Here is a 57,364-nt window from a genome sequence, read left to right as displayed (position 1 = left end):
GCGTCTCGTCCTTGACCAGCGCCGAGCGCGACAGGTGGTAGAAGTCTTCGAGCGAGAAGATCGCGACGTGCCGGGACAGGGCCTCCAGCAGCATCAGAAATTCGCTCAAGGACGGTTTCAGCCCGGCGGCGCGCAACGTGAAGAAGAAGGTGAACAGCACGGTCCGGCAGCGGTCGAGGTTTGTGGCATTGTATGCGCATCCTGCGCAAGCCGGGACCATCCGTGGTCCCGACTATCAATGCACGATCACGCTCATCCCGATGAGTATTCACGAGCAGCTGCGCGCTGCGGAACAGCACCTTTCGCAGATCGATCCGGTCATCGGAGCGGTGATCGCCCGTCATGGACCCTGCACCCTGGCGGCGCGCAGGCGCGAACCCTTCCAGGTGCTGTGCGCGTCGATCATCAGCCAGCAGATCTCCAGCCGTGCGGCGGACGCGATCCAGGCGCGCGTGGCCGCCGCCTTCGGCGCAAAGGGCAGGATCGTCGATGCGCGGCTGGCCGGTGCGGATCTCGATGCGCTGCGCGCCTGCGGGCTGTCGCGGAGCAAGGCGAAATGGCTGCAGCACCTGGGCGCCGCGCACAGCGCCGGCGCACTCGACTTCACGCGGCTCCGGCGCATGGATGACGAGGCCGCCATCGAAGTGCTGGACGCGCTGCCCGGCATCGGCCGCTGGACCGCGGAGATGTTCCTGATCTTCGCCTTGCACCGGCTCGACATCTTCGCGATGGACGACGTCGGCCTGCGTCGCGGCGTCAGCCTGCTCTACGGCAAGGGTCGTGCGCTGTCCGACCGCCGCACGCTGCAGATCGTCAGGCCGTGGGCGCCGTACCGGTCCGTCGCGAGCTGGTATCTGTGGCGGGTCGCGGACCCCTTTACCGAGACCTGGGCGTAAGGAGCGCGCTACGCCGAAGCCACCGCCCGTACCTTCGCCAGCGGTGTGACCTTGGGCGAGGTCTGGTTGAGGTGGTCGAGCTGCACCCAGCGCACGATCTGCAGGCGGCCGTTCATATCCTCGGTCAACGCGGTGCAGGATTCGACCCAGTCGCCGCAGTTGTAGTACATGACGCCGCCGATGTCGCGCGCCTCGGCGTGATGGATGTGGCCGCAGACCACGCCGTCGAACTTGCGGCGCCGGCATTCGCGCGCCAGCGAGTCCTCGAAGGTCGAGACGATGTTCACCGCGGTCTTGACGTGCTGCTTGGCGAAGGCCGACAGCGACCAGTAGCCCAGTCCGAAGCGGGCCCGGATGCGGTTGAACAGCAGGCTGAAGCGCATCGTGCCTTCGTACAGCGCATCGCCGGCGAGCGCGATCCACCTGTGGTAGCGGGTGATCACGTCGAAGAAGTCGCCATGCGTCACCAGCAGGCGGCGGCCGTCGGCGGTCGTATGCACCGCCTCGTTGACCAGGCGGATGTTGCCGAGTTCGAGCCGGTAATCGACGAACTTGCGCAGGAACTCGTCGTGATTGCCGGTGACGTAGATCACCTCGGTTTCGCGCTTGGCCTTGGTCAGCACCTTGCGCACGACGTTGGTGTGTTCCTGCGGCCAGTACCAGCCGGAGCGCAGCTTCCAGCCATCGATGATGTCGCCGACCAGATAGAGGCGATCACAGGTGTGCTGCTTGAGGAAGTCCACCAGGTGCTCGGCCTTGCAGCCGGCCGTGCCCAGGTGCACGTCGGAGATCCAGATCGTCCGGTAGTGCGTCTTGCCCGCGTCCCTGGGACGGCGCCGGGAGACTTTGCGTCCGCCGGCATCCGGTGCGAGTCGGTGCGCCTGTTTCATGGCGCGCAGGATGGCGCGCGGGCGTGAGCGGCGTGTGACAGGCGCTTGAAGGTTCGGTGACGGCCGGGCGTGGTCATCCACGCCGCCAGGCATGGTATTTCTCGACCCAGCGCAGCAGGCGCTCCGGCTTGTGCGCCTGCTTCCACAGGCCGGCGGCGTACTTGTTGGCTTCGGCGAGCGTCGGGTAGATGTGGATCGTGCCGAGGATCTTGTTGAGGCCGATGCCGTGGCGCATCGCCAGCACGTACTCGGCGATCAGGTCGCCGGCGTGCTCGCCCAGGATGGTCACGCCGAGGATGCGGTCCTTGCCGGGCACGGTCAGCAGCTTGACGAAGCCCTGTGCCTCGCCGTCGGTGATCGCGCGGTCGAGTTCGCTGAGCGGATAGGTGACGACTTCGTAGGGGATATTCTGCGCCCGCGCGTCGGTCTCGTTGAGGCCCACGCGTGCGACCTCGGGGTCGGTGAAGGTCGCCCACGGGATCACCGAGTCGTCGAAGCGGAACCTGCCGCCGCGCAGCGCCAGCAGCGGGCCGAACAGGCTGTTGACCGCGGCGTACCAGGCCATGTGCGCCGCGGTGTGCGTGAACTGGTAGGCGCCGGCGACGTCGCCGCAGGCCCAGATGTTCGGGAAATTGGTCTGCAGGAATTCGTTGACCTCGACGGTACGGCCGGTCTTCACGCCCAGGGTTTCGAGGCCATAGCCCTTGAGGCGCGCCACGCGGCCGACCGCGACGAGGATCTGGTCGAAGGGGATGCGCAGCTCGCGCCCTCGCTGGTCGCAGACCAGACATTTCTCGCCGTGATCGACCGCGACCGACACTGCCCTGGTTTCGACGCAGACACGGATGCCTTCGGATTCGAAGCGTGCGCGCACTGCATCCGCGATCTCCGGGTCCTCGCGCACCAAGAGCCTCGGCAGCATCTCGACCTGCGTGACCTGGCTGCCCAGGCGCGCGAAGGCCTGCGCCAGCTCGCAGCCGATCGGTCCACCGCCGAGCACGACCAGGCGGCGCGGCAGCTCACGCAATTCCCAGAGCGTGTCGGAGGTCAGGAAGCCGGTTTCTGCAAGGCCGGGGATCGCAGGCACGAGGGGTTCGGCGCCGGCGGCGATGACGATGTCGCGCGCGCTGAGCCTCCGGCCGTTGACTTCGACGGTCCAGGGATCGATCAGCCTCGCTTCCCCACGGATGCACTCGACGCCCAGGCCGGTATAGCGCTCGACCGAGTCGTGCGGCTCGATGTCCTTGACGACCCTGTGCACGCGTTCCATCACCTTGGCGAAGTTGACGCGGCCGCTGACCTCCTCGAAGCCGAATTCGGCCGCGCGGTCGAGATCGCGGGCGAGCCTGGCGGAGCGGATCAGCGCCTTCGATGGCACGCAGCCGGTGTTGAGGCAGTCGCCGCCCATGCGGTGCTTCTCGACCAGCGTGACCCTGGCCTTGACCGCGGCGGCGATGTAGGCGGTGACCAGACCCGCGGCACCGGCACCGATGACGATCAGGTTGCGGTCGAACCGCCTGGGCCGCGTGTACGGCGCATAGACCTTGCGTGCGCGCAGCGTGTCGGTGAGCTTGCGCGCGATCAGCGGAAAGAGCCCGAGCAGCACGAAGGCGCCGATCAGGCCCGGCGCGAGGATGCCCTTGAGCGAGCTCAGCTGCGCCAGCTGCGTGCCGGCATTCACGTACACCAGCGTGCCGGCGAGCATGCCCAGCTGTGACACCCAGTAGAAGGTCCAGACGCGGATGCGCGTCAGGCCCATCAGCAGGTTGATCAGGAAGAACGGAAACAGCGGCACCAGCCGCAGCGTGAACAGATAGAACGCGCCATCGCGGTCGATACCCGCATCGATCGCCCGCAGCGTGTCGGCGTAGCGCGCCTGGATCGCGTCGCGTGCAACGAAACGGGCGGCGAGCATCGCCAGCGTCGCGCCGAGGGTCGAGGCGAAGGACACGAGCACGAGGCCCCACGGCAGGCCGAAAATGGCGCCACCGGCCAGCGTCATCACCGTCGCACCGGGCAGCGACAGCGCGGTGACGGTCACATAGACGACGAAGTAGCCCAGGCTCAGCAGCAGCGGGTGTGCATCGCGGTAGGCGAGAATCGCGCCGCGCCGGGACTGCAGGTACTCCAGCGACAGGAACCGCCCCAGGTCGAAGGCGAAGTAGCCGACGATCGCGGCGGCAATCACGCACAGAAGCAGTGCCCGTTTCTTGTTCATGCTTTCCGCGCTCCAGACGAGCGGCGGCATTGTGCGCCGGAATGCGGCCGGAAAAGAAACGGGCCACCGTTGGGTGGCCCGAATCGCAGCGGGACTTCTTGCGGGTTGATGCGCTTCGGCTCAGCCGCCGGTCAGGCCGCAGAGCACCGAGAGCAGCGGCACGCTGGCGAGCGGGCAGCTGCCGCCGAGCGGCAGGCCGCCGAGCCCACCGCCGCCGAGCAGGCCGGTCAGCGTCGTGATCAGCGTGCCGACGACCGCGTCCAGCGGCGTGCCGGACAGCGGGCTGCCACCACTGCCGACGCCGCCGGAGGCGAGCGCGTCGATGATCGGGCCGAGGATGGCCGGCAGCACCTGGTTCTCGATCGGGTCGAGCACCGGTTCGGCCGCGCCTGCGAGCACGTCCGACAGCACCGGCGTCGTGACCTGGCCCAGCGCCGACGCCAGCGCGGCGGAGAACTGTGCCGCGGCGGCCCGGAGCTGGCTGCTGATCAGCCCCGGCTGGCCGGCCTGCTGCTCGATGAAAGCCACCGGAACCACCTGCGTCGTCACGTTGACCAGCGTGTTGTACAAGGTGTTGCCCAGTTCCATCTGCGTGCCGCTGGCGTTGTACGCCAGCGTGGCGCCGAGCAGGCGGTTGGTGTCGGTGAACGCGGTTGACAGCGTGGTCAGGATGCCGCCGACCACCGGCGCGCTGCGCGCTGGTGCCGGGATCTGGCTCAGGCCCGACTGCAGTGCGGTGTTGATCTGCGAATACAGCGCTGCGACGGTCGTCAGCTGCAGATCCTCGCCGGAGCCTTCGGTGGCGTCGAGCGCGCCGGCGACCTGCGCCAGCACCGGCGCGAGCGCCGTGCCCAGCGGCTCCAGCGGCGTGCCGGCCAGCGGATTGCCGCCGGCGCTGATCTGCGCGAGCGTCAGCGAGCGGGTCAGACAGCCATCACCCGTGCCGCCCAGTGCGCTGAGCAGGCCGGTCAGATCGACCACCAGCGACTGCAGCGAGGCCGCGACCGCCGCCGGATCCGGCTGCGCGCCGCCACCGCTCGCCGCTGCCTGCAATTGCGCGAGCACGCCGTCGGCGATGTCGAGGACGTCGTTGGCGACGAGCTGATCGGCGCACAGCACCACGCCTTCGAGCGGCGTGCCGGACAGGGCCGCGGCGAGCGGGATGAACACGCCGTCGCTGAGCTGGCCTTGCACCGGGTCGAGCGGCCCGGAAACACTCTGCGCGCTGACCCGGCCGTCACCGCGCTGGGTGACCGAGTTCGCCTCGTCGGAACGGCCGCTGCTACAGGCGGAAAGGAACACCAGGCTGCCGAGTGCGCCTGCGATCAATGATTTTTTCAACATTTACGGCTCCAAGGGGGTTGCTGACAGGGAACGCCAATCTACGAAGCGATCGTGTAGGACAGCTGCTACCGAAAGTGAACGGTCGAAATCGGGGGACGAACGGTCGTATCTCGTGATGAGCTTGCGCAGCCGCGAATGCATACTCGATGGGTGTATGGCGTGGTGGTGTAGATGATCCACCGCACCTCGTGGCGGGAAGGCGAAGAACGGAATCACGCGACCGCCCCAGAGGCGCCAGGCCGCTGCGAGGGCCGTTACTGAACCCCGGATTCCAAAGCCGTCTACTACAGAACGCGGGGGTTGGGGGAGGCATGGGGATATAGTCCCCACCCCAATTTCAAGAGAGGCACATAAAAACACCCCGCGTCTGCGGGGTGCTCTTGCTTCAAACAAGCGCTTATTGCTTGGGAACAACCAATGTGCCGGCGGTGCACAATTCGTGGACGAACATGGCATCGCCGAGATCGACCGCGAGCAGATCGCCTTCGAGCGAGATGCGCGCCTTGTTGTAGGGTTTGGTGACCTTGCGGCCGACGAAGGCATAGACCGGACCGACGACGCCCTGTCCGAGCAGGTCGATGGCCGTCGCGTCCAGTTCCACCGGGTTTTCCTGCTGCGTGTTGTTGAGGAAAGTGGTCACGCGCACGTTTGTCAGCAGCCCAAGGTTCAGGAGGCCCGGCGGAAAGGACAAGCCAAAGACCGCGTACTGCCCGGCCGGGATGGTCACGCCGCTGGGCATGCTCACCGTGAGGTCGAGCGCATCAACCAGTCCGGACTGTGCCAGACCGAGCAGGCTGGCGGTCTGTGTAAACGCGGCTGCGGTCTTGAGATCGCCATCGATCGCCAGATCCTTGTCCTTCACACTGTTGAGCAGATCGACGACACTGGCACCGCCGAGCAGGCTGACCAGTGCCGACAGCGGTCCGCCGACGAGGCCGTTGGCGCCGACTTCCGTGCTTGCGCCGAAGAAGATCTGCGCAGTCTTGGTGCAGACGAAGTTGCGCGGCGGGTTGCTGCCGTCGCCGGCGATCGGCGTGTTGCCTTCCAGCACCAGGCCGCCGGTCGAGCCGTCGTTGGGCAGGCCGGTGTCGGTGTTGTCGCCCGAGCCAGTCGGGTTGCCGTTGTTGTCGATCCCGTCGTCGGGATCGACCTGCCCGGTGCCGTTGCCGCCGGGGCCGGCGTTTAGGGAGCCGTCGGCATCGGCCTGGCAGCCGGCGAGACCCAGCGCGAGCAGTACGATCGTGAACAGCGTCAGAAAAGTGTTCTTGGAATTCATATGGATAGTCGATGTAACTCGGGAGGCTGATATTCTGCCAATCCGCCCCCTCTCTTGCATGCGAGCATTTGCCTACAGAAAAAGAAGGTTATTTCTTACATAGAGAACGAGCTTTTGTCAGGTCTGTAGGAAAACTGCCTTTCGAAGTCAACGAAAGACACCCCGCTTGACGGGGTGTCTTTGCAAAGCTACTCGACATCAGTTCAGAATCCGCAGCTCCACGCGGCGGTTGCGCTCGCGGCCTTCGAAGGTGGCGTTGGTGTCGCGCGGCTCGGATTCGCCATAGCCCTTGACGCTCATCTGGCTCTCCGGCACGCCGTGGGCGATGAAGTATTCCTTCACCGCCTGCGCACGGTTTTCGGACAGGCGCTGGTTGTACTCGTCGGTGCCGATGCTGTCGGTGTGGCCGGCGATCTCGACCTGCATGTCCGGATACTTCTTCAGGATGTCGGTGGCCCAGTCGAGGATGGTCTGCGCGTCCGGACGCAGGCGGATCTTGTCGAACTCGAAGGTCACCCCTTTGAGCTCGATGACCTTGGCCAGCGTGCAGCCGTTGCCGTCCACGCGATCGCCGGGCGGGGTGTTCGGGCACTGGTCCTTGGCATCGATCACGCCGTCGCCGTCGCTGTCCAGCAGGCCGGTCGGGACCTCGACCATGCGGACCGTCTCGCCCGTCGCCACGGCGACGCCGCGCTCCTGGAACAGCGGGATTTCGATGCCCAGGTTGACGCGCGGCTCCCAGTAGCCGTCCTGGAAATCGTCATAGACGTAGCGCGCCTCGCCGCGGGCACGGATGCGGCCGCGTTCGGTCAGCGGGCCGGTGACGTAACCGATGCCGACATTGCCGGTCCAGGACCAGCCGTCCTCGGAATCGGGCAGCGTGTCGTTGTACGCCGCGCCCAGGCCGCCGAGCGCGTACAGCGCGCCCGCGTTGCGGTCGCCGAAGGTGTAGGTCAGATCCGCACCGAGGCTGTTCCGGTAGAAGTCGATGCCGGCGTTCTTCTTGGTTTCGTAGTTGTCGAGGATGAAACCGATCTCGTAACCCCAGCGGCTGTCATCGAAGGACGAGCCGAACAGCACCTGGATGCCGGTGGCGTAGTCGAGCTGGTCGTTGCCGCGGTCGCTATCCGCGACCGTGTAGCCGCCAAGGATGCCGATATAGCTCGGCGCGACGAGCTGCGTGTCCTGCGCGCGGGCGGTGGCCGCGCTCAGCGCGGCGATCGTGCCTGCAATGCAAACGGAAGCAAACTTCATGTGCGTCCCCTTATTGAGCGGTTTGAATGGGGCCGATGCGGGACGGCATCCTGCCGAGTGCAGCGGCGACGGCCGGGATATTAACAGACGCGGGTTTGTGGCAGCACCGCATTTGTCTGACAAGGCATTGCTTCAGCGCCGCGCGTTATGCGTGTTCCGTGCAAAAGAAACGCCGCCGGGTCGTAGCCCGGCGGCGCCATATGAAGCGGCGCCATCCGACTCAGAACTGATACTTGACGAAGGCCTGCGCAAAGTCGCGGTCGCGGTACAGGTTGTGCGGCCCGGCGCCGAAGAACCAGCCGTAACCCAGGGTCAAGGACAGCGAGCTGCGATAGCGCGTTTCGAGGTTGAACAGCGCCTGCTTGCGGCCCTCGACGAAGTTCTCCGCCGGGCCGGGACCGGTGCCGTTGACGTCGTGCGCCCAGATCATGAACGGCTGCATGCTGATCGGTCCCCAGATGCCCTCGTACTTGACGATCGCGATCAGGCGATAGCCCCACGAGAACTTGTCGACGAAGGCGTCGAGATCGGCCTGGGTGGGATTGAAGCGCAGGCCGTCGGGACCGACGATGCAGGTGACGACATTCGAGCAGGCCTGGCGCGAGCCGTCGGCGCCGGTGCCATCGGCGCCGGCGGTCGCACTGGTGAAGATGCCGGGCGCCTCGATCTGCAGCTGATCCAGCGGCGGCAGCCCCGGAATCCAGACGGCGCCGAACTCGCCGACGAACTGGATCTGGTCGGCGCCAAAGGGGTTGTCCGTGGCGCCATAGACGCGCGTGAAGCCGAAGTTGAACTGGTAGGTCTCGAACTCCTCCCAGCCGCGGATGTAGCCGGGATTCTTCGAGTTCAGCGGCTGGTTCATGTCGGTCGGGGCGTTCTCGCCGACCACGCCGCCGCGATACGGGATGATGAAGTTCGGGAACGAGCGCGCCGAGCCCGGCGCGTGGCCGAGCAGGATGTTGATCGTGTCGTTGAAGCCGCTGTAGTCGGACGAGCCGTAGTAGTTGCCGTTCGACAGACTGCTGTGGCTGCCGTCTTCGAAGAAGCCGGAGCCGGCGGACGAGCCGGCGCAGTTCAGGGCCGGATCGTGGCAGCGCGTCAGCGTCGGGCCGGCGGCGGCGAAGGACAGGTCGGCGATCGCCACCTGCAGCGGCTGCTTGGGCCGGTAGGCGACCTCGCCCTGGATCGAGTAATCGCCGACGGTGGTGTTGAAACTGACACCGAACAGCTGGATGTCCTCCGGGTACTCGAACTGGATCATGCCGGTGTCGAGCGGCACCGCGTTCGAAAACGGCGCGTTCGGGTCGCCGCCGAGCAGCAGGCCCTGCAGCACGCCCAGCGCGGCGAGCGGGTTGGCGAGGACGGCCGGATCGGTGATGCCCAGATCGCCGATCACCGCCGGACGCGCGAGGATCAGGTCGATCGAATCGGCGGTGAGCTGGTTGCGTGCGCTGTCGATGGCGATGACCGGCAGGTTCGGGCAGGCCTGCAGGAAGGTCACCGTGCTGTTGGCGTCGATGCCCAGGCTGTTGCCTTCGCGGCGCGCGCAGGAGGCCTGTGTCGCATAGAAGCTGACATAGGGCAGCTTCGAGTGGTAGTTCATGAAATAGAACCCGAACTCGGTGCCGTTGTTCAGGTTCTCGGCGTAGTACTTCAGCGCGAGGCCGAACTGGCCCTGGTCGCTGGCCTCGTTGTCGCGCACGCGCAGCACCGTGGCGGTGGTCGGCGTGATCAGCGTCAGCGGGTTGTCGAGGAAGAAGCCGACGCGGTCGGGATCTTCCGCGGAGCCGCCGAAGCTCAGGTTGGCATTCATCACGGCATTGTTGGTGCCGACGTCGGCGAAGCCGAAATAGCTCCCCGGCGCCGGCGCTTCGACCGGCTGCCACTCGTACTGGTAGTAGAACTCGAGCGTCGCGTTGGTGAAGGGCTCGACGCTGAGGAACACCATGCCGACTGGCGTGAACACTTCCTCGACCTGGAAGCCGACGCGGTAGAGGTTGTTCGCGTTGACCGGGTTGGCCTGGTTGAGGCTGTTGATCGCCAGCAGCGTCGATTCGCCCCAGTTCACCGTCTGCCGGCCGATCTTGAAGCTCAGTTCCTTCTCGCCGAACAGCGGCAGGCGGCCATAGACATTGGCGTCGAGCAGCTGCAGGTCGGTGCCGACCTGGCGCAGCACCTCGCCGTCGTTGCGCCGGTTGCGCACGACAGCGCCGGGGCCGAAGGTCTGGTCGTAGTAGCGGTTCGAGATCGGGTCGCCGCGGAAGCCGACCTCATCGACGTTGTCGGCCGTGATGCGATTCGGGTGGTACTCGGTGAAACGGTTGTTGACGAAGTCGTAGAAGTACAGCCACTTCGCGAACAGGCCGAAGTCGCCGTGCGTGATCGTCAGATCCTGCGTGACCTTGATCAGGCCGGAGAACAGGTCGTGCTTGTCGTAGTTGAGATTGCCGTCGTCGGCGCGCATCGACGGCTGGCCGCGCGAGGTGCGGATGCGCTCGCCCGGGTAGGTCTGCGTCATGAACAGACCCTGGCAGGACTGATACTGGTGCGAGCACACCGTCGGATCGAGGTTGGCCTTGCCGACCAGGTCCGAGTGCCGGCCCTGCATGCGCCAGCCGGCGCCGCCGACCACCGTGGTGTTGAGGATGGCGGACCAGTCGCCATCGGAATCCAGCGACAGGTCGAGCGCCTGTGCGGAGGCGCTGCAGATCAGGACGGAAGCGGCGGCGAGACGATACAGCGGGGGGAGCAGGCGTTGCATGACGTCATTCGTGTTCGTATGCGGGGGGATCCACGGTGCTCGGGGCGCCGCGGCGCGCGCGACGATATCACGATGAAATGTCGATTTGGACTGGCTGCGCGGACGGCGTAGGAAAATTCTCGCAACGCGTTTCCGTTTGCGCCGGTCGATCGCCTCAGAGGCCGCGCCGCCGCAGGAAGTCGCGGACCACGGCGGTCGCACGTTCGGGATCTTCCTGCATGAAGCAGTGTCCGCCCGCGATGCCGTGGATCTCGATGCGCGGGTTGATGCGCCGTGTCATCTCCGCCGCGACCTTGAAGAACGGATAGCTCGACTCGCCGTACAGGAAAAGTGTCGGACAGTCGATGCGCGCCAGGCGACGCCAGGGATAGACCGGGTTGCCGAAGATCGCTGCTTCGAGCGTCTTCGGACAGCACAGCACGCGGCTGCCGTCCGCATCCGTGCGCGTCGCGTGGTCGATGAAGCTGGCCAGGCTGTCCTCGCGCCAGCCCTGGTAGATGCCGCGGTTGCGCAGCGCCGCCAGCGCCGCATCGCGCGAGGGCCAGCGATCGCGTCGGCGCAGCGCGCCTTGGGCCATCGGGTTGCGGTTGACGCGGTAGGACAGCGTGGAGCCGAGCCACAGCGGCGTCGGCAGGAAGATCGGATCGAGCAGCACCAGCGCGTCGAAGCGGCGCGGCGCATCGGCGGCGACGGCCATCGTCACCGCGGCGCCGAAGCTGTGGCCCATGCCGATCAGCGGCCGTGCCCCGCACTGTTCGGCGATGACCTGCGGCACGCGGCGGACGATCGCGCGGGTGCCGGAGTAGCGTGCCGGCGCGTCGCTGGCGCCGTGACCTTCGAGATCGTGGCAGAACAGGCCGTAGTCGCCGGCGAAGCCGCGCAGGAACGGCCAGTAGACGCCGCCGCAGAAACCGTTGCCGTGCAGAAAGTGGATCATGCGCGATCCCCGGTCACTGCGGCGTCCGCGCAGCAGCGGACCCTCGCCGGCCGCGGACTGCCACGGCTCCGTCATCTGCAGGTAATCCAGTGGCAAGGCGTCGTCCATGGTCAGGGTTGTGCAAGAAAGCCGGCGATCGCGCGCCCGGTCACCTCGGGCGCATCGAAGTGCAGCATGTGGCCGGCGCCGGCGATGCGCAGCTCGCGACGATCGCGGAAGCAGGCGCGGCGCCGCTCGGTCTCCGCCGGCGGGATCGCGTGGACGAACTGCGACTGGCCGCCATCGACGAACAAGGTCGGCGCCGTCACGTTCTGCCACACCGCCTCGGATTCGGCGGCGCGGTACAGGCTGGGCATGTCGAGCCGGTGCTTGGGATCGGCGAGCAGGCGGATGCGGCCGTGACCGTCCTCGGCCGCCCAGCAACGCGCGATGAACAGCGCGCGCGCGGACGACAGCTGCGGATGCTGCACGCGGATGCGTTCGGCCAGGAACTCGAAGGATGGATAGCTGCGCTCCGGGTTCTTTCCGGGCCAGGTGTCGAGCCAGCGCAGCAGGCGCCGCGGCGCGAGCTGTGCGGGCATGTCCGGCAGGAACAGGCCGTCGAGACAGACCAGCTTGCCGACACGCTCCGGCCGCAGGCCCGCATACAGGCTCATGATCTGTGCGCCCATGCTGTGGCCGACCAGCCAGACGGCGCCCTCCGGTGCGTAGTGCGCGACCAGCGCGTCGAGATCGGCGACGTAGTCCTGGAACCAGTAGCCGTCGGCCGGCCACTGCGTGTGGCCGAAGCCGCGCCAGTCCGGCGCGAGCACCTGGCAGTGGTCGAGCAGTGGCTGCACCAGGTCCTGGAACGTGGCCGACACGTCGAGCCAGCCGTGGCCGAGGAACAGCAGCGGCCGGGTGGGATCACCCCAGCGGCGCAGGTGGTAGCGCAGGCCGCGGATGCGGACGAAGTCCGAGCGGCTGGCGGAACGGCTGCGGGCGGGCTGGATCATGGCGCGCAGTATAGGGGTGCGCACGCTGGCAAGCCTTTTGCCAGACAAAGCAGCGTCACATCTGGCGGTGGCCCATGTCCATACACGCTGCCCTGCATCATCTGACGCGCTACCGCTACGACCGGCGCGTGTCGCTGTCGCCGCAGATCATCCGTCTGCGGCCGGCGCCGCACACGCGCACCGCGGTGCTCAGCTATGCACTGCACATCGCGCCCGATCCGCATTTCATCAACTGGCAGCAGGACCCCTTCGGCAACTGGCAGGCGCGCGTCGTCTTTCCGGACAAGGTCACGGAGTTCTCGGTCACGGTGGATCTGGTCGCCGACCTGACCGTGATCAATCCCTTCGACTTCTTCATCGAGGACGGCGCGCAGCAGTTTCCCTTCGACTACGAGCCGGCGCTCGCCGCCGACCTGGCGCCGTACCGGCGCCCGCTGCCGGCCGGTCCGCTGTTGCAGGAGTTCCTCGCAACGATTGCGGCCGAGCGCAAACAGACCGTCGCCTTCCTGGTCGAGCTGAACCGCCGTCTGCAGCAGGAGATCCGCTACCTGATCCGCATGGAGCCCGGCGTGCAGTCGCCGGAGCAGACGCTGGAGCTGGCTTCCGGTTCCTGCCGCGATTCGGCCTGGCTGCTGGTGCAGATCCTGCGGCACCTGGGCCTGGCGGCGCGCTTCGTCTCCGGCTACCTGCTGCAGCTCAAGCCGGACGTGAAGCCGCTCGAGGGTCCGGTCGGCGCGGTCGCGGATTTCACCGATCTGCACGCCTGGACCGAGGTCTATGTGCCCGGCGCCGGCTGGCTCGGTCTCGATCCGACTTCCGGCCTGTTTGCCGGCGAGGGACACATTCCGCTGTCGGCGACGCCCGATCCCGCGTCCGCCGCGCCGATCAGCGGCAGCGTCGAGGACTGCGAGGTCGAATTCAGCCACGAGATGCGCATCCAGCGCATCCACGAGTCGCCGCGCGTCACGCTGCCGTACAGCGAGGAAGACTGGGCGGCGATCGACCGGCTCGGCGGCGAAGTCGATGCGCGCCTCGCCCGGGACGACGTGCGTCTGACCATGGGCGGCGAGCCGACCTTCGTCGCCGCCGACGACATGCAGTCGGCGGAATGGAACACCGCGGCGGTCGGGCCGACCAAGGCGCAGCGCGCGCTGGACCTGGCGCTACGCCTGCGCGAGCGCCATGCGCCGCAGGGCCTGCTCACCTACGGCCAGGGCAAGTGGTATCCCGGCGAATCGCTGCCGCGCTGGGCCTACACCTTGTATTGGCGTCGTGACGGCGCGCCGCTGTGGCGCCTGCCGCTGCGCACGCCGGACGCGAATCAGCCGGCGACCCTGTTGCAGGCCAACCAGTTCATGCTCGGGCTGGCCGAGCGGCTCGATGTCGATCCCCGCAACGTCTGCGAGGCCTACGAGGACGCGCTGCATTACCTGGTGCGCGAGCGCAAGCTGCCGGTGAATCTCGATCCGCAGGACAACCGCCTGAAGGATCCGGAGGAACGCGCGCGCCTGCTGCAGGTGTTCGAGCGCGGGTTGGGCACGCCGCGCGGTTACGTGCTGCCGGTGCAGCGCTGGCAGTCGGCGGCGCGCTGGATGTCCGAGCGCTGGCTGCTGCGCACGAACAAGCTGTTCCTGATTCCCGGCGACTCGCCGATCGGTCTGCGCCTGCCGATCGACTCGCTGCCGTGGACGCCGGGCGTGAGCGTACCGGCGAGTTACCCGGCCGATCCCTGGTCCCTGCCGTCCGAGCTGCCGCCGCTCGATCCGCGCCGGCAGCCGTTCCTGCAGATGCGCGCCGGCGCGGCGCCGGCGGCGCGTGAACAGCGCATCGGCGCCCCGCCAGCCCGACCCGCTCCCCGCGGCCGCTACGTCAACGGCCAGAACGTGCGCACTGCGCTGACCGTCGAGCCGCGCGAAGGCTGGATCACCGTGTTCCTGCCGCCGGTCGCGCGCACCGAGGACTTCATCGACCTGGTCGCGGCGATCGAGGACGTTGCCGCCGAGACGGCGCTGCCGGTGCGCGTCGAGGGCTATTCACCGCCGCCGGACGCGCGCCTGGAACTGCTCAAGATCACGCCCGATCCGGGCGTCATCGAAGTCAACGTGCAGCCGGCGCGGTCCTGGGCCGAGCTGCGCGACAACACGCTGAGCCTCTACGAGGCGGCACGACAGTCGCGGCTGTCCACCGAGAAATTCCTGATCGACGGCCGCGCCGTCGGCACCGGCGGTGGCAACCACGTCGTCGTCGGCGGCGCGACGCCGGCGGACTCGCCGTTCCTGCGCCGGCCCGACGTGCTCGCCAGCCTGCTGCGCTACTGGCAGAACCACCCGTCGTTGTCGTACTTCTTCTCCGGCCTGTTCATCGGCCCGACCTCGCAGCACCCGCGCATCGACGAGGCGCGCGACAGCCAGATCTACGAGCTGGAGATCGCGCTGGCGCAGCTGCCCCACCAAGGCGAGACGGTGGCGCCGTGGCTCGTCGATCGGGTGCTGCGCAACCTGCTGACCGATCTCACCGGCAACACGCACCGCGCGGAAGTCTGCATCGACAAACTGTATTCGCCGGATTCGCCGAGCGGCCGCCTGGGTCTGGTCGAGCTGCGCGGCTTCGAGATGCCGCCGCACGCGCGCATGAGCCTCGTGCAGCAGCTGCTCGTGCGCGCGCTGATCGGCTGGTTCTGGCGCGAGCCCTACGCGCGGCCGCTGGTGCGCTGGGGCACGCAGCTGCACGACCGCTGGATGCTGCCTTACGACAACTGGCTGGACCTGTGCGAGGTGCTCGACGAGTTGACCCGCGCCGGCTTTGCCTTCGAGCGCCAGTGGTTCGCGCCGCACTTCGAGTTCCGTTTCCCCTGCCACGGCGTGCTGCGCTTCCAGGGCATGGAACTGGAGCTGCGTCACGCGCTCGAACCCTGGCCGGTGCTCGGCGAGGAGCCGGGCGCGGGCGGCACGACGCGCTATGTCGATTCCTCGGTCGAGCGTCTGCAGGTCAGGGTCACGGGCCTGACGCCCGGCCGGCACAGCGTCACCTGCAATGGCCGCGAGCTGCCGCTGCGCGCGACCGGCCAGGTAGGCGAGCACGTCGCCGGCGTGCGCTACCGCGCCTGGCAGCCCGCCGCCTGCCTGCACCCGACCATCGGCGTGCACACGCCGCTGGTGTTCGACCTCTACGATCGCTGGTCGGGACGGGCGCTGGCCGGCTGCACCTACCATGTCGCGCACCCGGCCGGACGCAACTACGAGACCTTTCCGGTCAACGCCTTCGAGGCCGAGGCGCGGCGGCTCGCGCGCTTCGAGCCGCTCGGCCATACGCCGGGTCCGTTCCGCGTCGCCGCCGAGCGGCCGAACCCGGACTTCCCCTGCACGCTGGATCTGCGGCGGCCGTCAGTCTGAAGGCCAGCGCCGCGCCTGCAGGTCGAAGCGCACGGCCACCGCATCCTGCACGGCGATCGCGCCACCGAGGATTGTGAACGGCGTGATGCCGTAGTCGGTCTGTCGCAGCACCAGGCTGCCGCGCGCGCGCAGCTGTGCGTCGTTGCGTTCGACCTGCAGCAGCACGTCCTGTTCGCGCGTGACGCCGTGCCAGTCGATGGCGACGCGTGCGATCGGCAGCGGCCAGTCGCCTTCGATGCGCAGCGAGCGGATGCGCAGCTCCGGATGATGGTCGGCGTCGAGCACGCGCGGACCGAGCATGTTGCGGCGCGTGCCCGTGATGTCGGACTCGGAACGCACGCCGGCGAAGGCGCCGCCGGTGTCCTGCCGCAGCGCCGGATCGTCGATGCTCAGCGCATCGAAGCGCACGCGCAGTTCGAAACGCGCCGAAGTCAGGTCCTCGCCGTCGATCGCGGCGTAGCCGGCAAAATCCGGCGCGGACAGCACGTGGTTGTGCCCCAGCTTTGCCGCACGTCCGCCGCGATAGACGTGGATGCGGATGTCGGACGCCGCCGGATCGACGCGATAGACCGCGGTGCCGGTCTCGCGCAGTCGGTCATATTCGCCGGCCCAGTCGGTCGCTGCCGCTTCCGAAGTGGGCGCGGGCCGTGGTGCCGGAGCCTGGCAGGCGGCCAGGAGCAGCAGCGCCAGCGCGGCGGCGCGTTTCACGCCGCGAGCTTTCCGTCCAGCAGCGCCGCCATCAGCTCGAAGCGGTCGTTGCCCCAGAACATCTTCTCACCGATGAAGAAGGTCGGCGCGCCGAACACGCCGCGGCGGATCGCCTCGTCGGTGTTGGCCTTGAGCAGGTCCTTGATCGCGGGATCCTGTGCTTTGGCGAGAAGTTCGTCACCGTTCCAGCCCAGGTTCGCGGCCACGGCCTTGAGCACCTCGGGCTGGCCGATGTCCTGTTCCTGGCCCCAGTAGGCGCCCATCACCGCCTTGGCCCAGACGGGAACCTGCGCCGGCGGCAGTGCGCAGGCGATGCGCAGCGAGGTCAGGCTGGCGACGGGAAAGACCTTGGGCCAGCGGAACGGCACGCCGTACAGCCTCGCCCACATGCGCAGGTCCTGGAACAGGTACTTGCCCTTGGCCGGGATCTGCGCCGGCGGCTTGTTGCCGGTGGCCTCGAAGGCCTTGCCGAGCAGGAACGGTTTCCAGACCACCGTCGCGTCGTGTTTGCGCGCAAAGTCCTCGATCTGGGTGGCGGCGAGATAGGTGTAGGGGCTGGCGGAGTCCCAGAAGAATTCGATCGTGCGGTTCGACATGCGCAGTGTCCGGAAGGGCAGTGCGCCGGAGTCTTGCACGGCGCTTTTCCGCGGCACAAGTTGTGCATCGGCAGGAGCCTGTCCCTACACTACCAGCCCCCGTCCTTTCTTCTCCCGGCTGTCCGTCCGCATGACGTACTGCGTCGCCATCAAGGTCAACGACGGTCTGGTCTTCGCCGCCGACACGCGCACCAGTGCCGGTGTCGATGACGTGCGCACCTACAACAAGCTGCACCTGTTCGAGTTCGTCGGCGATCGCGTCTTCGTCGTGCTGTCGGCCGGCAACCTGGCGACGACGCAGTCGGTGCTGGCGCATCTGCGCCGCGATCTCGAAGACGCGAACGCCGCCGTCAACCTGCGGCGGGTACGGCACATGTTCGATGCCGCCGAGTACGTCGGCAGCCTGTCGGTGAAGGCGCAGAAGGACACGGCCGCGCAGATGCAGTTCGGAACGACGGTCGATCTGCGCACGACGCTGATCCTCGGCGGCCAGATCCAGGGCGAGGAACCGGCCCTGTACCTGATCTACCCGGAAGGCAACTGCATCTCCAGTTCGCCGGAAACGCCCTACCTGCAGATCGGCGAAAGCAAGTACGGCAAGCCGATCCTCGACCGCGTGATCCGCCCGGCGCTGGCGCTGGAGGATGCCTCGCGCTGCGCGCTGGTGTCGCTCGATTCGACGATGAAATCGAACATCTCGGTCGGCCCGCCGCTGGATCTGGCGATCCTGCCGCGCGATGCGCTGCGCATCACGCACACGCTGCGCCTGGACCTCGACACGCCGTATCTCGCGCGCCTGCGCGAAGCCTGGGGCCAGCAGCTGGTGCAGGCCTTCCGCAACCTGCCGCGCTTCGAATGGGAGCTGCGGGAGGGACAGCAGAGCCTGCTCGGCGACAACGCGTCCGGCGACTGATCAGGTGCGGAAATAGCTTTCCGCGATCGCCTGGTGCAGCCTGCCCAGGCCGATCTGCACCTCGTCGATCCACTCGTGCAGGCCAGACTCCAGCAGCCTGTCGATGTTGGCGTCCTGCACCAGCGCGCGGGTGCGTTCGAGCGCACGTTCGGCGGCGCGGTTGGGCGGCAGGCGCGGCAGGGTCGCGCCGATCATGGTGCAGCAGAACATCAGCGCGCGCGGGAACTCGCGGTTCTGCAGCAGGAAGCGCAGCACCGCGCTGCCGGTGACACGCGAGCGTTCGTGGCGGCGGTACATGTGGTAGGCGGTCAGCGAGTGCAGCACGCTCATCCACTGGATGTTCTGGAAGGGCCTGAGCTGCTCGTCGGCGACGCGCGGCTTGATCAGGCTGGAGGTGCGCACATCGATGATGCGCGTGGTCATGTCGGCCTGCTCCAGATTGGTGCCCAGGCGCAGGAACTGGAAGCCGACGTCGTGATTCATGCTCGCGCCGAGGATGCCGTAGGTCATCAGCGCGGTATCGAGCACGCGCTGCAGCAGTTCCTGGCGCTTGGCGCGGCCGAGCAGCCTGTCGCCCTTTTCCTGCAGCAGCAGGTGCGCGTCGTTGAGATGCTCCCAGGTCTCGTGCGGCAGCGACTCGCGCACGGTGCGCAGGATCTCGCGCGCGCGCGACAGCGAGCTGGCGACCGAGCCCGGATTCGCCGGGTCGAGCACGAGGAAGTGGACGACGTTGGTTTCGCCGCTGTCGCTGCCGTGGCGTTCGGCGAACTGCGTGCCGGCGCCGAGAATCTCGACCAGCGCCGACCAGCCGACCTCGATGTTGCGCGGCAGGTCCAGCACCAGGTCGGAATGCACCGAAACGAGGCGCGCGGTGTTCTCGGCGCGCTGCACGTAGCGTCCGAACCAGTACAGATCCTCGGCGACGCGCGACAGCATCAGGCCGCCTCCGCGGGCATTTCCGCTTCGCCGTCGAGATCGACGATCCAGGTGTCCTTGGCGCCGCCGCCCTGCGAGCTGTTGACCACCAGCGAGCCGCGCGTCATCGCCACGCGCGTGAGACCGCCGGTGGTGACGTAGATCGAGTCGCCGCGCGACAGGATGAAGGGCCGCAGGTCGAGGTGGCGCGGCTCGATGCCTTCCGGCGTCAGCGTCGGTGCGGTGGACAGCGACAGCGTCGGCTGGGCGATGTAGTTGCGCGGTTGGGCCTGGATCAGCCCGGCGAAGGTCTCGCGCTCCTTCTTCGAGGCGCGCGGGCCGATCAGCATGCCGTAGCCACCGGACTCGTTGGCCGGCTTGACGACGAGCTGATCCAGATTCGCCAGCACGTGCTCGCGCTCCTTCTTGCGCATGCACAGCCAGCTCGGCACGTTCGGCAGGATCGGGTCCTCGCCCAGGTAGTAGCGGATCATCGCCGGCACGAAAGTGTAAACGACCTTGTCGTCGGCGACGCCGGCGCCCGGTGCGTTCACCAGCGCGACCTTGTGCCGGAGCCAGGCGCGCATCAGGCCTTTCACGCCGAGCACGGAATCCGGCCGGAAGGTCTCCGGATCGAGGAACAGGTCGTCGATGCGCCGGTAGATCACATCGACGCGGCGCGGGCCATAGACGGTGCGCATGTAGACGATGTCGTCGTCGCCGACGAACAGGTCGCTGCCCTCAACCAGCTCGATGCCCATCTGCCGGGCGAGCCAGGAGTGCTCGAAGTAGGCCGAGTTGTAGATGCCCGGCGTCAGCAGCACGATGGTCGGCTGATCGCCCGGTCGTGGCGACATCGCCGCGAGCATGTCGTAGAGCTGCGCCGGGTAGTCGTCCACGGGCAGGATGCTGCCGGTCTCGAACAGTTCCGGGAACACGCGCTTGGTGACCAGGCGGTTCTCGACCATGTAGCTGACGCCCGACGGCACGCGCAGATTGTCTTCGAGCACGTACAGCGAACCGTCCTTGTCGCGCACCAGGTCGGAACCGCAGATGTGTGCCCAGATGCCGGCGCGCGGGCGCATGCCGACGCACTGCGGCCGGAAGTTCACGGATTCCCTGAGCACGCTGGCCGGGAACACGCGGTCCTTGACGATCTTCTGGTCGGCGTAGATGTCCTGGATGAAATGGTTGAGTGCCTCGACACGCTGGCGCAACCCGCGCTCGGTGCGCGCCCACTCGGGCCGCGTGATCGTGCGCGGGATGATGTCGAAGGGCCAGGAGCGGTCGACGTTGCGACCTTCCGAATAGACCGTGAAGGTCACGCCCATGATCTTGATCGCCAGTTCCGCGGCGAGGCGGCGCTCGGACAGCTCCCCGGCCGACAGGCTGCTCAGATATTCGGCCAGCCGGCGCGCGCCGCCGCGCGGCTGTCCCGGCGCCGCGAACAGCTCGTCGTAGAACCCGTTGCAGCGGTACTGGTGCCAGTCGATCGCCATCGTGCGCTCAGCGGTCTGGGTTGCGCATCCTGTCATCCGGCCGGGAGCCCGACCCGGTGACTTGTGCTCAAGCAAGAGTCGCGCCATATCGACAGCTTGTGTCCGAGGGGGTCCACAACCCCAATATGCGGTGTACAATCCGCCAACCGGGCCGTACTGACATGACGTCGAAGAAAGCGCTGGAGTTCAAGGGTCGCATGCTGTCGCTGACGCGTGCACGGATTCTCGACCCCGATGTGTCGGCCATCAGCGCGCAGCTCCGCGATTTCGCCCGGCAGATGCCGCAGGCGGTGAAGGGCATGCCGGTGATCCTCGAAGCGGACAGCGCCTTCGAGGTCGGCGCCGTCATCGCGGCGATGCGCGAGGTCGGCATGCAGCCGGTGGGCGTTGCCGACGGGCCGCTGGCGGCGTCGGCCGCCAACTGGGGGCTGCCGGTGCTGCCGCCGGATACCGGCGCGCGGGCGGCGCGTGCCAACGCCGCAGCGAATGAAGCCGCGCCGGTGCCCACCGTGCGGCGGCCGACGCGCATCGTCACCGAACCGGTGCGCTCGGGCCAGCAGGTCTATGCGGCCGAGACGGACCTGGTCGTGCTCAACACGGTCAGCGCCGGTGCCGAAGTCGCCGCCGACGGCTGCGTGCACGTCTACGGCGCGCTGCGCGGCCGGGCGATGGCGGGCGCGCGTGGCGAGACCAGCGCGCGCATCTTCTGCCGGCGTTTCGAGGCGGAGCTGGTCGCCGTCGCGGGGGTGTACGCGGTGGCCGAGCAGATGCAGGGTGAATTGCGTGGCAAGCCGGCGCAGGTCGCGCTGGTGGACGGGAAGCTGAAGATCGAGCGGCTCGACTGGTGAGGACAAGAGTCGCCTTGGGTGTCGTCTAGAGCAGGAGCAGGGCCTTGGCAAAGATCGTGGTGGTGACTTCCGGCAAGGGTGGCGTGGGCAAGACCACGACCAGTGCATCCTTCGGCACCGGGCTGGCGATGCGCGGCAAGAAGACGGTCGTGATCGATTTCGACGTCGGCCTGCGCAATCTCGACCTGATCATGGGCTGCGAGCGCCGCGTGGTGTTCGATTTCGTCAACGTGATCCAGGGCGAGGCGACGCTGCGCCAGGCGCTGATCAGGGACAAGCAGCACGAGAACCTGGCGATCCTCGCCGCCAGCCAGACGCGCGACAAGGACGCGCTGACCGAGGACGGTGTCGCGCGCGTGCTCGACGATCTGGCCAAGGAGTTCGACTACATCGTCTGCGACTCGCCGGCCGGCATCGAGAAGGGCGCGCACCTCGCCATGTACCACGCCGACGAGGCGCTGGTCGTGACCAATCCCGAAGTCTCGTCGGTGCGCGACTCGGACCGCGTGCTCGGCCTGCTGTCGAGCAAGACCAAGAAGGCCGAGACCGGCAGCGGCCGCGTCAAGGAGCATCTGGTGCTGACGCGCTACAACCCGCAGCGCGTGCAGAAGGGCGAAATGCTCTCGGTCGATGACGTCAAGGAGATCCTGGCGATCCCGCTGCTCGGCGTGGTGCCGGAATCGCAGGCGGTGCTGACCTCGTCGAACGCCGGCACGCCGGTGATCGCGAACCGCGAAACCGATGCCGGCCGCGCCTATGACGACCTCGTCGCACGCTTCCTCGGTGAAGAGCGCGAACATCGTTTCCTGACGGCAGAGAAGAAGGGCATCCTCGGCCGCCTGTTCGGTACCTGAGGAGGCCGTACGATGGATTGGCTCAAGTTCTTCCGCGCCGAACCCAAGAACACCGCGTCCGTCGCCAAGGAGCGCCTCAAGGTCGTCGTCGCGCACCAGCGCGAGGGCCGCGCCAACGGCCCGGCCTATCTGCCGAAGCTGCGCGAAGAGTTGCTGCTGGTCGTGCGCAAGTACGTGCAGGTGCCGGACAGCGCGGTCAATGTGCACGTGCAGCGCGAGGCCGGACTCGAAGTGCTGGAGATGAACATCACGCTGCCCGAAACAGGGTGATGCGCGTCCTGCGCAAGCCGGGGCCATCCATGGCCCCGACTTTCAAGACAAGCACGTCGTAGTCCGGGCAGGTCGCTTTAATACTTCACGTTGAAAGGCGACGTCAGCCATGCCTGCATCGTTGCCCGCGCTTCGGGAAGCTCGAGCCGTTCGCGTTTCAGGGGCGACTGCGAAGTGGGGCCCTTGAACAATTCGTACAGTTCGGCGTCGATGAAGCCGATCGCGGCGGCATCGTCGCGGCTGGCCGCGAAGACGATGCGGCCGATGCGCGCCCAGTGGGCGGCGGCCAGGCACATCGGGCAGGGCTCGCAGCTGCTGTAGAGCGTCGCGCCATCGAGATGGAAGTGGCCGACCGCGGCGCAGGCGCCGCGCAGCGCGATCATCTCGGCATGCGCCGTCGGATCGTGCGTCTTCAGCACCTGGTTCGAGCCCTCGCCGAGCACGCGTCCATCGCGCACGACCAGCGCGCCGAACGGGCCGCCGGCGCCGGAACGCAGGTTGTCGCGCGCCAGCTCGACGGCGCGGCGCAGATAGGCGTGATCGCCGGACGCGCTACGGGCCACGCAGTTCCTTGCGCAGGATCTTGCCGACGTTGGACTTCGGCAGCTGGTCGATGAAGACGATGTGCCGCGGCACCTTGTAGCCGGTCAGGTTGTCGCGGCAGTGCCGCATCAGTTCCTCGGCCGTGAGCGCCGGATCCTTCCTGACGACGAACACCTTGACCGCCTCGCCGGTCTTGTCGTCCGGCACGCCGACGCAGGCGCACTCGAGCACCCCCGGATGCAGGGCGACGACCGCCTCGATCTCGTTGGGGAAGACGTTGAAGCCGGACACCAGGATCATGTCCTTCTTGCGATCGACGATGCGGAAGAAGCCCTTGTCGTCCATCACCGCGACATCGCCGGTCCTGAGAAAGCCGTCTGCGGTGAACACCTTGGCGTTCTCCTCCGGCTTCTGCCAGTAGCCCTGCATGACCTGGGGCCCCTGCACGCACAGCTCGCCGGGCTGGCCCTGCGGCACCTCGCGGTTGTCGTCGGCGCGCAGCGACACGATCGTCGAGGGCGCGGGCAGGCCGATCGTGCCATTCCAGGGCTGGTTCGGCAGGCCCAGGGTCACCACCGGCGAGCACTCGGTCAGGCCATAGCCCTCGGTGATGTGCGTGCCGGTGACCTCATGCCAGCGCTGGGCGACCGCCTGCTGCACGGCCGCGCCGCCGCCGACCACCAGGCGCGCGTGCGAGAAATCGACGGTCTCGAAGCCGGGCGTGTTGAGCAGGCCGTTGAACAGCGTGTTGACCCCGGACAGCGCCGTGAACGGCTGCTTCTTCAGTTCGGCGACGAAGCCCGGCATGTCGCGCGGATTGGTGATCAGCACGTTCTTCGCACCGAACTTGATGAACAGCAGGCAGTTCACCACCAGTGCGAAGATGTGATACAGCGGCAGCGCCGTGATGACGATCTGTTCCTCGTCGCCGATGAACGGGGACATCCATGCGCTGCACTGTTCCAGGTTGGCGACGATGTTGCCGTGGGTCAGTGTCGCGCCCTTGGACAGGCCGGTGGTGCCGCCGGTGTACTGCAGGAAGGCGATGTCCTGGTGGGTCAGCGGCACGCGCATGTAGGGCTGCGCCTTGCCGCGGGCCAGCGCCGCCCGCAGCGGCACGGTGCCGGGGATGTGCCATTTCGGCACCATCTTCTTCACGTACTTGACGACACCGTTCACCAGCAGGCTCTTCGGAAACGGCGCGAGGTCGCCGAGCTGGGTGGTGATCACGCATTCGACCGGCGTCTTCTTCAGCACCTGTTCGAGCGTGTGGCAGAAGTTCTCGACGATGACGATCGCGCGCGCGCCGCTGTCCTTGAGCTGGTGTTCCAGCTCGCGCGGGGTGTACAGCGGATTGACGTTGACCACGGTCATGCCGGCGCGCAGCACGCCGAACAGCGCGACCGGGTACTGCAGCAGGTTGGGCATCATCAGCGCGATGCGATCGCCCTTGTGGAAGCCCAGCACGTTCTGCAGGTAGGACGCGAAATCCTGCGTCAGGCGGTCGAGGTCGTCGTAGCTCAGGCAGACGCCCATGCACTCGTAGGCGCAGCGGCGGCGGTTCTGGTCGCAGCTCCTGTCCAGCAGTTCGACGACGGAACGCCAGGCGTTCACGTCGATTTCTTGCGGTACCCCAGGCGGGTATTGTGCCCGCCAGACGTGGTTCGGGACCGGGTTCACCTGCGTCTCCTCCGCGCAGCGGCAGTTCTTCGTTCGCTGGATTATTCAGAAAGCCCGCAGGCAAGCCAAGCGCGACGCCGGACCGCGTTCGGCTGCGGCTGGCGACCGTCAGTCGGTCGGAAGCTTCGGCTCCACCCACCGGGTCCGATGATCCGCGCATGCCGGTTGCCCTGTCCATGTTGCCGACGGTATCGACCCACCATGTGTCCGCCCACAGCAGCCCCGGACTGGAGCTGCGGGCGGCGCGCGATCTGGTGTACCGGCAGGTCCGGCCAGCGTCCGGCGGCCTGCATCAGGAGGCGGCGCGGATCGACGCCGTGTACCAGATCGCCGAGGGCATCGGCGAGATGGACCGTTCGTTCGAGCGCATCGTCCGCATCGCCGCGCAGATGCTGGGCACGCCGTGGGCGGCGCTGTCGCTGGTCGCCGAAGAGCAGACCATGCCCAAGGTGGTGATCGGCCTGCCCGCGGACGCGCCTTCGCCGCTGCTGCCCCTGGAGCGGATCACGGCGGCCACCAACATGGCTTACGTGATCGAGGATCTGGAAGCCGACGAGCTGTACATGCACTGGGCAACAGCGCGTAAGCTCGCGCCGCCGGCGATGTATGCCGGCGTGCCGGTGCGCACGCCGACCGGTCTGGTGGTCGGCGTGCTGTCGGTCGCGGACCAGATCGCCCGCCCCTTGACCGAGGCGGAGCTGGCGGCACTGGCCGACCTCGGGGCGACCATCGAGGAACTGATCCTGCTGCGCAGCGCGTCCATCGTCGATGTGGTCACCGGCCTGTTCAACCGACGCTACTTCGAGGAACTGGTCGCCAAGGAGTGGCGCCGTTCGCTGCGGCAATCGACGCCGATATCGGTGCTGCTGATCGACATCGATTTCTTCAAGGCGCTCAACGACGCGCTCGGCCACGCCGAGGGAGACCGCGCGCTCGCCAATGTCGCGCGCCTGCTGCGCGAGCAGTTCCGGCGCGGCGGCGATGTCGTGGCGCGCTATGGCGGCGAGGAGTTCGTGGTGGTCTTGCCGGACACCGACGCGGCCGGTGCGATGGAGCTGGCGCGCGCCGCCTGCCGGTATATCGAGGACGCCGGCCTGGTCCATCCGACCTCACCCTACGAGGCGCTGACGGTCAGCGTCGGCGTGGCAACCGCATCGACCCGTGCCGATCAGGAGCGTGGACCGATCGCGCTGCTCTCGCGCGCCGACCAGGCGCTCTACGAGGCCAAACGCCAGGGTCGCAACCGCGCGGTGTTCGACAAGACCGCGGCGCACCGCGGCATCTGAGGCGCGGCGTGGGTCAGGCGGCGTTCTCGACGAAAGGCTTGTAGTCCACGTCGCAGTCCCGGATGTGCCCGGCCAGCCACTGGTTGAGAAAGACCTGGACCTCACGGCGGGCGCCGGCCTCCCCGGCGCGCAGCTTCAGCAGCAATTCGGTGATGCGGTCCATCAGCTGGCGGTGCAGCAGCCGGTGTGCGGCGAACCGGGGATAGGCGTGCTCGGCCATCAGCGCCTCCTCGTCGTGGAAGTGCTGGCGCGCGTAATCCGCGGCTTCCTCGAACGTCCTGACCAGCTCCGCACGCGGGGCGTGGTGCTGCATCGCGACGTGGTAGCGGTTGACGATGCCGACCAGGTGCTGGTGCTGGAGGTCCATGGCGCGGCTGCCGACCTCGAAGTCGGGCGTCCATTCGACGGGCGTCATGGTTTTCCTCAAATCTCGATCGGAAGCGCGCGACGATAGGTCCGCGCACCGCAGCCGGCGTTGATCTGGATCAATCCCGCGACGGTTCGCGCGGATCGCGGGTGTGGGTGGCGATGCAGCGGACCAGGGCTTCGACGACCGGCTGTGCCTCGGTGTAGCGGCGATCCTCGCCGCCGATCTCGCGGATCCAGATGGCTTCGTCGGCATCGGCTTCCGACAGTTCGGGATGGCCGCGGCGCACGATCAGGTACAGGAAGCCGCCGTTCTTGAGGGGGTCGCGCAGTTTCAGCGAAATCTCGCGGCCGTCGTCGGCGAAATCGAAGGCGGCCACCCGCGGATCGTCCGCGACATGATCCCGCAGTTGCTGCGCGGCGTCGCGCACACGCGCCCAGATGCGATCCATGCGCTCGCGCCGACGCCGCGCCGCCTCCTGTTCGGCACTGGCGTGCTCGCGCAGGCCGGCGCGCATGGTGTGCAGCAGCTCGATCGGCGACGGCGCGCCGTCGTCGAGCGGACGCACCGGTGCGGTGATCGGCTCGGGAGCGACCGGCTCGGTGAAATGCCCGGGTGCGCTCAGCGCCGGGTCCGGTTCGATCTCGACTTCATAGCCGGCGATGCGCACCACCGCGCCGATCCGCAGCGGCACCGGCGCGTCGATCGCGCGGCCGTCGAGCTGCGAGCCGTTGCGGCTGCCCAGGTCGCGGTAGACCAGCTGGCCGTCCTCGACGTCGATGCGCCCGTGATGCCGCGAAACCTGCGCGCCTGGCAGCTGGATCTCGTTGTCGGCTGCGCGGCCGATGCGCACGCTGCCCGCATACAGGTTGCGGCGGAAACGGAAAGTGCCGGCGGTGTTCCTGACCGAGATGACCCACATCGCCCGTGGTTCCTGCGCGGACCGGTCCGCAGCGTAGCAAATGCCGGCGACGTGCGGCGGCTTGGCGCTGCCGCCGGTCTGCGCTAGCGTGCCGCGTCGCCCCTTGCCGCGAGAACGCCCATGCTCAGACCGCGCTATCCGCTCTTTCTCGCTAATCGTCCGCAGGACGGTGTCGGGACGCTGCCGGTGACCGACAAGTATTCGGGCGCGCCGGCCTGCGAGGTCGCGCTGGCCGACCGTGCCCTGGTCACCGCCGCGATCGACGAGGCCGCGCGCGCGGCGCGGCCGATGGCCGAGCTGCCCGCCTATGCCCGTCAGGCCGTTCTGGAACACTGCGTGCTGCGCTTCCAGCAGCGCGCCGACGAACTGGCCGAGGCGCTGTGCATCGAGGCCGGCAAGCCGATCAAGGATGCGCGCGGCGAAGTCACGCGACTGATCGACACCTTCAAGTACGCAGCCGGCGAGGCCGTGCGCATCGGTGGCGACTACCTGCCGCTGGACATCAGCGCGCGCGCGCGGAACTACTGGTCGGTGATCCGGCGCGTGCCGGTCGGGCCTTGCGCGTTCATCAGTCCGTTCAATTTTCCGCTCAACCTGGCCGCGCACAAGATCGCACCGGCGATCGCCGCCGGCTGTCCGTTCGTGCTCAAGCCGGCGAGCGCCACGCCGGTCGGCGCGCTGCTGATCGGCGAGGTGCTGGCCGAGACCGAGCTGCCGCCGGGCGCGTTCTCGATCCTGCCGTGCAGTCCGGACGACGCCGAGCCGCTGGTCACCGACGCGCGCATCAAGCTGCTGTCGTTCACCGGCTCGCCGGCCGTGGGCTGGGACCTGAAGGCGCGCGCCGGGCACAAGCAGGTCGTGCTCGAACTGGGTGGCAACGCCGCCTGCATCGTCGATGCCGACACCGACCTCGACGATGCGGTGCAGCGCCTCGTGTTCGGCGCGTTCTACCAGTCCGGCCAGTCCTGCATCAGCGTGCAGCGCATCCTCGTGCACGCGTCGATCTACGAGGCGCTGCGCGAGCGTCTGGTGGCCGCGACCCGCGCGCTGCGCTGCGGTGATCCCCGTGACGAGGCGACCTTCGTCGGCCCGATGATCTCCGCGCGCGAGGCCGGGCGCCTGCACGGCTGGATCGAGGCGGCGCGGGCGCGCGGCGCACGGCTGCTGTGCGGCGGCGCGCGCGACGGCGCGATGCTGACACCGGCGCTGCTCGAGGACGTGCCGCGCGACTGCGAGCTGTATGCGCGCGAGGCGTTCGGCCCGGTCGCACTGCTGGCGCGTTTCACCGACTTCGACGCTGCGCTCGACGAAGTCAACGACAGTCGGTACGGCCTGCAGGCCGGCGTGTTCACGCGCGACCTGCACAAGGCGCGGCGCGCCTGGGACCGGCTCGAAGTGGGCGGCGTCGTCATCGGCGACGTGCCGAGCTTCCGGGTCGATCACATGCCCTACGGCGGCGTCAAGGAGTCCGGGCTGGGCCGCGAGGGGATCGCCTGGGCCATCGAGCACCTGACCGAGCCACGCATCCTGGTGGTGCGCACGCCACCCTGACGGGGCGCCCGGACTGGGCGGACGCGCCAGCCCTGTGGCAAATTCTCACCACAGACGGTCGAAGGTACAGGGGCCTTAGACTACTGCGGATGAACCAGCGTCGGTTCCGTCACGTCGTGCACGCCATCACCGCGTTGACGGTGTGGCTCCTGCTGTCCCTGCTGGCGACCTATCTCGTGTCGCTGCAGCGCACGGCCGACCGCGTCGCGCAGCGCGATCAGACGCTGCTGCATGCCGCGGCGCTGCGTGCGCGCATCGAGAGCGAGTTGAGCGCCACCGCCTATCTGGCGCAGGGACTGGTGGCCTACATCAATGCGCGCGGGCCGCTCGATCCGGCCAGCGTGCAGCGGGCGCTGGCGCGGCTCTACCAATCCGGCCGTCACCTGCGCAGCATCGGCATCGCGCCGGACAACCGCATCGCCTTCATTTATCCGCAGATCGGCAACGAGCAGGCCATCGGGCTGCGCTACGAGGATCAGCCGGATCAGTGGCCGGCGGTGCGCCGCGCGATGGAGACCGGCTCGGCGGTGCTCGCCGGGCCGGTGGATCTGGTGCAGGGCGGGCAGGCGCTGATCAACCGCTCGCCGGTGTTCGTCGATGGCGATCGCTACTGGGGCGTGGTCAGCGTGTCGATCGACCTGCCTGCATTCCTGCGCGCGGTGGGGCTCGGCGACGTTGAGTCCGGTGTGCAGATCGCGCTGCGCGGCAGGGACGGACTGGGTGCGCGCGGCGATCTGATCGCCGGCGATGCCACGGTCTTCGACGATTCGCCGATCCGCATGGTGCTGGCGATTCCGGGGGGCAGCTGGGAACTCGCGGCACGGCCGAGCGCCGGCTGGGACCGCCGGCCGATTCACAGCCTGCTGCTGCCCTACGTGGCCTATGGCGGCGCCTTCGTGCTCGCCGCGCTGCTGTGGCTGGCCTTGAACGAGCGCAACAAGGTGCTCGCGGCGCGCGCCGAGATGCAGCAGCTGGTCGAACAGCTCAGCGCCGCGAACCACGAGCTCGAGCACCTGTCCGAGACCGACCCGCTGACCGGCGTGCCGAATCGCCGCGGCCTCGAAGAAGTGCTGACGCTGGAATGGCGTCGCTGCAAGCGCCAGCACGAGCCGCTGACGCTGCTGATGATCGATATCGACCAGTTCAAGGCCTACAACGACGCACGCGGTCATCTGCAGGGCGACCAGTGCCTGCGCCAGGTCGCCGCGACGCTCAAGGCGACCGCCAGCCGCGCCGGCGAGTTCGTCGCGCGCATCGGTGGCGAGGAGTTCATGATGGTGCTGCCGGGGACCGCTGCCGGGCAGGGCATCCTGCAGGCCGAGCGGGTGCGTGCGGCCGTCGAACACGCCCGTTTGGAGCACGGTTCGTCGCCGGTTTCACCCTTTGTGACGGTCAGCATCGGCGTGGCGACCCGTGCGCCGCATTCGTCGGTCACGCTCGAAGCCCTGCGCGAGGCCGCCGACTCGGCGCTCTACGAGGCCAAGCACCAGGGACGCAACCGGGTCTGCGTCGCGCCGGACCACGGCGGCGCGGCGCTGGCTCAGGTGTCGAACAGCACGACCTGACGCACGGCCTCGCCGCGCGCGAGCCGGTCGAAGGCGAGATTGATGTCGTCGAGGGGCAGGGTGTGCGTCAGCAGCTTCTCGACCGGCAGGCGACCGGTACGGTGCAGGGCGATGTAGCGCGGCAGGTCGCGCGACGGCACCGCCGAGCCCATGTACGAGCCCTTCACGGTGCGTTCCTCGGTGACCAGGCTGACCGCGGAAATCGCGAACTGCTTGCCCGGATGCGGCAGGCCCACCGTCACCGTCATGCCGCCGCGCCGCGTCGCCGCATAGGCCTGCGCCAGCGCCGCCTCGGAGCCGGCGGTCTCGATCGCGTAGGCGGCACCGCCGCGCGTGTGCTCGCGGATCGCGGCGACCGACTCGGCGCCGCCGGCGAGCACCGTGTGCGTCGCGCCCAGACTCTTCGCGAGTTCGAGCTTGGCCGGCAGCACATCGACGGCGACGATCGGATCGGCACCGGCCGCGACCGCGCCCAGCAGCGCCGCCAGGCCCACGCCGCCCATGCCGAAGATCGCCACGCTCTCACCCGGGCCGACGCGTGCGGTGTTGACGACTGCGCCGACGCCGGTCATCACCGCGCAGCCGAACAGCGCGGCGATCTGCGGCGGCAGCGCGCGGTCGATGCGCACGGCCGAGCGCGCCGAGACGACCGCATACTCGGCGAAGGCGGAGACGCCCAGGTGGTGGTTCAGCGCGCTGCCGTCGGCGGCGTGCCAGCGGCGTGCGCCGGACAGCAGCGTGCCGGCGACGTTGGCCCTGGCGCCCGGTTCGCACAGCGCGGCGCGGCCGCTGGCGCAGAAGTCGCAGTGACCGCAACTGGGCACGAAGGCGAAGACGACGGCGTCGCCGCGCGCGAAACCCGGCGTGTCGGCGCCGGTCTCGACGACTTCGCCGGCGGCCTCGTGGCCGAGCACCATCGGCATCACGCGCGGCCGCGATCCGTCGATCACCGATAGGTCGGAGTGGCACAGGCCGGCGGCACGCACCTTCACCAGCAGCTCTCCCGGGCCGGGCGGATCGAGCTCGACTTCGTCGAGGTGCAGCGGCAGCGAGCGCGCATACGGCGCCGGCAGGCCCATCTGACGGAGGACGGCGGCGCGCACTTTCATGGCAGGCTCTCGGCTTCTGGGCGCTGCAGGCGGTGCAACGCGCTGCGCAGCGCATCGGGGATCGGCACCGGGCGGCGCGTGTGCCGATCGACGAAGACGTGCACGAACCAGCCCTCCGCGGCCGGCGCCTCCGCGGCCTCGCCGAACAGCCCGATCTCGTAGCGCACGCTGGAACGGCCCAGATGCGCGACGCGCAGGCCGGCATCGATGGCGTCCGGGAAGGCCAGCGCGTCGAGGAAGCGGCAGTGCGACTCCGCGCACAGGCCGATCACCGGCCCGGCGTGGATGTCCAGGCCGCCGTCGCGGATCAGGTAGGCGTTGATCACGGTGTCGAAGTAGCTGTAGTACTCGACGTTGTTGACGTGGCCATAGACGTCGTTGTCCTTCCAGCGCGTGCCGATGCGCCGGAAGTGCGGATAGCCGCTGCGCGGGGAGGGGGTGTGGTTCATGGCCCGATCTTATGTCCGTTGCCGGCCTGCTGCATCCGCCGCCGGTATCGCAGACAATCGGCAGCCCGACCCCACAGCGAGAGGAGAGCAGGCGATGGCGAACTTCGTTCCCGGTCAGATGATGGAGGCGCCGCTGCTGGTGTCGTCGCTGCTGGTGCACGCCGAGGCCTATCACGGCGACACCGAGATCGTGTCGCGCACCGTCGAAGGCGGCCTGCACCGCTATACCTATGCGCAGGCCGCGCGGCGCAGCCGCCAGCTCGCCAACGCGCTCAGGCGCCTGGGCGTGCAGCCGGGCGAGCGCGTCGCCACGCTGGCCTGGAACGGCTACCGGCACTTCGAGCTGTACTACGCCGTGTCCGGTTCCGGCGCGATCATGCACACGATCAACCCGCGCCTGTTCCCGGAACAGATCGCGTGGATCATCGAGGATGCACAGGACACGGTGCTGTGCTTCGACCTGACCTTCGCGCCGCTGGTCGAGGCGATCGCGGCGAAATGCAAGACGATCAAGCACTGGGTGGCGATGACCGATCGTGCGCATCTGCCTGCGCACAAGATCCCCAACCTGATCTGTTACGAGGACTGGGTCGAGGCCGAATCCGACCAGTACGACTGGCCCGAGTTCGACGAGAAGAGCGCCTGCACGCTGTGCTACACCTCGGGCACGACCGGCCATCCCAAGGGCGTGCTGTACTCGCACCGCTCGATGATGCTGCACACCCTGGCCGGCGCCGTGCCGGACGTGTTCGGCCTGTCGGCGCGCGACAGTGTCCTGCCGGTGGTGCCGATGTTCCACGTCAACGCCTGGGCGATTCCCTACGCCGCGCCGATGGTGGGCGCCAAGCTGGTGTTCCCCGGCGCGGCGCTCGACGGCGCCAGCCTGCACGAGCTGTTCGAGACCGAGGGCGTGACCTTCTCCGCCGGCGTGCCGACGGTGTGGCAGGGCCTGCTGCAGCACCTGCAGGCCAACAAGCTGCGGCTGACGACGCTCAAGCGCTGCGTGATCGGCGGGTCGGCCTGTCCGCCGGCGCTGATGCAGACTTTCGAGCGCGACTATGGCGTGAAGATCCATCACGCCTGGGGCATGACCGAGATGTCACCGCTGGGCACCTTCAACAACCTCAAGATCAAGCACCTCAAGCTGCCGAAGGACGCGCAGTTCGCCATCGAGACCAAGCAGGGCCGGCCGCCGTTCGGCGTGCAGCTCAAGATCGTCGATGCCGACGGCCGCGAACTGCCGCGCGACGGCAAGGCCTTCGGCGACCTGCTGGTCAAGGGTCACTGGATCATCGATCGCTACTACCGGATCGACCAGAGTCCGCTCAGGGACGGCTGGTTCCCGACCGGCGACGTCGGCACCCTCGACGCCGACGGTTTCCTGCAGATCACCGATCGTTCCAAGGACGTGATCAAGTCCGGCGGCGAGTGGATCAGTTCGATCGACCTCGAAAACGTCGCCTGCGCGCATCCGGCGGTGGCGCAGGCCGCGGCCATCGCCGCCTATCACCCCAAGTGGGACGAGCGGCCGCTGCTGGTGGTGGTCAAGAAGCCGGGTCAGGACGTCACGCGCGAGGAGATCCTGGCGCTGTATCCCGGCAAGGTCGCCAAGTGGTGGATCCCGGACGATGTCGTCTTCGTCAGTGAACTGCCGATGACGGCCACCGGCAAGATCTCCAAGCTGCGCCTGCGCGAGCAGCTCAAGGACCACAAGCTGCCGACTGCCTGAGCTATTGCAGCACCAGGTACGCGGCGACGCCGAGTCCGAGGAGGGCCGTGAGTATCGTCGTCACCGGCGCCAGCGACAGCCAGTAGCCGGCGGGGATCTCGGCCGGCTGCAGCCCGCGCAGCACGCGCCGGTGCTGCAGCGTCGCCAGCAGTGCGAGCGCCGCGCCGGTGGCGATGAAGGCGATGCCCAGCACATAGGCGGCCGGCGATTCGGCGCTCACCCTGGCCTGCGCGTTGAGGAAGTGCACGAACAGCGCGAAGCGCTCGATCAGGAAGCCGAAGGCCATCAGCGTCAGGCAGGTGCGTTGCCAGGCGAGCAGCGTGCGTTCGGCGGCGAACAGGACGCGCGGATCCTGGAGTGACGACATGGCCTTTCCCCGAGATTCGATTGGGTGTCCATGGTCGCCCGGCGGGCCGCGGCTGTGAAGCGCGCCGTGCGGGCAACAAAAAACCCGCCGGCAACGCTGCCGGCGGGTGTGAACGCAGGACTGCGTATTACTCGATCACCTTGAGTTCGACGCGGCGGTTTTCCTCGCGGCCTTCCTCGGTGTCGTTGGTCGCGATCGGCTGCGATTCACCATAGCCGACCGGCGACATGCGCTTGGCTTCGACCTCGTGCTCGACCAGGTAGGCCTTGACGGCGATCGCGCGCCGCTCGGACAGGCTCTGGTTGTAGGCGTCGGTGCCGATGCTGTCGGTGTGACCCTGCAGTTCGACATCGACGTCCGGGTAGGCGCGCAGCGTGCCGGCGACCTCGTTGAGGATCTCGCGCGCTTCGGGCGTCAGGCGGTCGGAGTCGAACTCGAACTTCACGCCGCGCAGGATGAACTTGCGCTCGGCCGCGCAGCCGTTCTCGTCCACCTGTTCGCCCGGACGCGGCTTGCGGCAGTCATCGACCAGGGCGCAGCCATTGGCGAGGACCTTGGCGCCGGCCGGTGTGTTCGGGCATTCGTCGTCGGCGTCGAGCACGCCGTCGCCGTCGGCATCCAGCGGGCAGCCGACCTCGTTGACCTGCACGCCCGGCAGGGTGTTCGGGCACTGGTCCTGCGAGTCGGGCACGCCGTCGCCGTCGGAGTCGAGATCGGCTTGTTCGACCGGCTCCGGCTCCGCGACGGGGGCCTCCACCGGCGTCACGCCCAGCGGCAACAGCAGGCCCACGTTGAACAGCGCGTCCTGGAAGGCGCCGTTCTCCTTGCCGACGCCCGCCTGCTTGCGGTCGTGCTGGTCGGTGCGGTAGCGCGCCTCGGCGCGCAGCGCGATGTAGCGGTTGAACGGGAAGAGATAGCCGGCGCCGACATCGAACACCGTCGATTTGAAGTTCGGAATCGGGCCGGGATGCGTGTCGGTGCGGCCGTACATCAGCGCGAGCAGGCCGTAGAAATTCGGCACCTTGTTCGACAGGAAGACCATCGCGCCCAGGCCGGCGCCCTTGAGTTCGGCGGCGTCGCCGGAACCCGAGTCGGGGTCCATCTGCGAATAGTAGCCGGTCAGCTCCAGCGCCAGGCCGTCGGTCATCTTCTTGCCGATCGTGATCATGCCGCCCATGCCGTCGTCCGTCCCGCGATCCTTGTCGGCGCGCGTGTACGAGAACATCGGCGAGACGTAGTAGTGCCGGCCGGTCAGCGCCTGGGTGGAGAAGAGTCCCGGTGCGTCGGCGTCGCCCGCATCGGCGTCGTCGTCCTGAGCCAGCACCGGCTGGCCGAACCCCAGCGTCAACAGCAATGCGAACAGCCCCCAGCCCCCAAAAACGTACTTTGGCCTCATCAGCTTCTCCCCAGATTCCGTCCGCGTCAGGACGATTGATCGCATAACTATAGCAGCGGCTTTCGCGGAATTGGGCATCGGCGCGCGGGGCGCCGCTATAATCCGCGCCCGTCACACCCAGAACCCCCATGGAAGCCCAGCAGATCCGTACCGAGGTGAAAGCCCTGCAGGCGCGTTTCGACGCGCTGCGGGGCTATCTTTGACTACGACAACAAACGCGACCGGCTGGTCGAAGTCAACGCCGAGCTGGAGCGCAACGACGTCTGGAACGATCCCGAACGTGCGCAGAACCTGGGCCGCGAACGCGCGCGCCTGGAGGATGTCGTGCAGCCGATCGAGCGCGCCGAGAACGGTCTGAAGGACGCGCTGGAACTGCTCGAACTGGCTGAGAGCGAGAACGACACCTCGACGATCGACGAGATCGCCCGCGACCTGGCCGGACTCGATCGCCTGGCCGCGGACCTCGAGTTCAAGCGCATGTTCAGCGGCGAACTCGACGCCGCCAACGCCTATCTCGACCTGCAGGCCGGCTCCGGCGGCACCGAGGCCCAGGACTGGGCCGAGATGCTGCTGCGCATGTACATGAAATGGGCCGATGCCAAGGGCTTCAAGGTCGAGCTGATGGAGCGCTCGGACGGCGAAGTCGCCGGCATCAAGTCGGCGACGATCTACGTGCAGGGCGACTACGCCTACGGCTGGCTGCGCACCGAGACCGGCGTGCACCGGCTGGTGCGCAAGTCGCCGTTCGATTCCGGCAACCGCCGTCACACCTCGTTTGCCGGCGTGTTCGTCTCGCCGGAAGTCGATGACGACATCGAGATCGAGATCAATCCCGCGGACCTGGAAGTGGCGACGTACCGTTCCAGCGGTGCCGGCGGCCAGCACGTCAACAAGACCGAGTCGGCGATCCGCATCAAGCACGTGCCATCGGGTATCGTCGTCGCCTGCCAGACTGAGCGCAGCCAGCATGCCAACCGCGACCGCGCGATGAAGATGCTCAAGGCGCGCCTCTACGAGATCGAGATGCAGAAGCGCAACGCGCAGAAGCAGGCGCTGGAGGACTCCAAGGACGACATCGGCTGGGGCAGCCAGATCCGCTCGTACGTGCTCGACCAGTCGCGCATCAAGGATCTGCGCACCGGTGTCGAGATCGCCGACACGCAGAAGGTGCTCGACGGGCACCTCGATCCGTTCATCGAAGCGAGCCTGAAGCAGGGGCTTTAGCGGTGAGACCTGAGGTGTGAGACGTGAGACGGAACAGCACACCCACACGCCTGACGTCTCACGTCTCACATCGCACGAGACCAAAATGACCGACCAACACCACACCCCGCCGCAGCTCGACGAGAACCACATCATCGCCACGCGGCGCGAGAAGCTCGCGCGGCTGCGCGCCGAGGGCCAGGCGTTCCCCAACGACTTCCGCCGCGACACGCTCGCCGAGTACCTGGTCGGCAGCTACGGCGAGCGCGATGCCGCCTCGCTGGAGAACGAGACCGAGGTATTCGCGCTCGCCGGCCGGCTGATGGCCAAGCGCGTGATGGGCAAGGCCAGCTTCGGCCAGCTGCAGGACATGTCGGGCCGTATCCAGATCTTCGTGCAGCTCAACGCCGTCGGCGAGGCGGCCTACGAGGCGTTCAAGCATGCCGACGTCGGCGATGTCATCGGCGTGCGCGGCACGGTGTTCAAGACCAAGACGGGCGAGCTGTCGGTCAAGGTCAGCACGCTCCGGCTGCTGGTGAAGAACCTGCGGCCACTGCCGGAGAAGTGGGCGGGTCTGACCGACACCGAGGTACGCTACCGCCAGCGCTACCTGGACCTGATCGTCAATCCCGAGGTCAAGATCACGTTCGAGAAGCGCGGCAAGGCGGTGCGCTTCATCCGCAACTTCCTCGACACGCTCGGCTTCATCGAGGTCGAGACGCCGATGCTGCAGCCGATTCCCGGCGGCGCGGCGGCGCGCCCGTTCGTGACGCACTACAACGCGCTGGGACGCGATTTCTACATGCGCATCGCGCCCGAGCTGTATCTCAAGCGTCTGGTCGTCGGCGGCTTCGAGAAGGTTTACGAGATCAACCGCAACTTCCGCAACGAAGGTCTTTCGACGCGGCACAACCCCGAGTTCACGATGCTGGAGTTCTACCAGGCCTACGCGGACTACCGCGATGCGATGGACCTGGTCGAGACCCTGCTGCGCGATGTCGCCACCGCGGTCAACGGTTCCGGCAAGCTGGTCAACCAGAACCGCGACTACGACCTCGACCGGCCGTTCAACCGCTGGACGATGAAAGAAGCGGTGCTGCGCTTCAACCCGGACATCGACGCCGGCATCTTCGATGACCGCGAGCGCCTCGCCGCCTATGCGAAGAAGGTCGGCGGCGACGTCAAGCCATCCTACGGCTGGGGCAAGCTCCTGACCGAGATCTTCGAGAAGACGGTGGAGCATGAACTGCTCGATCCGACCTTCATCACCGAGTTCCCGACCGAGGTCTCGCCGCTGGCGCGCAGCAACGACGCCGATCCGCAGATCACCGACCGCTTCGAGCTGTTCATCGCCGGCCGCGAAGTCGCCAACGGCTTCTCGGAGCTGAACGATCCGGACGACCAGGCCGCGCGCTTCCATGCCCAGGTCGCCGCCAAGCACGCCGGCGACGACGAGGCGATGCTGTTCGACGCCGACTACATCCGCGCCCTCGAATACGGCCTGCCGCCGGCCGCGGGCGTCGGCATCGGCATCGACCGGCTGGTGATGTTCCTGACGGATTCGCCGAGCATCCGCGACGTGCTGCTTTTTCCGCAGATGCGGCCGGAAGTCTGATCAAGCTCGGGGGGGCGCGGAAAAAGGGACCTGGGGCCCCAGCCCCAGGTGCGCGCCGGGCAAGGATCGCCACCGGCGATCCTTGAAAGCCCCGGCTTGCTTCCGCAGATGCGGCCGGAAGTCTGATCAAGCTCGGGGGCGCGGAAAAAGGGACCTGGGGCCCCAGCCCCAGGTGCGCGCCGGGCAAGGATCGCCACCGGCGATCCTTGAAAGCCCCGGCTTGCTTCCGCAGATGCGGCCGGAAACCTAATCAAACTCGCGCGAGGCGGAAAAAGGACCTGGGGCCCCAGCCCCAGGTGCGCGCCGGCAGGATCGGAGAATTGCCCGCGTCCGGCGTGTGTCAGCTGCCGACCAGCAGACGGTCCAGTTCGGCGAGGTCGGACGGTGCGAGGCTGCCGGCGGCGGCCTTGAGACGCAGGACCGACAGCAGGTAGTCGTAGCGCGACTGGTCGTAGTTGCGCCGCGCCGCGTAAAGCTGCTGCTGGGCGTTGAGCACGTCCACCGCGGTGCGCGTGCCGACCTCGAGGCCGGTTTCGCTGGCCTCCAGGGCCGTCGTGCTGGAGACCACCGCCTGCTTGAAGGCACGCACGCGCGCCGCCCCGGTGACCACGCCCTGGTAAGCGTCACGCGTGCTGCGCTCGACCTGGCGTCGCGCACCTTCGAGCTCCGCCGTCCGCTGGTCGCGCGTGGCGATCGACTGGCGCACGGCGGATTGCGTCGCGCCACCGGCGAACAGCGGCAGCGTGACGCCCAGCGTCACCGAACTGCTTTCGGTTTCCTGCGGGAAGCTGCCGGATTCCGACGTGCTGTCGCGGTAAGCGCCCTGCACGCCCACGGTCGGCAGGTGGCCGGCGCGTGCAACCTGAATGCCGCGCTCGGCGATGTTGCGGTTCAGGCTGGCGATCAGCAGATCGAGGTTGCCATCGAGCGCGTCCCCGACCCAGCGGTTGGCATCGGCCGGGTCGGGTGAGGGCAGGGGGATGTCCTGCGCCAGCGGCGCCAGCGGCGGCACCGGCGTTCCGGTGATCTGGCCCAGTGCGAGGATCGCGCTGTCGAGTTGCTGCTGCGCCTGGATCTCCTGTGCGACCGTCAGGTCGTAGCGGGCCTGCGCTTCCTGGACATCGGTGATCGCCGACAGCCCGACCTCGAAACGCTTCTTCGCCTGCTCCAGCTGGCGTTCGACGGCCGCCTTCTCCGCCTGGGCCGAGCGCAGATTGTCGCTGGCGCCGAGCAGGCCGAAATAAGCCTCGGCCACGCGCAGCAGCAGCGCCTGTTCCGCCGAGCGGTACGTCGCCTGGGCCAGCGCGACCTGCTCGCCGGCCTGCTGCAGCCGGCGCCAGCTGGCGACGTTGACGATCGCCTGGTTGACGGTGACCGTCAGCGTCTCGTCGTTGCCCTTGTTGTCGATCGGGAAGGTGGTGCCGCCCTGTTCGAACGAGCCGGTCGTCTTGGCGTAGCCATAGTTGTAGCCGCTGCTCAGTTGCGGCAGCAGTGCCGCGCGTGCCTGCGGCTTTGCTTCGACCGCGGCGTCGCGGGCATGGCGCGCCGCCTGGATCGTCGTGTCGTTCGCGGTGGCCAGCTCGTAGATGCGCATGAGGTCGTTGGCATGCGCGAGCCCCGGCAGCAGCAGGGCGATGGCCAGCAAGCGATGGAGTGGATGCATGAGAGTCCTTGTCATTGTTGGCGGAGTGACGTGGGTCCTTAGTGGTGCGCCGGCCCGAGGCGGGCGCATCGCGGCAGGTCTTGGATGGCCTCGTCCCGCCCCGGGTTCAACGCAGCGGACTTCGGCCTGGTCTTGTCGTGCGGGGTGACCGTCCAGCGCGCATTATTCACCCAAACGCCAGCGTTGCGCCGTCAGTGCACGGTGAACCGCGCCAGTCCGAGCAGCTGGCCGCTGTGCGTGACCACCCGCACTTCCCAGCGACCACGCGGATCGGCCGGAAAGACGGTCTTGCGTGACCAGGCGCGGTAGCCGGCCTCGCGTCCGCCGCTGACGTCCAGCGTCACGACGTCGATGGTCCGGCCATCCAGCCGCCAATGATGTTCGACGCGCTCACGCAGGCCGCGCGGCACCCGGATGCTGGTCCAGGCATAGAGGCCGTGGCGGCGGAGATCCTCCGCAGCGATGTCGCGGATCGCCGGTCCGGCCGATCGCGCGGCCGGATCCACCGAGGCCGTCATGCGCATGTCGGCGACCCACAGCGTCGCCGGCGGAATCATCGTGCGGAGCTGCCAACCGAGTCCGGCCAGCGCGAGTGCGAGCAGCACGGCGAGGGGCAGTCGCAGCGGGGCTCTTGCCAGCAGCGCATGCCAGGCCGGGACGCTGACGATGCCCAGGCAGGCCAGCGCGAGCCCGAGACTTTGCGCGGTGGTCAGGTGCCAGAGCATCGGTGCGGCGGTCAGCGCGGTGACAAAGCCCGAGACGGCGTGCAGGCCCCACACGGCGGCACGGCGCGGCAGCACGTGACGGTAGTAGAGCGGGTCGGTGATGGTCATCAGCGCCAGCAGCGTCATCGTCGCGGTGAACAGCAGGTGCGGCGAGGCCCAGGCCGTGGTCGCGAAGAAGAATGGCAGTGTGAAGAACAGAGATTCCTGGTGCAGGGCCTGCGCGGCGTAACCGAGCAGCCAGGGCGGCGGCCGCCAGCGTGGCCGCTCGTCCGCGAGGCGCAGCAGTGCCGGCTCGCAGGCGGCCAGCAGCCAGGACAGCGGCAGGAGGATCACCAGCGCCTGCGCGACGCGCTCCTGCCGGCTGATCAGCGCGAAACTGGCGATGCCGCCGAGGAAGCTGAGTGCGGCGATCGCATGCCGCCAGCGGTCCCACAGTGCGCGCCAGCGGCCGGCCGGTGGTGGCGCCGCGGTCATCCCTGCGTCTGCGGATACACCAGCGCGGCGAGTTCGGTGCGGCTATAGACGCCGAGTTTGCGATAGACGCGGTACAGGTGATTGGCCACCGTCGAAGGCGCCACGCCGATCTTCTTGGCGACCTGCTTGAAGGACAGACCCTGGGCGACGCAGGTGACGATCTCGCGCTCGCGCAGCGTCAGGCGGTCGAGCGGTCCGGCCGGCCAGATCGTCAGCAGCGACAGATCGCCCAGCGGCTCGCAGCGCACCATCAGATCCTGGAAACCGATCGTCTGGTCCGGCTCCGGAATCGGGATCGGCAGTTCGTTCGGGTCGCGGTTGGGGAAGCGTTCGTCGAGTATGTCGAGGAAACGCACCGTGGCCTCGTGGAACGCGCCGGCCGAATCGACCACCGCCGCGCCGGCGCCGGTCGGCCGTGCCGCATGCGTCTTCGCCAGATGCAGGAAGAAGGCGTGCGAGGCGGCGTTGAACAGATGGAACGTGAAGCGCTTCTGGTAGGCACGTTCGGCCTCGGTGAAGCGGTGCTCGCGGTTCTTGCGGTACAGCGTGACCAGTGAGTACAGGCCGGAGCGGTGATCCAGATGGCCGGTGGAGAGGATCCGGTGGATGCCGTAGGGCGCGAAGGCGCGCTGGTAGATCTCCGACTCGAAGAACTCGTCGTCGGACATCACGCTGGCCATGTCCACCGGCGTGTCGAGGTTCTGCAGGATGCGCGGGATGATCGGATTGATCCGCGTGGTCGATTCGAGGATCTGCGGGAACTCCGGCGGCAGGTCGGTGACGGTCACGGTATGGAACTTCCACTGCGTCACGCCGCCGCTGCCCCACAGCGCCGCATCGAAGGGCACCACGGTTTGCAGCTGGCGCAGCGCCCAGGCGCGGAAGTCCTCGGCCGACACCGACAGGGCCGAGCGGTAGAGGCGGGAGATGACGCGGTCCGCCGGATCGATGCTGTCGTTCTGGGCGATCGAGGACGTGCCGCGGTTCATCGGACCCTTTTAAGCGGTTTTTACTATCGGCTCAAGTCGGTGGCCTGCGGATAATGCAAGGCTTGCATCCCGGCCGGCGTGCCGGGACACCGACCAAGGGGTTGGGGAGCTAGGGGGTGGCGGCCTGCGGGCCGCCTTTTTTTGCGCGCGTGTCCGTCCTGGACAAGCCGGCGCCATCCCTGGCGCCGACTTTCAAAACAAGCGCTCCGGGTCTTGAAACCTGACGGGCCGTCCCCAACAATTAGCAGCCTTTCATTGCGAGTGCTAACAACGCGGCCGCGCCAGCGGCCGTCGCGCTTGCGGTGGCACATTCAAGTCATTGAACCATCGGGAGATTTACACATGAATCTGCGCCCCCTGCACGATCGCGTGATCGTCAAGCGTCTGGAGGAAGAGAAGAAGTCGGCCGGCGGCATCATCATCCCGGACAACGCGGCCGAGAAGCCGGTCCGGGGTGAAGTGCTCGCGGTGGGCCCCGGCAAGAAGACCGAGGACGGCAAGCTCGTCCCCATGGACGTCAAGAAGGGCGACATCGTCCTGTTCGGCAAGTACTCGGGTTCCGAGGTCAAGGTCGATGGCGAAGAACTCCTCGTGATGCGCGAGGACGACATCATGGCCGTCTTCACCAAGAAGTGACCTGCGCGGAGCGCAGGTCGTCCCCGCGCAGGCGGGGATCCGGCCTGGCTCCCTCCTTATCAAGCAACCCTGGATTCCCGCGTGTGCGGGAGTGACGGATCAAAAATCTGAGGAATCAAAGATGGCAGCCAAAGAAGTGAAGTTCGGTGACGACGCGCGCAGCCGCATGGTGGCTGGCGTCAACATCCTGGCCAACGCGGTCAAGGTCACGCTCGGCCCCAAGGGCCGCAATGTCGTGCTGGAGAAGTCCTTCGGCGCCCCGACGGTGACCAAGGACGGCGTCTCGGTCGCCAAGGAGATCGAGCTCAAGGACAAGTTCGAGAACATGGGCGCGCAGCTGGTCAAGGAAGTCGCGTCCAAGACCTCCGACGAAGCCGGTGACGGCACCACCACCGCGACCGTGCTGGCGCAGGCGATCGTCAACGAGGGTCTGAAGTCGGTCACCGCCGGCATCGACCCGATGGAGATCAAGCGCGGCATCGACAAGGCCGTCGAGGCCGTCGTCGCCGAGCTCAAGAAGATGTCCAAGCCGTGCAAGGACCGCAAGGCGATCGCCCAGGTCGGCACCGTGTCGGCCAACAACGACGAGTCGATCGGCGAGCGCATCGCCGAGGCGATGGACAAGGTCGGCAAGGAAGGCGTGATCACCGTCGAGGACGGTTCGGGCCTGGCCGACGAGCTCGACGTCGTCGAGGGCATGCAGTTCGACCGCGGCTACCTGTCGCCGTACTTCATCAACAACGCCCAGTCGCAGCAGTGCGAGCTGGAGAACCCGCTGATCCTGATCACCGAGAAGAAGATCTCCAACATCCGCGAGATGCTGCCGGTGCTCGAAGGCGTGGCCAAGCAGGGCAAGCCGCTGCTGATCATCGCTGAGGACGTCGAGGGCGAGGCGCTGGCGACCCTGGTCGTCAACAACCTGCGCGGCATCCTCAAGGTCGCCGCCGTCAAGGCGCCGGGCTTCGGTGACCGCCGCAAGGAAATGCTCAAGGACATCGCGATCCTGACCGGCGGCATGGTCATCTCCGAGGAGCTGGGCCTGTCGCTGGAGAAGGTCTCCGTCAACGATCTCGGCACCGCCAAGAAGGTGCAGATCGACAAGGAGAACACGACGATCATCGACGGCGCCGGCAAGGCCGACAAGATCAAGGCGCGCATCGCCGAGATCAAGGCGCAGGTCGAGGCCGCGACCAGCGACTACGACAAGGAGAAGCTGCAGGAGCGTCTGGCCAAGCTCTCCGGCGGCGTCGCCGTGATCAAGGTCGGCGCCGCGACGGAAGTCGCGATGAAGGAGAAGAAGGCGCGCGTCGAGGACGCCCTGCACGCGACCCGCGCGGCCGTCGAGGAAGGCATCGTCGCCGGTGGCGGCACTGCTCTGATCCGCGCGCAGAAGGTCCTCGAGTCGCTCAAGGCGCCCACCGACGACCAGCAGGTCGGCGTCAACATCCTCAAGCGCGCCATCGAGGAGCCGCTGCGCCAGATCGTCAAGAACGCCGGCGAGGAGCCGTCGGTCATCCTCAACAAGGTCAAGGAAGCCAAGAGCGCCACGGGCTACAACGCCGGCACCGGCGAGTTCGTGGACATGATCGACGCCGGCATCATCGATCCGGCCAAGGTCACGCGCCTGGCGCTGCAGAACGCGGCTTCGGTCGCCGGGCTGCTGCTGACCACCGAGGCGATGGTCGCCGAGCTGCCGAAGAAGGAAGAGGCCCCGGCGATGCCGGCCGGCGGCGGCATGGGCGATTTCTGAAGATCGTCCCCCGACCGGACCGGGACCCTCCGCGGACCCGGTCCGCACGGCGAGCAGTGCGTGGTACGTCGGGGCGCCTCCGGGCGCCCCGATTTTTTGCGCTACGCTTGCACCGTGAAATCCTTCGAGCACGTCTATCGCCTGCACCGCATGCTCAAGAGTCACCGCTACCCGGTGCCTTTCGAGCGCATCCAGGCCGAGCTGGAATGTTCGCGCGCGACCACCAAGCGTGTGATCGCCTACCTGCGCGACGTGCTCGGCGCGCCGCTGGAGACCTCGCGCGAGCCGCGTGGTTACCGCTACACCGACGCTGCCTACGAGCTGCCCGGCTTCTGGTTCAGTGCCGAGGAACTGCAGGGTCTGCTGACGCTGCAGCAGCTGCTCGCCACCTTCCAGCCGGGCCTGCTCGACGAAGCGCTGGCGCCGATGCGGACGCGTATCGACCAGATCCTCAAGTCCCAGGGCCTGTCCGCCGACAACGCCGGCCGGCTGCGCCTGCTGCGCGCCGCCGCGCGGCCGCCGGGCCAGCACTTCGCCACCGTCGCCGCCGCGGTCTTGCAGCGCAAGCGCCTGCATCTGGAATACGAGTCGCGCGGCACCGGGCAGGTCAGCGAGCGTGTAGTCTCGCCGCAACGCCTGACGCACTACCGCGACAACTGGTATCTCGACGCCTGGTGTCACAAGTCCGCCGGTCTGCGCACCTTCGCGCTCGACTGCGTGCGGGGTGCGGACCTGCTCGACGATGCAGCGCAGGACATCGACGATGCCCGGCTCAATCTGGAACTCGGCGGTTCCTACGGCATCTTCTCCGGGACGCCGACGGCCACCGCGATGCTGCGTTTCACGCCCGAGCGCGCACGCTGGATCGCCGCCGAGCAGTGGCACCCGAACCAGCAGGGCGTGTGGCTCGCCGATGGCAGCTACGAACTGTCCGTCCCGTATCACCGCGATGAAGAACTGATCCTCGACATCCTGCGTTACGGGCCGGACGTCGAAGTCATCGCCCCGGCCGGACTGCGCATCGCCGTCGCCAGGCGCCTCGAACAGGCCGCGGCGCGCTACCGCGCGCCGTAGCGGTCCACGGGCGGTTTTCGGGCCAGGCTCAGGTTCTGAGCCTTTGGCCACTCACAATGGCGCATCGCCCACCCGAACCGGAGCCCGCCATGACCGCCGACACCCTGCCGTTCGCCGTCCAGCTCACCGCCGACCGCAAGTACCTCAACGTCCGCATTCCCGTCGACAGCCTGCCGCCCGCGTTGCGCAAGCAGCCGTCGGCGATGAACGTGCGCCTGCTGCCCGAGCAGGCGGAAATCCGCAACAAGCCTTGGCGTGGCTGGGTGCCCGAGTTTGTGCTGGCGCTGGCGCGCTGACCGCCGCGTGCGCTACGGTTGACGCACGACGCCCATCGGTGCTGGTTGTAAGGGCAGACAACAGGGAACGAGCGCTTGGGGAGAAGTGACTCGATGATTGCGTCGATGCCTTTTGTCCGAACAGCCGGCAAACCGAGCTTGGTGACATGATCGGAATGACGGATCGTTGCCATCGGATCTGGGCCAAGACGAGTATGCAGGAGGATGAGCGCTGGCACCCTCTCGCCCTGCATGTTCTGGACGTTGCCGCCTCCGCCGACGCGATTCTTGCACGCGAACCGCAGCGCACACGCGACCAGCTCGCGGCGGTGCTGGGTATGAACTGGGAACGTGCCCGACCATGGTTGCTGCTATTGGTCGCCTGCCACGATCTCGGAAAGGCTTGCCCTGGCTTTCAGTGCAAATGGCAAAACCTTTCCGGTCTGGATGCGGGCGCGAATCCGGACACGTCGGTCAATCACGCGTTTGTCAGTCAGGTCGAGCTGCGATCTCTGTTGACCGAACTCGGATGGCCGGAAGACGCGGCGGACTTGGCGGCGGATGCGGTGGGCTGTCATCACGGCGAGCGAGCGAGCCCCAACACGATCACAAATCTTGAGGGCAATCGCCGTGCGCTCGGCAAACCCGAATGGCACGCTGCCCGGCGCGCCATTTTCGAAGCCCTGACCGGTGTCTTCGCGCCGACCGAAGCGCCCACCAAGCCCACGCTCACCGGCCCGGATTTCATGATGCTTGCGGGGCTGACCAGCTTCGCTGACTGGATCGGCTCCAACGAGCAGTATTTCCCGTTTGGTGCGCCCGATGCGTGCGCCGACCTGCATGGCTGGTTTGAGAAACGACGCCAACACAATGCCGAAGCTGCCTTGAACCAAGCCGGCTGGCTACCGCGTTTGCCGCTGTCCACCGCGCATCAGACGTTCGACGCCGTCTTCGGCTTCGCCCCACGCCCCTTGCAGCAAGCCGTGGTCGACGCGCTCAGCTCGATTGACCAGCCTGCCATCCTGCTCGTCGAAGCACCGATGGGCGAGGGCAAGACCGAAGCCGCGCTCTACGCGTATCTGGAATTGCAGCGAGAGCTGGGCCATCGTGGCCTGTATGTCGCGCTGCCGACCAAGGCTACGGGCAATGCGATGTTCGAGCGCGTGCTGAAATTCCTGCGTCGCCAGCAGTGCGAAAGGCCGCTCGATCTGCAACTCCTCCATGGCGGCGCGCTGTTGAACGACACCTACCAGCACCTCAAACCCGGCGGCATTTTCGACGCCACCGCCGGCGGCGAAGTCCGTGCAGGTGAATGGTTCACCCACAAAAAGCGCGCACTGCTTTCGGAATACGGTGTCGGCACCATCGATCAGGCGCTGCTCACCATCCTCCCGGTGCGGCACCAGTTCGTGCGGCTGTGGGGGTTGGCCAACCGCGTTGTCGTATTCGACGAAATCCACGCTTACGACGCCTACACCGGCACGCTGCTGCTGCATCTCCTGCGCTGGTTGCTGGCACTGGGCTCGTCCGTCGTATTGCTCTCGGCGACGCTGCCACCGCAAATTCGCCGCCAGCTGGCCGAACTCACCGGTGCGCAACCGCCTGAGCAGGAAGCGACCTATCCGCGCCTCTCCGTCTACCAGAACGGGCAAGCGGTGTGGCAGATCGCATTCGACGCCGACCCGGCACGGCGCCTGAGTCTGACCATTGCCCCCGTCACTGCCGACCTGCCCGCCATCAAGACCGCGCTCGACGAGAGACTCGCCTCAGGCGGCTACGCGCTCGCGCTCACCAACACCGTGCAGCGTGCCCAGCAGTTGTATCGCGATTACGGCGACGGCGAACCGCTCTTAGTCGCGGGCGAGCCCGTCGGCAAACGCCTCCTCGATGGCACCGAGGTCTATCTTTTTCACGCCCGCTTTCCCGCCGACCAGCGCCAGCGCCGGGAAGATGCCGTGCTCAAGGTATTCGGCCCGCCCGGCAAAGACGAACCCTGTGTGCGCAGCGGAAGAAAACTCGTCATCGCCACCCAGGTCGCCGAGCAAAGCCTCGATCTCGACTTCGACCTCATCGTCACCGACCTCGCGCCCATCGACTTGTTGCTCCAGCGCGCAGGCCGCCTCTGGCGTCATTCGCGTGAAACGCGCCCATTAGCCAAGCCGGAACTCATCATTGCCGGGCTGGCCGAGGACTCGCCGCCCGAGTTCGGCAAACCCTTGTGGTGGAGTGCGGTGTACCGCGAAGACATCCTGCTACGCACCCGTAGCCTGTTGTGCGACAAGCCCGAGCTGCACTTGCCGGACGAAATCGACACGCTGGTCGCCAAAGTTTACGAAGAAGAAGTGGATGTGACCGAATCGCTGCAAGCGCGTCTGGAACGCGCCATGCAAAAAGCGCTTGGCGACCGCTACGCCCACGTCGGCGTGGCCAACCAGGCCATCATCGGTCTGCCCGACGACGGCTCCTGGAAGACCAGCGCCAGCTTCACCCTCTACGACGACGACGAACCCGGCGTCCACGCCAGCCTGAAGGCCAAGACCCGCCTCGGCGACGAGTCCGCCGTCGTGATTCCGATCTGCGAGCGTGACGCCTTCGATCCGGCCATTACCCCTGATGTTACCCAGGCCAAAGCCTGGTTCCTGCGCGCGATGAGCGTGTCACGCAAAAGCATCGTGAAGCCGCTGCAAGGCGAGGGTGTGCCGGAAGGCTGGAAGAAGAGCCCGCTGTTACGAAACTGCTATCCGCTGCTGCTCGACGCCGAATCGCGCTGGATCGCCGACCCCAGCGTGCAACTCTCGAACGAACTGGGGCTGATTTACCACGACAAGGAGGCCCAATGAGCCGCTTCAACCTGATCGACGAACCCTGGATTCCCGTGCGCTTTCCCGATGGCACGCGGGCGGAACTCGGGGTCAAAGAGACCCTGCTGCGGGCGAATGACATCGCCGTCATCGAAGACCCGTCGCCGCTGGTCGTGGCGAGCCTGCACCGTTTTCTGCTCGCCGTGCTGTACCGCGCGCTGGAAGGGCCGACCGACATCGATCAGGCCAAGAGCTGGTTCAAGGCCGGGCTGCCTGCGGACAAGATCGGCGCGTATCTGGAAAGGTGGCGGAATCGGTTCTGGCTGTTCGACGAGCAGTTCCCTTTTTTCCAGATCCCTGATTTCGAGCCCAAGACCTGGCGCGCGTGGACGGCACTGGCAGCCGAACACAATGCCGACAACGCCAAGGTGCTGTTCGACCACATCGACATCACCGCCGCAGGCGCCGTCCCGCCTGCGGCCGCCGCGCGCTGGCTGCTGGCAATCCAAACGTTTGCATTGGGTGGCGGCAACAGTGATTTCAAGTACACCAAAAGTGCTCCATCGGCGACGGCAGCGATGGTTCTACCTATCGGGCAGGCTCTGGAAGACACGCTGCTCTTGAGCCTCGTCCCGCAAAACCGCGCGGTGCTTGAGCAGGATTTGCCGGTCTGGGAGCGCGAGCCCGAATCGGTCGAGCGCCTCAGAGAGGGCATCGAGTGTGCCATCAGTGGCCATGCCGATCGTTACACCTGGCGAACCCGTTCAATCCGACTGCGCAGCGACGAGGCCGGCAACGTGGATGCGCTGGCCTTCGCCTCCGGGATCGAACACACATCGGATGGCCTGCAAGATCCGATGCTGGCTTACCGCATCGACGACAAAAAGGGGCGCCTGCCGATCCAGTTCAAAGAACGCGGCCTGTGGCGTGATTTCGATTCCCTGCTGCCAGACGATGCGCACCTTGCACCTGCAGTCATCGAACACGCTGCTGCGTTGACGCGTTTTACGCGTGAGCGCTTTCCGCAGTCTGTCATGGTACTGGGGCAGGCCAACGACAAGGCCAAGATCGAATACTGGCGCATGGAGCGCTTTGCCCTACCGCAAGCCTTACTCGGCGACCGCGCGATCCGCACGGAAATCCGCCAGCTTCTCAGTGACGCCAAAGGCACCCAGAAAGCCCTGTGGCAAGCGTGCAAGAATTTTGCGCGCGATCTACTGAGCCGGGGTGAGCGCGAACCCGACCCCAAGGATGTCAGCAAATTCGTCGAGCAACTCCCTGCGACACCGTCTTACTGGTCGCGCCTCGAAGCCGCCTTCCACGACACTCTGCGCAGCTACACGCTGGAACACGACCCCGACGTCATCCGCCTCGACTGGCTGAAAACCGTGAGATCCGCGTTGCGCGAGGTTTGGGCGCAACACGCCGCCAGTGTCTCGACCGGCGACGCCTGGGCGATCCGGGCGCTGGTTCGCGCCGAAGGGGCGATCAACAAGCAGCTTCGAGTGCTGGACGACGAAATCCAGAAATACGAATGCCATCTCAACCCGCAGGAGGAAACCCCATGAGTGGACTCATCGCGTGGCTGGAACAACTGAACCAGTCGGACAACAAGGCGCGGGCCGTGTTGCGCCGCAGTCTCGCGTTCGACCCTGGTCAGCACATTCCGGCTTTTCAATACGTCGAGCCATTTTTGAAAGGCGAGCAGGAAGGCTGGCGGCGCGAGGTGCATTACCTCGTCGCTGCGCTGTGGGCGGCGCATTGGCGCGAAGGTCAGCCACAGACAAGGATCAAACTCGCAGTTGCCGTGGGACTGCATGACAAAGAGCGCAGAGACAAGCTGAGTGCAAAGGAACGCAGCAAACCCACCAGCACGGAGAGGCGATTTATCACACTACTTGATGCCGACAAGGATCAACTCCCGCACCGACTGCGCCAGATGACTGCGCTGCTGAACGAGCAGCCCATCGACTTCGAGCGACTGTTGTCTGACCTACTCGACTGGCATCGCAACGACAAGCGCATCCAGAACGCCTGGGCGCGCGATTTTTATCGCACGCTCAGCCCTGCTTCCCAGGCCGAACCCGACACCGAAATGGAGACCGCCGCATGAAAACCCTGATCGAGATTCACGTCCTGCAAAACTTCGCGCCTTCCAACCTCAACCGCGACGACACCGGCGCGCCCAAGGACGCGTTCTTCGGCGGCATGCGCCGGGCGCGCGTGTCCAGCCAGTGCGGCAAGCGCGTGGTCCGGCAATTCTTCGACGAGAAAGTGCGCGAAGGAATTTTCAGTGCGGATGAACTGGCGGTGCGCACCAAACGCGTTTATCAGGCCATCGTCGATGCGCTGGCTGGCAAGCGCGACCCGGCGGAAACGCTGTCGAAAGCCGAGATCGCGCTGTCCTACGTCAAGCTCAAAGCCGCGGAGGGCGGCAAGACGCAGTATCTGCTGTTCCTCGGTCGCCGTGAAATTACTGCGCTGGCCGATGCGATCCACGAACACTGGGACGAGATCATCGCCGCAGAGGAACCCGAAGACGACACGGGCGACGCCGGCAAGAAAAAAGGCAAGAAGTCCAAAAAGGATGCAGCCAGCGCCGCCCCCAAAGCACTCAAGGACAAGCTCGAATCGATTTTCAATGGCGGGAAAGCCGTGGATCTTGCGCTATTCGGCCGCATGCTCGCCGACATGCCCGAGAAAAACCAGCACGCCGCCTGCCAGGTCGCGCACGCGATTTCCACCCACGCGGTCGAGCGTGAATTCGACTTCTACACGGCAGTCGACGACCTGAAACCGGAAGACACCGCCGGCGCCGACATGATGGGCACGGTGGAATTCAATTCGGCGTGTTACTACCGCTACGCCGTGGTCGATTGGGCCAAGCTCGTCGACAACCTGCAAGGCGACATTGACCTCGCTGCCAAGGGGCTGCGAACTTTCCTCGAAGGGTTCGTCATGGCCGAGCCGACCGGCAAGCAGAACAGCTTCGCCGCGCATAACCCGCCGGAGTTCGTCGCGGTGACGGTGTGCCATGACGCCGCGCCGCGCAACCTCGCCAATGCGTTCGAGACGGCGATCCGCGCCAAACCCGGCGAATCACTCACCCGCAAATCGGCCGAGGCCTTGGCCAAAAAGGGCGGCGAACTGGAGACGGCTTACCCGCGCAAGTGCCAGACCTATGTGCTCAATCTCGCCCGTGCCGAGTTGAGCGGCTTCGGCACGGAGGAAGGCTCGTTGGAAAAGGTGCTGGATGCGGCACTTAACGCCGTGCAGGGGTAAGACCATGCCCACGCTACTTTTACGACTGGCGGGGCCAATGCAGTCCTGGGGCACGACCAGCCGCTTCGACCAACGCGACACTGGCAAGGAGCCGAGCAAGTCCGGCGTGATCGGGCTGCTGGCTGCCGCGCTGGGGATAGACCGCGAAAATTGGAATGACCTCGAACCGCTGACGAAGCTGACGATGGGTGTACGCCATGACCGGCCCGGGGTGTTGAAACGCGACTTCCAAACCGCGCAGAACATCATTTCCGCCGACCGCTCGAAAATCCACGAAACCGCCGTCACCACGCGCGATTACCTTGCCGATGCAGTGTTCCTGGTCGGGCTGGAAGGCAAAGACCGCGCCCTGCTCGAACGCGCGCACGCCGCTTTGCAAAACCCGGCCTGGCCGCTGGCGCTGGGGCGTAAATCCTATGTGCCGTCCGAACCCGTCTGGCTGGAGGATGGGGTCAAGGACACAACCTTGCTGGAGACGCTCGCGGCTCAGCCCTGGCTAGTAGCGCCCGGTCGTCTTGAGGTCGCCCCCGAACGCCTGCTGGTGTCGCTGGAGTCTTCCGATGGCAGCGGCGCACTGCGCATGGATCAACCTTTGTCCTCGTTCGCCGAGCGGCGTTTTGGAGCGCGTTTCGTGCGTTCCGAACGGATCGACCTATTACGGGGAGCGCCGCATGTACCTGCATAGGATTCACCTCAACCCACGCTGCAAGGAAGCGCGCCGCGATCTCGCCGATCCTTACCAGATGCACGCCACGCTATGCCGCGCGTTCTTCCCGCACGACATGCCGTGCCCTTCGGGTGGCGCATTGTTATGGCGATTGGAACCTGAGACCGATGAACACGGTCGGCCCCGTTTGTTGATCCAGTCGTCCGCGAGTCCGGATTGGACGCGCGTCGCCCCATCCGATTGGCTCGATCGAGCCGAACCTGGTATCGATCTAGAGCAGAGGTTAGCACTCGACCGGCTGTCTGTTGGGCATATATTCCGCTTTCGACTGCGTGCCAATCCGTGCAAGGCGGTGCAGAGAAGACGCACAGGCCTGGTCCACCCCGACGCTCAGCTTGCTTGGCTCGCGCGCAAGGGCGAGCAACATGGTTTTGTACTGCCGCCGCAGGACTCCCAAGACTATTTTGATTGCCTAAGCGGCTCGCCGCGATATGCTCGCCCTGATGTCCGCGTATCTCAGACCGGTATTCTGAGTGGGAAGCAGCACAATGGTAATACCATCAGCGTCTACTCGGTTCTGTTTGAAGGGCGACTCGCCGTTAGTGATGCCGCGAAGTTTAAAGCAGCTCTGAAAATGGGCATCGGTCACGGCAAAGTCATGGGGCTTGGCCTGTTGTCGATTGCTCCTGCTATTTGATGATGGCTCATCGTATCTGGAGACATGGTGAGTAACGATCACGACCTATGCGGGTCCGCGTGGCGCCTAGCGGTGCGCGCCATCAGAGCGGACTGATGCTTCCCGCACTCAAGCCGATCCCGATCAAAGAGCGCCTGTCGGTGCTTTATGTCGAGAAGGGGAATCTCGATGTGCTGGACGGGGCGTTCGTCGTCGTCGACAAGAACGGCGTGCGAACCCACATTCCGATCGGCGGTGTCGTCTGTCTGATGCTGGAGGTGGGTACGCGCATTTCACACGCGGCGGTGCGCCTTGCTGCGCAGGTCGGAACGCTGCTGGTCTGGATTGGCGAAGGCGGCGTGCGTTTGTACTCGGCGGGCCAGCCGGGTGGTGCGCGCGCAGACCGGCTGCTGTATCAGGCGGCCTTGGCGCTGGATGACGACGCGCGCCTGAACGTCGTCCGCGAGATGTATCGACGGCGGTTTGGTGAAGATGCCCCGGCGCGGCGTAGCATCGATCAGCTTCGCGGCATCGAAGGCGCGCGCGTTCGGCAGATGTATAAGCTGCTTGCGCGCCAATTCGGCGTCCAATGGAAGCAGCGCAATTATGATGTCGAGGCCTGGGACGCTGGAGATCTACCTAATCGCTGCTTGTCTGCCGCGACGTCGTGCCTCTACGGCGTGACCGAGGCTGCCGTGCTCGCCGCTGGGTATGCCCCTGCCATCGGCTTTATTCACACGGGCAAGCCGCTGTCGTTTGTTTACGATATCGCCGACCTCTACAAGTTCGAGACGGTGGTTCCGCTGGCTTTCGGCGTTGCGGCGAGGGACATCCGCGAGCCAGAGCGGGAAGTGCGTCTCCAGTGCCGCGATGTCTTTCGGCGGACCCATCTGCTCGAACGCATCATTCCCGACATAGAGGCCATTTTTGCAGTCGGTGGCAGGGAGCCACCAAAACCTTGTGATGAGCAAGTCGGCCCCGCGATTCCCAACCCTGAGGTCATTGGCGATCCGGGTCACCGGGTGGCGGGATAGGCAATGATCATCGTCGTTCTGGAGAACGCACCGCCGCGACTGCGCGGCCGCATGGCAGTGTGGTTGCTTGAGATCCGAGCTGGTGTATATGTAGGCGAGTACAACCGTAAGATACGCGAGTACCTCTGGAGCCAAGTTATCGAAGGAATAGAGGATGGAAACGCGGTCATCGTTTGGCGAGATTCTGGCAAAGAGGCGGGATTCGAATTTGAGACAGTCGGACGAAATCGGCGTGTGCCAGTTGATTTCGATGGCGTGAAACTCGTCGAGTTTCTGGCCGAAGCTGCGACACCCTTCGGTCCGTAGAGCCGCTCTTTTACAAAAAGCACGAGCCGCCGAAGCAAGCGTTGGCGTGAGCGCACTTCGGCGGTAGATTTGCAGAGCTTACACGTGCCTTTCAGGATCAGGCATCTACGTCAAGAGTGTTCCCCGCGCACGCGGGGATGAACCGCCTCCACGCGCTAGGATGATTGCTAATAAGACGTGTTCCCCGCGCACGCGGGGATGAACCGGTCGAGGTGGCCGGCTTGCCGCTGACGCTGCGGTGTTCCCCGCGCACGCGGGGATGAACCGCCGGTGAGGGCACAGTCCGGAGGGCAGGGGGGGTGTTCCCCGCGCACGCGGGGATGAACCGGCTTTGGAATAGTCCGGTTCATAAAAGCCGGCGTGTTCCCCGCGCACGCGGGGATGAACCGAGGGAGAATGCCGTTGCCGTGCCCGGCATCGAGTGTTCCCCGCGCACGCGGGGATGAACCGCCCGCTGCGAGCACGTCGTTGTGTGCAACCGCGTGTTCCCCGCGCACGCGGGGATGAACCGCAGGAGCGCGATGCGGCCACCGCCCTCGCGGCGTGTTCCCCGCGCACGCGGGGATGAACCGTCTTGGAGCGGACGAGAAACCAAGACACGTTAGTGTTCCCCGCGCACGCGGGGATGAACCGGTGTAGCTGGCGGTCAGCGCCTGCACGCTCTTGTGTTCCCCGCGCACGCGGGGATGAACCGGCCCGCAATGCGGGGCAGCTGCCCCTGTTCGCGTGTTCCCCGCGCACGCGGGGATGAACCGACCTTCTGCCCGCTACCTGCGTCGGTGAACTCGTGTTCCCCGCGCACGCGGGGATGAACCTCCGCAGGTGATGCCGGCGGACATGCAGATGATGTGTTCCCCGCGCACGCGGGGATGAACCGGATGGGGCGCTGCGCAAGAAGCTGACCGTCACGTGTTCCCCGCGCACGCGGGGATGAACCGGCAGAGGCCACGACGAGATTCAGCATGAGTGCGTGTTCCCCGCGCACGCGGGGATGAACCGTCGTGCGCGCCGTGCTGCGCTCTGCCGTTCGCGTGTTCCCCGCGCACGCGGGGATGAACCGCCCGACCGCGTCGGTTTCGGCTTCAGCAAGTAGTGTTCCCCGCGCACGCGGGGATGAACCGTTGTCACGAACATCAATGACCATTGGTATCTCGTGTTCCCCGCGCACGCGGGGATGAACCGGCTGGCAGCTACATCCTCGGCCCAGGCTCCTTGTGTTCCCCGCGCACGCGGGGATGAACCGGTGTTTGCAGCGGGAGTTACTGTGTATCAAATGTGTTCCCCGCGCACGCGGGGATGAACCGTAGCGCCTCCACGTATTCAACTGTCGGGAGACGTGTTCCCCGCGCACGCGGGGATGAACCGTCCGCCGCTCGCCGTAGCGACGCAGGGGTTTTGTGTTCCCCGCGCACGCGGGGATGAACCGGGCAGACGGATCCGACCCGGTGATGACATAAGGTGTTCCCCGCGCACGCGGGGATGAACCCTGCTGCAGCCCGCTGGCCATGTCGGTCAACTCGTGTTCCCCGCGCACGCGGGGATGAACCGACCTCGACCAGCAGATCGCAGCGTTGTTCAACGTGTTCCCCGCGCACGCGGGGATGAACCGCCAACGAGGTTCGCGGACTGACAGTGCGGGCAGTGTTCCCCGCGCACGCGGGGATGAACCGACTCCGCACTGACGCTTGATCGTTGGCTCCGCGTGTTCCCCGCGCACGCGGGGATGAACCAGAGAAGCCCGCGCCAGACGACGCGGGCCATGAAGTGTTCCCCGCGCACGCGGGGATGAACCAGTTATGAGTGCGTGATTGCGATATGGATATACGTGTTCCCCGCGCACGCGGGGATGAACCGTCGTGGAATTGCAGCGTGCCATCGCCGACAACGTGTTCCCCGCGCACGCGGGGATGAACCTCCAGTTAGGGCGATAGGGTTGTTACGCCAAGCCGTGTTCCCCGCGCACGCGGGGATGAACCGCCAAGCGTCTGCTGGCCAGCGAGGACGAGCGCGTGTTCCCCGCGCACGCGGGGATGAACCGGCACCGGGGGCTACAAGGCCCTGCAGGCCGCAGTGTTCCCCGCGCACGCGGGGATGAACCGTCGATGACATCACACGTGGCAGCGCAATCACCGTGTTCCCCGCGCACGCGGGGATGAACCGGTCACCTTCAGCGCGGACCATCGGCGCCTTCTGTGTTCCCCGCGCACGCGGGGATGAACCGGCGCGGCGCTCGTCCTGGGCGCGCTGGGCCTCGTGTTCCCCGCGCACGCGGGGATGAACCGGACAGCGACTTGCTTTGAAGGAGGGATCGACAGTGTTCCCCGCGCACGCGGGGATGAACCGCGCGCCCCGATCTTACATTCAGGCTCGAAGGAGTGTTCCCCGCGCACGCGGGGATGAACCGCGACACGGCGTCACCTCCGGGGGGACGGGTTAGTGTTCCCCGCGCACGCGGGGATGAACCGTGAATGTTTGGGGTCTTCGTGAAATCGTGTGGGTACTTTTGCGCACTTTCACAGCTCCGGCAGCATGCAGGTGAGCACCTTCAAGCGCAGGTATTCCTCATCTCGCAGGCCGTAGGCGCGGCGCTGGATGACGCGGATCTTGTTGTTGAGTCCTTCGACGAAGCCGAGCGAGACCTTGTTCTCGGGTCTGCAGTAGGCA

Annotated in this window: 49 protein-coding genes and 1 CRISPR repeat array (1 of these 50 cut by a window edge); of the genes, 24 read left to right on the top strand and 25 right to left on the bottom strand. The window is 66.9% G+C overall.

Annotated elements, in window-relative coordinates; genetic code table 11:
• Positions 1-160, bottom strand: the 5' end (the start) of a protein-coding gene (locus AAG565_RS11770; protein ID WP_348819790.1) for a VWA domain-containing protein. Its footprint begins 1,019 nt before the window's first position; only the first 160 of its 1,179 coding nucleotides appear in the window; it begins with the start codon at positions 158-160; its stop codon lies off the left edge, out of view.
• A 100-nt stretch (positions 161-260) separates the two neighbouring features.
• Between AAG565_RS11770 and AAG565_RS11765 the strand changes: the two genes are divergently transcribed.
• On the top strand, positions 261-896 hold the full coding sequence (locus AAG565_RS11765) for a DNA-3-methyladenine glycosylase 2 family protein (protein ID WP_348819789.1): 636 nt from the start codon (positions 261-263) through the stop codon (positions 894-896).
• A gap of 8 nt (positions 897-904) precedes the next feature.
• Here the strand turns inward: AAG565_RS11765 and AAG565_RS11760 are convergent, their stop codons facing one another.
• The 8 genes from AAG565_RS11760 to AAG565_RS11725 all read right to left on the bottom strand — a co-directional run bounded on the left by AAG565_RS11760 (position 905) and on the right by AAG565_RS11725 (position 12,571).
• A complete protein-coding gene (locus AAG565_RS11760) occupies positions 905-1,786 on the bottom strand; it encodes a UDP-2,3-diacylglucosamine diphosphatase (protein WP_348819788.1) in 882 nt (293 codons plus the stop codon).
• Between the two features lie 73 nt (positions 1,787-1,859).
• Positions 1,860-4,004 (bottom strand): FAD-dependent oxidoreductase, encoded by a 2,145-nt coding sequence (locus AAG565_RS11755; protein WP_348819787.1) that lies wholly within the window; start codon positions 4,002-4,004, stop codon positions 1,860-1,862.
• A gap of 120 nt (positions 4,005-4,124) precedes the next feature.
• On the bottom strand, positions 4,125-5,345 hold the full coding sequence (locus AAG565_RS11750) for a hypothetical protein (RefSeq protein WP_348819786.1): 1,221 nt from the start codon (positions 5,343-5,345) through the stop codon (positions 4,125-4,127).
• 400 nt (positions 5,346-5,745) lie between these two features.
• On the bottom strand, positions 5,746-6,624 hold the full coding sequence (locus AAG565_RS11745) for a hypothetical protein (protein WP_348819785.1): 879 nt from the start codon (positions 6,622-6,624) through the stop codon (positions 5,746-5,748).
• Between the two features lie 198 nt (positions 6,625-6,822).
• Positions 6,823-7,878, bottom strand: a complete 1,056-nt coding sequence (locus AAG565_RS11740; RefSeq protein WP_348819784.1) for an OmpA family protein — start codon at positions 7,876-7,878, stop codon at positions 6,823-6,825.
• A 220-nt stretch (positions 7,879-8,098) separates the two neighbouring features.
• A complete protein-coding gene (locus tag AAG565_RS11735; RefSeq protein WP_348819783.1) occupies positions 8,099-10,639 on the bottom strand; it encodes a DUF1302 family protein in 2,541 nt (846 codons plus the stop codon).
• 154 nt (positions 10,640-10,793) lie between these two features.
• Positions 10,794-11,684: an alpha/beta hydrolase gene (locus tag AAG565_RS11730; protein WP_348819782.1), complete on the bottom strand. Its 891-nt coding sequence runs from the start codon at positions 11,682-11,684 to the stop codon at positions 10,794-10,796.
• A gap of 2 nt (positions 11,685-11,686) precedes the next feature.
• Positions 11,687-12,571 carry an alpha/beta hydrolase gene (locus AAG565_RS11725; protein WP_348819781.1) on the bottom strand — a complete coding sequence of 295 codons (885 nt, stop codon included), beginning with the start codon at positions 12,569-12,571 and terminating at the stop codon, positions 11,687-11,689.
• 74 nt (positions 12,572-12,645) lie between these two features.
• On the opposite strand from AAG565_RS11725, the gene AAG565_RS11720 reads away from it, so the two are divergent.
• Complete coding sequence (locus AAG565_RS11720; protein WP_348819780.1) at positions 12,646-15,963, top strand: transglutaminase family protein; 3,318 nt, start codon at positions 12,646-12,648, stop codon at positions 15,961-15,963.
• On the opposite strand, the gene AAG565_RS11715 is transcribed toward AAG565_RS11720, so the two are convergent.
• Both AAG565_RS11715 and AAG565_RS11710 read right to left on the bottom strand, forming a co-directional pair.
• Positions 15,955-16,671 (bottom strand): YceI family protein, encoded by a 717-nt coding sequence (locus AAG565_RS11715; RefSeq protein WP_348819779.1) that lies wholly within the window; start codon positions 16,669-16,671, stop codon positions 15,955-15,957. The genes AAG565_RS11720 and AAG565_RS11715 overlap by 9 nt on opposite strands.
• Positions 16,668-17,306, bottom strand: a complete 639-nt coding sequence (locus AAG565_RS11710) for a 2-hydroxychromene-2-carboxylate isomerase (RefSeq protein WP_348819778.1) — start codon at positions 17,304-17,306, stop codon at positions 16,668-16,670. The genes AAG565_RS11715 and AAG565_RS11710 overlap by 4 nt, the downstream gene beginning before the upstream one ends.
• A 91-nt stretch (positions 17,307-17,397) precedes the next feature.
• Here AAG565_RS11710 and AAG565_RS11705 point away from each other — a divergent pair, with 91 nt between their 5' ends.
• Positions 17,398-18,180, top strand: a complete 783-nt coding sequence (locus tag AAG565_RS11705) for a peptidase (protein ID WP_348819777.1) — start codon at positions 17,398-17,400, stop codon at positions 18,178-18,180.
• On the opposite strand, the gene AAG565_RS11700 is transcribed toward AAG565_RS11705, so the two are convergent.
• Positions 18,181-19,116 (bottom strand): alpha-E domain-containing protein, encoded by a 936-nt coding sequence (locus tag AAG565_RS11700; RefSeq protein WP_348819776.1) that lies wholly within the window; start codon positions 19,114-19,116, stop codon positions 18,181-18,183.
• Positions 19,116-20,594, bottom strand: a complete 1,479-nt coding sequence (locus AAG565_RS11695) for a circularly permuted type 2 ATP-grasp protein (RefSeq protein ID WP_348819775.1) — start codon at positions 20,592-20,594, stop codon at positions 19,116-19,118. Before AAG565_RS11695 ends, AAG565_RS11700 begins: the two co-directional genes overlap by 1 nt.
• 161 nt (positions 20,595-20,755) lie before the next feature.
• On the opposite strand from AAG565_RS11695, the gene minC reads away from it, so the two are divergent.
• Genes minC through minE form a run of 3 tightly spaced genes read left to right on the top strand, consistent with a single transcriptional unit; the run spans position 20,756 to position 22,566 of the window.
• A complete protein-coding gene (gene minC, locus AAG565_RS11690; protein WP_348819774.1) occupies positions 20,756-21,442 on the top strand; it encodes a septum site-determining protein MinC in 687 nt (228 codons plus the stop codon).
• A 44-nt stretch (positions 21,443-21,486) separates the two neighbouring features.
• Complete coding sequence (gene minD / locus AAG565_RS11685; protein WP_348819773.1) at positions 21,487-22,296, top strand: septum site-determining protein MinD; 810 nt, start codon at positions 21,487-21,489, stop codon at positions 22,294-22,296.
• A gap of 12 nt (positions 22,297-22,308) precedes the next feature.
• Positions 22,309-22,566 (top strand): cell division topological specificity factor MinE, encoded by a 258-nt coding sequence (minE, locus tag AAG565_RS11680; RefSeq protein ID WP_348819772.1) that lies wholly within the window; start codon positions 22,309-22,311, stop codon positions 22,564-22,566.
• 77 nt (positions 22,567-22,643) lie between these two features.
• On the opposite strand, the gene AAG565_RS11675 is transcribed toward minE, so the two are convergent.
• Complete coding sequence (locus AAG565_RS11675) at positions 22,644-23,129, bottom strand: nucleoside deaminase (RefSeq protein WP_348819771.1); 486 nt, start codon at positions 23,127-23,129, stop codon at positions 22,644-22,646.
• A complete protein-coding gene (locus tag AAG565_RS11670) occupies positions 23,119-24,723 on the bottom strand; it encodes an AMP-binding protein (protein WP_348819770.1) in 1,605 nt (534 codons plus the stop codon). The genes AAG565_RS11675 and AAG565_RS11670 overlap by 11 nt, the downstream gene beginning before the upstream one ends.
• Before the next feature lie 224 nt (positions 24,724-24,947).
• Here AAG565_RS11670 and AAG565_RS11665 point away from each other — a divergent pair, with 224 nt between their 5' ends.
• Complete coding sequence (locus tag AAG565_RS11665; protein ID WP_348819769.1) at positions 24,948-26,075, top strand: sensor domain-containing diguanylate cyclase; 1,128 nt, start codon at positions 24,948-24,950, stop codon at positions 26,073-26,075.
• 13 nt (positions 26,076-26,088) lie between these two features.
• Here AAG565_RS11665 and AAG565_RS11660 read toward each other — a convergent pair whose 3' ends face one another.
• Positions 26,089-26,490, bottom strand: coding sequence for a bacteriohemerythrin (locus AAG565_RS11660; protein ID WP_348819768.1), 402 nt, complete (start codon positions 26,488-26,490; stop codon positions 26,089-26,091).
• Between the two features lie 70 nt (positions 26,491-26,560).
• Entirely contained in the window at positions 26,561-27,364 is an 804-nt protein-coding gene (locus AAG565_RS11655) for an FHA domain-containing protein (RefSeq protein WP_348819767.1), read from the bottom strand.
• 120 nt (positions 27,365-27,484) lie between these two features.
• Between AAG565_RS11655 and AAG565_RS11650 the strand changes: the two genes are divergently transcribed.
• Positions 27,485-28,915, top strand: a complete 1,431-nt coding sequence (locus tag AAG565_RS11650; RefSeq protein ID WP_348819766.1) for an aldehyde dehydrogenase family protein — start codon at positions 27,485-27,487, stop codon at positions 28,913-28,915.
• A gap of 89 nt (positions 28,916-29,004) precedes the next feature.
• Positions 29,005-30,480 carry a diguanylate cyclase gene (locus tag AAG565_RS11645; RefSeq protein WP_348819765.1) on the top strand — a complete coding sequence of 492 codons (1,476 nt, stop codon included), beginning with the start codon at positions 29,005-29,007 and terminating at the stop codon, positions 30,478-30,480.
• Here AAG565_RS11645 and AAG565_RS11640 read toward each other — a convergent pair.
• Positions 30,456-31,589: a zinc-dependent alcohol dehydrogenase family protein gene (locus AAG565_RS11640; RefSeq protein ID WP_348819764.1), complete on the bottom strand. Its 1,134-nt coding sequence runs from the start codon at positions 31,587-31,589 to the stop codon at positions 30,456-30,458. The genes AAG565_RS11645 and AAG565_RS11640 overlap by 25 nt on opposite strands.
• Positions 31,586-32,038: a thioesterase family protein gene (locus tag AAG565_RS11635; protein ID WP_348819763.1), complete on the bottom strand. Its 453-nt coding sequence runs from the start codon at positions 32,036-32,038 to the stop codon at positions 31,586-31,588. Before AAG565_RS11635 ends, AAG565_RS11640 begins: the two co-directional genes overlap by 4 nt.
• A 94-nt stretch (positions 32,039-32,132) precedes the next feature.
• Here AAG565_RS11635 and AAG565_RS11630 point away from each other — a divergent pair, with 94 nt between their 5' ends.
• Positions 32,133-33,767 carry a 3-(methylthio)propionyl-CoA ligase gene (locus AAG565_RS11630; RefSeq protein WP_348819762.1) on the top strand — a complete coding sequence of 545 codons (1,635 nt, stop codon included), beginning with the start codon at positions 32,133-32,135 and terminating at the stop codon, positions 33,765-33,767.
• A gap of 1 nt (position 33,768) precedes the next feature.
• Here the strand turns inward: AAG565_RS11630 and AAG565_RS11625 are convergent, their stop codons facing one another.
• Together AAG565_RS11625 and AAG565_RS11620 are read right to left on the bottom strand one after the other, a co-directional pair.
• The gene (locus AAG565_RS11625) at positions 33,769-34,134 is read right to left on the bottom strand and encodes a DUF202 domain-containing protein (RefSeq protein WP_348819761.1); all 366 of its coding nucleotides are present in this window, start codon (positions 34,132-34,134) and stop codon (positions 33,769-33,771) included.
• Positions 34,135-34,261: 127 nt separating this feature from the next.
• Positions 34,262-35,530: an OmpA family protein gene (locus AAG565_RS11620; RefSeq protein ID WP_348819760.1), complete on the bottom strand. Its 1,269-nt coding sequence runs from the start codon at positions 35,528-35,530 to the stop codon at positions 34,262-34,264.
• A gap of 128 nt (positions 35,531-35,658) precedes the next feature.
• On the opposite strand from AAG565_RS11620, the gene prfB reads away from it, so the two are divergent.
• Positions 35,659-36,754, top strand: a protein-coding gene (gene prfB, locus AAG565_RS11615; protein ID WP_348819759.1) for a peptide chain release factor 2 whose coding sequence is annotated in 2 segments (ribosomal slippage) — positions 35,659-35,730 and positions 35,732-36,754 — 1,095 coding nt in all. Because the reading frame shifts where the segments join, the coding sequence is not laid out codon by codon here.
• 85 nt (positions 36,755-36,839) lie between these two features.
• Positions 36,840-38,348, top strand: a complete 1,509-nt coding sequence (lysS, locus tag AAG565_RS11610) for a lysine--tRNA ligase (RefSeq protein WP_348819758.1) — start codon at positions 36,840-36,842, stop codon at positions 38,346-38,348.
• A gap of 340 nt (positions 38,349-38,688) precedes the next feature.
• On the opposite strand, the gene AAG565_RS11605 is transcribed toward lysS, so the two are convergent.
• From AAG565_RS11605 to AAG565_RS11595, 3 genes are all read right to left on the bottom strand, one after another.
• A complete protein-coding gene (locus AAG565_RS11605) occupies positions 38,689-40,011 on the bottom strand; it encodes a TolC family outer membrane protein (RefSeq protein WP_348819757.1) in 1,323 nt (440 codons plus the stop codon).
• A 191-nt stretch (positions 40,012-40,202) separates the two neighbouring features.
• A complete protein-coding gene (locus AAG565_RS11600; protein WP_348819756.1) occupies positions 40,203-41,210 on the bottom strand; it encodes a DUF5924 family protein in 1,008 nt (335 codons plus the stop codon).
• The gene (locus AAG565_RS11595; RefSeq protein WP_348819755.1) at positions 41,207-42,199 is read right to left on the bottom strand and encodes a helix-turn-helix transcriptional regulator; all 993 of its coding nucleotides are present in this window, start codon (positions 42,197-42,199) and stop codon (positions 41,207-41,209) included. Before AAG565_RS11595 ends, AAG565_RS11600 begins: the two co-directional genes overlap by 4 nt.
• A gap of 342 nt (positions 42,200-42,541) precedes the next feature.
• Between AAG565_RS11595 and groES the strand changes: the two genes are divergently transcribed.
• The 12 genes from groES (at position 42,542) to cas2e (ending at position 54,700) form a co-directional block, all read left to right on the top strand.
• Positions 42,542-42,835 (top strand): co-chaperone GroES, encoded by a 294-nt coding sequence (gene groES / locus AAG565_RS11590; RefSeq protein ID WP_348819754.1) that lies wholly within the window; start codon positions 42,542-42,544, stop codon positions 42,833-42,835.
• A gap of 121 nt (positions 42,836-42,956) precedes the next feature.
• A complete protein-coding gene (gene groL, locus AAG565_RS11585; protein WP_348819753.1) occupies positions 42,957-44,585 on the top strand; it encodes a chaperonin GroEL in 1,629 nt (542 codons plus the stop codon).
• A gap of 114 nt (positions 44,586-44,699) precedes the next feature.
• Positions 44,700-45,659 (top strand): transcriptional regulator, encoded by a 960-nt coding sequence (locus AAG565_RS11580; protein WP_348819752.1) that lies wholly within the window; start codon positions 44,700-44,702, stop codon positions 45,657-45,659.
• An 89-nt stretch (positions 45,660-45,748) separates the two neighbouring features.
• Positions 45,749-45,955 carry a hypothetical protein gene (locus tag AAG565_RS11575; protein WP_348819751.1) on the top strand — a complete coding sequence of 69 codons (207 nt, stop codon included), beginning with the start codon at positions 45,749-45,751 and terminating at the stop codon, positions 45,953-45,955.
• Between the two features lie 146 nt (positions 45,956-46,101).
• On the top strand, positions 46,102-48,774 hold the full coding sequence (cas3, locus tag AAG565_RS11570; protein WP_348819750.1) for a CRISPR-associated helicase Cas3': 2,673 nt from the start codon (positions 46,102-46,104) through the stop codon (positions 48,772-48,774).
• Positions 48,771-50,303 carry a type I-E CRISPR-associated protein Cse1/CasA gene (casA, locus tag AAG565_RS11565; RefSeq protein WP_348819749.1) on the top strand — a complete coding sequence of 511 codons (1,533 nt, stop codon included), beginning with the start codon at positions 48,771-48,773 and terminating at the stop codon, positions 50,301-50,303. Before cas3 ends, casA begins: the two co-directional genes overlap by 4 nt.
• Complete coding sequence (gene casB / locus AAG565_RS11560) at positions 50,300-50,848, top strand: type I-E CRISPR-associated protein Cse2/CasB (RefSeq protein WP_348819748.1); 549 nt, start codon at positions 50,300-50,302, stop codon at positions 50,846-50,848. The genes casA and casB overlap by 4 nt, the downstream gene beginning before the upstream one ends.
• Positions 50,845-52,017, top strand: a complete 1,173-nt coding sequence (cas7e, locus tag AAG565_RS11555) for a type I-E CRISPR-associated protein Cas7/Cse4/CasC (RefSeq protein WP_348819747.1) — start codon at positions 50,845-50,847, stop codon at positions 52,015-52,017. Before casB ends, cas7e begins: the two co-directional genes overlap by 4 nt.
• A 4-nt stretch (positions 52,018-52,021) precedes the next feature.
• Positions 52,022-52,702: a type I-E CRISPR-associated protein Cas5/CasD gene (gene cas5e, locus AAG565_RS11550; protein ID WP_348819746.1), complete on the top strand. Its 681-nt coding sequence runs from the start codon at positions 52,022-52,024 to the stop codon at positions 52,700-52,702.
• Positions 52,689-53,381, top strand: coding sequence for a type I-E CRISPR-associated protein Cas6/Cse3/CasE (gene cas6e, locus AAG565_RS11545; protein ID WP_348819745.1), 693 nt, complete (start codon positions 52,689-52,691; stop codon positions 53,379-53,381). Before cas5e ends, cas6e begins: the two co-directional genes overlap by 14 nt.
• A gap of 95 nt (positions 53,382-53,476) precedes the next feature.
• Positions 53,477-54,394, top strand: coding sequence for a type I-E CRISPR-associated endonuclease Cas1e (gene cas1e / locus AAG565_RS11540; RefSeq protein WP_348819744.1), 918 nt, complete (start codon positions 53,477-53,479; stop codon positions 54,392-54,394).
• 3 nt (positions 54,395-54,397) lie between these two features.
• On the top strand, positions 54,398-54,700 hold the full coding sequence (cas2e, locus tag AAG565_RS11535) for a type I-E CRISPR-associated endoribonuclease Cas2e (protein ID WP_348819743.1): 303 nt from the start codon (positions 54,398-54,400) through the stop codon (positions 54,698-54,700).
• A gap of 116 nt (positions 54,701-54,816) precedes the next feature.
• Positions 54,817-57,165: direct repeats of the CRISPR family, unit length 29 nt; unit sequence GTGTTCCCCGCGCACGCGGGGATGAACCG.
• Between the two features lie 48 nt (positions 57,166-57,213).
• Here cas2e and AAG565_RS11530 read toward each other — a convergent pair.
• A partial coding sequence (locus tag AAG565_RS11530) for a transposase (protein ID WP_348819797.1) occupies positions 57,214-57,364 on the bottom strand: 151 nt, incomplete at its 5' end.

The organism is Fontimonas sp. SYSU GA230001 (genome assembly GCF_040066175.1).
Taxonomy (GTDB): domain Bacteria; phylum Pseudomonadota; class Gammaproteobacteria; order Nevskiales; family Nevskiaceae; genus Solimonas.
Note: the sequence above shows the minus strand (reverse complement) of the source record. Positions and strands in the feature narration are given on the sequence as shown.

Excerpts from the sequence above, each read along its gene's own strand:
- AAG565_RS11765 (WP_348819789.1), top strand. The coding sequence starts at position 261 with ATGAGTATTCACGAGCAGCTGCGCGCTGCGGAACAGCACCTTTCGCAG.
- AAG565_RS11760 (WP_348819788.1), bottom strand. The coding sequence starts at position 1,786 with ATGAAACAGGCGCACCGACTCGCACCGGATGCCGGCGGACGCAAAGTC.
- AAG565_RS11755 (WP_348819787.1), bottom strand. The coding sequence starts at position 4,004 with ATGAACAAGAAACGGGCACTGCTTCTGTGCGTGATTGCCGCCGCGATC.
- AAG565_RS11745 (WP_348819785.1), bottom strand. The coding sequence starts at position 6,624 with ATGAATTCCAAGAACACTTTTCTGACGCTGTTCACGATCGTACTGCTC.
- AAG565_RS11740 (WP_348819784.1), bottom strand. The coding sequence starts at position 7,878 with ATGAAGTTTGCTTCCGTTTGCATTGCAGGCACGATCGCCGCGCTGAGC.
- AAG565_RS11735 (WP_348819783.1), bottom strand. The coding sequence starts at position 10,639 with ATGCAACGCCTGCTCCCCCCGCTGTATCGTCTCGCCGCCGCTTCCGTC.
- AAG565_RS11730 (WP_348819782.1), bottom strand. The coding sequence starts at position 11,684 with ATGGACGACGCCTTGCCACTGGATTACCTGCAGATGACGGAGCCGTGG.
- AAG565_RS11725 (WP_348819781.1), bottom strand. The coding sequence starts at position 12,571 with ATGATCCAGCCCGCCCGCAGCCGTTCCGCCAGCCGCTCGGACTTCGTC.
- AAG565_RS11720 (WP_348819780.1), top strand. The coding sequence starts at position 12,646 with ATGTCCATACACGCTGCCCTGCATCATCTGACGCGCTACCGCTACGAC.
- AAG565_RS11705 (WP_348819777.1), top strand. The coding sequence starts at position 17,398 with ATGACGTACTGCGTCGCCATCAAGGTCAACGACGGTCTGGTCTTCGCC.
- AAG565_RS11700 (WP_348819776.1), bottom strand. The coding sequence starts at position 19,116 with ATGCTGTCGCGCGTCGCCGAGGATCTGTACTGGTTCGGACGCTACGTG.
- AAG565_RS11695 (WP_348819775.1), bottom strand. The coding sequence starts at position 20,594 with ATGGCGATCGACTGGCACCAGTACCGCTGCAACGGGTTCTACGACGAG.
- minC (WP_348819774.1), top strand. The coding sequence starts at position 20,756 with ATGACGTCGAAGAAAGCGCTGGAGTTCAAGGGTCGCATGCTGTCGCTG.
- minE (WP_348819772.1), top strand. The coding sequence starts at position 22,309 with ATGGATTGGCTCAAGTTCTTCCGCGCCGAACCCAAGAACACCGCGTCC.
- AAG565_RS11665 (WP_348819769.1), top strand. The coding sequence starts at position 24,948 with ATGCCGGTTGCCCTGTCCATGTTGCCGACGGTATCGACCCACCATGTG.
- AAG565_RS11660 (WP_348819768.1), bottom strand. The coding sequence starts at position 26,490 with ATGACGCCCGTCGAATGGACGCCCGACTTCGAGGTCGGCAGCCGCGCC.
- AAG565_RS11655 (WP_348819767.1), bottom strand. The coding sequence starts at position 27,364 with ATGTGGGTCATCTCGGTCAGGAACACCGCCGGCACTTTCCGTTTCCGC.
- AAG565_RS11650 (WP_348819766.1), top strand. The coding sequence starts at position 27,485 with ATGCTCAGACCGCGCTATCCGCTCTTTCTCGCTAATCGTCCGCAGGAC.
- AAG565_RS11645 (WP_348819765.1), top strand. The coding sequence starts at position 29,005 with ATGAACCAGCGTCGGTTCCGTCACGTCGTGCACGCCATCACCGCGTTG.
- AAG565_RS11640 (WP_348819764.1), bottom strand. The coding sequence starts at position 31,589 with ATGAAAGTGCGCGCCGCCGTCCTCCGTCAGATGGGCCTGCCGGCGCCG.
- AAG565_RS11635 (WP_348819763.1), bottom strand. The coding sequence starts at position 32,038 with ATGAACCACACCCCCTCCCCGCGCAGCGGCTATCCGCACTTCCGGCGC.
- AAG565_RS11630 (WP_348819762.1), top strand. The coding sequence starts at position 32,133 with ATGGCGAACTTCGTTCCCGGTCAGATGATGGAGGCGCCGCTGCTGGTG.
- AAG565_RS11625 (WP_348819761.1), bottom strand. The coding sequence starts at position 34,134 with ATGTCGTCACTCCAGGATCCGCGCGTCCTGTTCGCCGCCGAACGCACG.
- AAG565_RS11620 (WP_348819760.1), bottom strand. The coding sequence starts at position 35,530 with ATGAGGCCAAAGTACGTTTTTGGGGGCTGGGGGCTGTTCGCATTGCTG.
- lysS (WP_348819758.1), top strand. The coding sequence starts at position 36,840 with ATGACCGACCAACACCACACCCCGCCGCAGCTCGACGAGAACCACATC.
- AAG565_RS11605 (WP_348819757.1), bottom strand. The coding sequence starts at position 40,011 with ATGCATCCACTCCATCGCTTGCTGGCCATCGCCCTGCTGCTGCCGGGG.
- AAG565_RS11600 (WP_348819756.1), bottom strand. The coding sequence starts at position 41,210 with ATGACCGCGGCGCCACCACCGGCCGGCCGCTGGCGCGCACTGTGGGAC.
- AAG565_RS11595 (WP_348819755.1), bottom strand. The coding sequence starts at position 42,199 with ATGAACCGCGGCACGTCCTCGATCGCCCAGAACGACAGCATCGATCCG.
- groES (WP_348819754.1), top strand. The coding sequence starts at position 42,542 with ATGAATCTGCGCCCCCTGCACGATCGCGTGATCGTCAAGCGTCTGGAG.
- groL (WP_348819753.1), top strand. The coding sequence starts at position 42,957 with ATGGCAGCCAAAGAAGTGAAGTTCGGTGACGACGCGCGCAGCCGCATG.
- AAG565_RS11575 (WP_348819751.1), top strand. The coding sequence starts at position 45,749 with ATGACCGCCGACACCCTGCCGTTCGCCGTCCAGCTCACCGCCGACCGC.
- cas3 (WP_348819750.1), top strand. The coding sequence starts at position 46,102 with ATGATCGGAATGACGGATCGTTGCCATCGGATCTGGGCCAAGACGAGT.
- casA (WP_348819749.1), top strand. The coding sequence starts at position 48,771 with ATGAGCCGCTTCAACCTGATCGACGAACCCTGGATTCCCGTGCGCTTT.
- casB (WP_348819748.1), top strand. The coding sequence starts at position 50,300 with ATGAGTGGACTCATCGCGTGGCTGGAACAACTGAACCAGTCGGACAAC.
- cas7e (WP_348819747.1), top strand. The coding sequence starts at position 50,845 with ATGAAAACCCTGATCGAGATTCACGTCCTGCAAAACTTCGCGCCTTCC.
- cas5e (WP_348819746.1), top strand. The coding sequence starts at position 52,022 with ATGCCCACGCTACTTTTACGACTGGCGGGGCCAATGCAGTCCTGGGGC.
- cas6e (WP_348819745.1), top strand. The coding sequence starts at position 52,689 with ATGTACCTGCATAGGATTCACCTCAACCCACGCTGCAAGGAAGCGCGC.
- cas1e (WP_348819744.1), top strand. The coding sequence starts at position 53,477 with ATGCTTCCCGCACTCAAGCCGATCCCGATCAAAGAGCGCCTGTCGGTG.
- cas2e (WP_348819743.1), top strand. The coding sequence starts at position 54,398 with ATGATCATCGTCGTTCTGGAGAACGCACCGCCGCGACTGCGCGGCCGC.